This window comes from Wolbachia endosymbiont of Tribolium confusum, from assembly GCF_020405475.1.
In the GTDB taxonomy this organism is placed as follows: Bacteria; Pseudomonadota; Alphaproteobacteria; order Rickettsiales; family Anaplasmataceae; genus Wolbachia.
The window spans coordinates 1-57,671 of the sequence record NZ_JAIZNT010000009.1; the positions used below are offsets into that span (position 1 = coordinate 1).

Below are 57,671 nucleotides of genomic sequence, written 5' to 3' on the forward strand. Positions count from 1 at the left end.
AATAGGAGAATTTTTAACAGATTGGTTGCCGTGGATAACGAGCAAAGCAGGAAAAGATAGAGATTGGTCTCCACCAGATATCGGTGAACAGGTTATGATATTTTCTCCTTTTGGTGAACTATCATTAGGAGTGGTATTAGGAGGAATATATCAGGAAAAATACCCTGCACCAGAGAATAAAGAAGAAATAAATAGTGTGAAGTTTCAGGATGGAACAAGATTGTTATATGATAAAGAGAAGCATCATTTAGAGATTGAAGTAGTAGACAAAATAACACTGAAAGCTGGGGAATCGAGCATAGAAATGACAAAAAGTGGAATAAAACTGAAAGGAAGTAGAATAGACCTAAATTAAAAAATACATGGGAAAAGCAGTAGTTTGTATAGGAGATTATTGTAGTGGGATACCAGCTCATGTTTGTATGAGTGGAAGCAGCAATGTTTTTGAAAAGGGAAGATCTGTGTGTCGAAAAGGTGATATTGTAACTCTGGGAGAGACGATAGTACAAGGTTCAAACAGAGTACTTGTGAATGGTATTGGTGTAGCGAGAGCAGGAGATTTAGTATCGTGTGGTTTTTATGTGATGGGTAATAGCAAAAATGTATTTGTAGGGTAAAAAAGATGCGTGGTATGAGTGCTACTAGTGGAAAGGAATTGGAAGGTTTAGACCATCTTAAACAATCAATAATTGATATATTGACCACTCCAGTAAACAGTAGAATAATGAGGAGAAGTTATGGTTCAAGGCTACTTGAATTAGTTGATAAACCGATAAATAGAGATTTAACACTTGAGATATATGCAGCAACAGCAGAAGCTTTGGAAAAATGGGAAAAAAGGTTTAAATTAGAAAAAGTAAAAATTACAGAAGTAAAAGAGGGAAAAGTAACGCTTGACCTGGGAGGATTATACGTGCCAAGTGGGAAAAACATTCGCTTTGATGGGGTTGTGGTATAAAGATGCAGCAGCTAAATATTGTAGAAAAGCCAAATTTCGAGGAAATATTTTCAAGAATGAAAGAAGAGTTAGTCCGTAGAGATGAAACCTTTTCAGCGTTAGTAGAAAGTGACCCAGCGATGAAGGTATTAGAAGTAGCAGCATGGAGGGAATTGTTACTGAGACAAAGAATAAATGAATCAGTAAAGAGCAATTTACTAAAATTTGCGACAGGAGAAGATCTTGATAACTTAGCTGAATTTTATGGAGTAGAGAGAGAAAAAGAAGAAGAGGATGAAAGATTTAGAAAGAGGGTAAAAGCAAAAATAGCAGGTTGGTCAACAGGAGGAAGTAAGGAATATTATAAATATCATGCACTGTCAGCAGATAGTAGAGTAAAAGATGCACTAGTAGAATCACCTATACCAGGAAAAGTACAGATCTCGATTTTATCAACACAAACTGGCATAGCATTAGAAGAGCTACTAGAAATTGTAAAAAAGCAGGTTACTAGAGATGATATAAGGGTTTTAACAGATGCAGTAACAGTGACTGGTTGCAATATTATGGAAATAGATATTCACAGTAGAATGAGCATAAGTCCTATAATATCAGAGGAAGAAATCAAGAAGCAGTTTATTGAGAAGTTTGAATTAGCAAAAAGATTAGGATGGAATGTAACAAGATCTTGGATAATAGCAAACCTATTTGTAGAGGGTGTAGAGAATGTAGAATTAATCGAGCCAAAAGAAGATGTTGTGGTGCTAGGTAATGAGTGTGCTGCTTTAAGAAACTTAGAGATTGAGTTGAATTAATGTTATTGCCACCAAATGCAACAAAACAGGAAAAAGCGCTAGTAGATGCAACGGATTATAAAGTTGATCCAAGTTGCATCAGAGGGTTTAAGTTTAGTCTTAAAGAAGAAACATTGCCGTGGTTGATTGAGGAATATGAATTGGGGGAGATACTACGCTGGGTAAAAGATAAAAGAAGAGCGATAGTAGAAGGAGTAAAGTTTCAAAGACTGAGAGGAACCCCAGAATCACTCAAAATAGCACTAAAATGGGCAAATATAGAAGATATTACAATTATCGAAGAACCACCTGGAAAACATTTTTTTGAGCTGCAAATTGGAATAAAGGATGTGCCAAATGACTTTTTTGTAGATGCAGTTGTAGAATTGGCAAAGCTGTCATTACCAGCAAGATCAAGGCTAATGAGGATTTTCAATGACCACTACAACATTGATAGGTTTATTTTAGATGAAAGCTTTTTTGGAAGTTTGTTATCGGATTACTCGGGGATAAAAATTGAAAAAGATGGACCAGTACTGTCATTCGGTAGAAAGAACACATTTGAGCTAAAAAGCTTAAATCCAAATTTTAAGTTTAGCACTTTTCGGATTCATTATGAGCAAGCATTTAGTAATGACATATATCGGTTGAATGTAGCAGTGCTTGGGGAAACAGAGCCTCACACAAAGGATTACAAAGGCATTTATGAAAGAAGTCATCAGTGGTATAACTTAAAAGCCCTGTATTCTCTAACTCAAAGCTTATTACCGTCGATTAAATTTGCAAAAGCGCAGATTGTACTGTCAGATAGCTGGAAATTAGGAGAAATAAATAGCTGTTTTCCGGTTGGTAGAATAGAAGAAGAAGGAAATAAATTTCTATTGGGAAGCGATAAACTTTCAGGGCAATATTGGAATCTAAAACACAAGCCAATTTTAGAAAGATTTAGCATTACCCATGCTTATAAAGCAGAAAACTATACTGATCAAAAGATTACAAAATACGCTTTAGCAGAGCACAATATTCATTTTGAAAGTGAATTAGATTCAGAGCAAAAAGACTCAATACACGAATTAGAAAAGCACATTTTAGTATTTTACCCGGGAGTACTGAAGTGGCATGAACATCGACATTTGCACAGAAGTTGGAAAGATAGTCGAATAATATCTCTAATAAGTTAAGTACTTATATTTAGATACTCATATATTATATTAATAATAGGTAAAAGTGTATGAAATAAAAAGAAAAAGACTTGCTTTCTCATGCTAAAAAGGACATGACTTGAATAGCAGCAGGTAAATATAAGAAATTTGTCTGGCGCTAGAAAAGCTAATTTTGTGAGGTATGAAATGAGTTTTAGCAAGAGTAAGTTTTTTAAAGAAGTATCAAGTAAGGATATTAATAAAAGAAATGAAGAAGGAGAGACGATATTACACCAAGCAGTAGAAATCTCCAATTACAAAACAGTGAGGTTCTTAATAAAGAAAGGAGCAGAGGTAAATGCAAGAGACAAAAATGGTTATACACCTCTGCACTGTGCAGTATTCGCAAAAAGTTTAGAAAATGTAAAAGTGCTGCTAAGAGAAGGAGCGGAAGTAAATGCTACTCAATATGTCACTGGATGTACGCCACTCCACTCTGCGTGCAAAATAGGAGGAGCAGGAGTTGAAATAATAAAAGAGCTAGTGAAGGCCGGAGCTGAGGTTAATCAACTGAATAAATATGGTGCAACACCAATGTATTACATTTGGGAAAGTGAAAAGTATTGTTCATGGAATAGAGAAGAGAATGAAAAGGCGAGTAAATTTCTGAGAGAACAAGGAGGAATAACAAGAAGTAGAGAACTGACATGCTATGGAATAGAGAGGCTAGTGGGAGAAATAGCAGACATGTTGAATGGGAGCTACATGCCGGAGCTAAAAATAATAGAGATAGGAGAAATAAGGAAGAGAGACAAATCGCTAATAAAGGAAGAATGTAAAAATTTAGCAAGCAAGATAATGAGCCAAGTGAACGAAATGATAGATGAGGTAGCGAAAAGGAAGGTTTAAAAGAGGGATTTAAATTTAAAGAAAAGGTGAGGTGGATTATGTTAAAGCTTGGCAAATTTAATAAATCAGCAAAAGAATTATTAGAGAACTCATATAAAAATATTTATGCAAGAGACGAGAATGGAAGAACAGCTCTGCATTATGCAATAAACGCAAAAACAGTGAGGGTATTAGTTGAAAAAGGAGTGAATGTAAATGCAGCAGATGTAGGAGGATATACAGCACTGCATCTAGCGGTAACGGAGAAACGTCTAGAAACCGTGAGAGAATTGATAAAATCAGGAGGGAATGTAAATGCGGAAGAATATGGAAATAAATGCACACCGCTGCACCTTGCATGCATGATAGGCGAAAAAGAGATAGTGAAAGAATTAGTGAAGGCTGGAGGAGAAATAGAACAAGCGGATAAATTTGGAATGACAGCAATGGATTATGCGAAAAACAGTAAGGAGATCACTGAAATATTGAAGAAAGAAATAGACAGAATTGAAAAGCTATTTATGAAGGGCTAAAAATATGGAGAAAGAAATAGAAAAGAAAGTAATGAATTTAGAGAAAAAACCTTTGGGTGAAATGAGAAAAATATGGAAGAAGGTATATGGGGAAGAGGCGCCTAGATACTCAAAGAAATATCTGATACCAAGATTAGCTTATAGAATGCAGGAAAAAGCATATGGAGAAATGTCAAGAAAAGGAGCAAAAAGACTAGAGTATCTGGCAGATCGGCTGGAGAAGGGAAAAAGAATAAGTAGTGATAAACTGCCAGTAGAGGGAACAGAGCTAATATTAGAGAGAGGGGAAGAGACGCATGCGGTAATGGTAACAGATAAGGGTTTAATCTACAGAGAAGAATTTTTCACATCATTATCAGCAGTAGCCGGAAAAATAATGGGAATGAGCTACAATGGGCCGCTTCTATTTGGAATGAGAGATAAGGAGAAAGAATGCTGAAAGAGGTAAGATGTGCGATATATACTAGGAAGTCAAATGAAGATGGTCTAGAACAAAAGTTTAACAGTCTTGATGCGCAGCGAGTAGCATGTGAAAAGTACATAAAGAGCAGAGAGGGTTGGGTAATATTGGCGAAAAGGTACGATGATGGAGGTTTCTCAGGAAAAAACTTAGAAAGACCAGCGATAAAGGAGTTGTTTGAAGATGTAAAAGTCGGAGAAGTGGACTGTGTGGTAGTATATACGCTAGATAGGCTATCAAGGGAAACAAAAGATAGTATAGAAGTGACATCATTTTTTAGAAGGCACCGAGTAAATTTTGTAGCAGTAACACAAATATTTGACAATAATACGCCAATGGGAAAGTTTGTACAAACAGTGTTATCAGGAGCAGCACAGCTAGAAAGAGAAATGATAGTAGAGAGAGTAAAAAATAAAATAGTAACATCAAAAGAGCAAGGAATATGGATGGGTGGAACTGTACCGCTGGGATATGATGTAAAAGATAAAGAATTAATAATAAATGAGAAAGAAGCAAAGACAGTGAAGCATATATTTGAAAGATATTTGGAGCTAAAATCAATGGCAGAACTGGCAAGGGAGCTAAATAGTCAAGGGTACCGTACGAAAGGAAAATCAGATATCTTTAAAAAAGCGACAGTAAGGAGAATAGTAACAAATCCAATATATGTGGGAAAAATCAAACATTATGAGAAAGAGTATGAGGGAAAACATGAAGCGATAATAGAAGAGGAAAAGTGGCAAAAAGCACAGGAATTAATAAAGGATCAACCATATAGAAAAGCAAAATATGAGGAAGCGCTGCTAAAGGGAATAATTAAGTGCAAGAGCTGTGATGTAAATATGACACTAACGTATGCGAAAAAAGAAAATAAAAGGTATCGATACTACGTATGTAATAACCACTTAAGAGGGAAGAATTGTGAATCAGTAAATAGAACAATAGTAGCAGGAGAGGTAGAAAAAGAAGTGATGAGGAAGACAGAGCAGCTATATGAAAAATGGGGAAAAAAAGCAGAAGAATGGAAAAATTTAAGTTTTGGAAAGCAGAAAGAAGTAGTGAAAAAGTTAATAAAGGGAGTAATGGTGAGAGAGGATGGAATAGGGGTGAGTTCTGAATCAGAGGAAAAATTTATACCAATGAAGAAGAAAGGAAACAAATGTACAGTAGTAGAGCCAGAGGGGAAAACAAACAATGCGCTACTCAAAGCAGTGGTAAGAGCCCATCTGTGGAAACGGCAACTAGAAGAAGGAAAATATAGAAGTGTGAAAGAGCTAAGTATCAAAATTAATATAGGTACAAGACGTATACAGCAAATTTTAAGATTAAATTATTTAGCTCCGAAAATTAAAGAAGACGTAGTAAATGGGAGACAACCAAGAGGTTTGAAGCTATCTGATTTGAAAGAAATACCGATGTTGTGGAGTGAGCAGGTGAAGAAATTCTATGGTCTTAATTTATAAAAGCAGCAGATGTGCCAAAAAATTTAAAAGTATTGAAAAGAAGCTGCTATGGAGGAATCAAGCTAAACTATTACACATAGAAACTGACACTCAATTGTATAAATATACCAATGAAAGTTATAAGAATCTTAATATATTAAACCTATGTGGAAAACTAGCAAAAAAGCCCAAAATGCTCCAACAGAAACACCAAATACTTCCAAAGCATCGGAATAACTTTTTTAGAAATTATCTTAAGCTATTAACTTAATAGAGTTTTCCCAACAAAAAATACAGAAGGAAGGTAAAAGATCTTCTGCTTGGGCTTTTATTATTAAGCTCTTTCAGGTACTTGTTGGTTAGCTGCTTTTAAACCAGGTTTATCTAACTTATCACTAGGCTTTAATACTGAATATGTAATACCAGCAGCAGCAAGTCCAATTACCAACGCAGCAGATGCAGCTATGCTAGCTATAACTAATATTGGTAACCCAACACCAGCGATACCACATCCAACACCTACTGTCAGTGCAGGGAGTGTTAAATAAACTGTGTCAAACCAAGAAATAAAAATATAATTGATATAAAAAAATGGAGGTTTGACATGAGTCAAGTAAACAGAACTACCGGTTTGGTAGACTATAAAGAACTGGAAGCAAATATTCTATCATCGATAAGAGAAGGAAGGCCGCTGACGGGAAGAGATGGAGCATTAACACCGTTTATAAAAAGGTTGCTAGAGGCAAGTCTGGAAGGTGAAATAGAAAGCCACATGTCAGCTAAAAGTGAAGAAAATAACCGAAGAAATGGGAGAAACGCAAAAACTTTACGCACGAGTGGAGGCTCATTTGAGTTGTTAACACCTAGAGACAGGGAAGGAAGCTTTGAACCCCAAATAGTTAGAAAAAGACAAACAAGCCTACATCCAGAACTTGAAGCAAAGGTCTTAAGCACATTTGCCAGTGGCATGGGATACAGAGATATAGCGTCACATATTGAGGAAATTTACGATCACAAAATATCGGCGGCAGAGATATCAAGTATTACTGACAAACTGCTACCAGTAATCAACGAATGGCGTAGTCGTCCGCTGCAGTCTGTATATCCGATAGTTTTCATGGACGGAATATTTTTTAAAGTCAAGGAGGACGGGCATTGTGTAAGTAAATGTATGTATAATATATTAGGTATAGATCAAAATGGCAGAAAAGAAGTATTAGGTTTTTATTTAGCTGAAAGTGAAGGAGCTAACTTCTGGTTGGGAGTACTAAATGATCTCAAAGAGAGAGGAGTGGAAGATATTCTAATTGCATGTGTAGATGGGCTAAAAAGCTTTCCTGCAGCAATAAACGGTGTGTTCCCTAATGCAGAAGTGCAGATGTGTATAGTGCATCAGATACGTAACTCACTGAAGTATGTAGCTAGTAAAGATGCAAAGAGTTTTTTGAGTGATTTAAAGAAGGTATATCAAGCTTCAAGTAAGGAAATTGCCGAGAATTATCTGTTGGAATTAGATGAAAAATGGGGCACAAAGTACCCTATGGTTATAAAATCTTGGCAGAATAATTGGGAAAACCTATCTGGTTATTTTAAGTATTCCGATCCAGTTAGGAGGATAATCTATACTACTAATCCCATAGAGGGGCTACATAGGCAAATTAGGAAATTCACCAAAACCAAGGGCTCATTTACCAACACAAACGCCTTGTACAAACAGGTATATTGTGCTATAAAAAAAGTAGAGCAAAAATGGGTAATGGCTTTGCCTAATTGGGCATTAACTATATCTCAGCTCGATATTTTCTTTCCCAACAGATTGAAAATTCAGTTGAGCTAAAAATGTGGTTTGACACAGTTTATTTAACACTCCCGTAGATTTCGCTTTGAACGACGCAGTTTAACTGTATCATCTTCACTTGAACTTATAATATCATCTATTAATCTGCTTATTTCTTCATGACTAATTTTATCATTAAGATTTCTTTGCTTTAAAACACTAGACTGTAATAGCTGAAGAATAATGTCTTTTTTAGATGTATTACTTGATTGTTGCTGATTTATGTGCATTCCACCCCCCTTTAAGTATACTAAAAATTACCCACACTATCAAATAAAATGGTCGTAAACAATTCATGTAAATACCAAATATAGCCTTGCTTGTAACACAGATATTTTTAATGTCAACAATTTTTTTTGACAAATTCCACATGGATTAGAAAATTGATTTTATTGCAAGAAATCACGTAGTTTATTTGAAACTAGTATTAAAAGAATCACATCAACCACAGTAGGCATGTAACGTACAGCAAGGAGAGAAATTATCTTGAAGATTTGTGGTATATTGCCACTGTCTTTGCAATTTTATCATGAAGAAATTGCTTGCGTTTGTCAAATATTGCAAATATAAAAATTAGTATTATAGCTGTAAAGGTTAAGTCTGTTAAGGGATCAAACCACCATTTAGAAGTATACTTATCAAGCGAATCAAAAAATATATTCATCGTGAATATAGAATCCAATATCAAAGTAGTAACTTCAAACAAAACACATCTGATTGCTGCTTGCATTAGGGTAATATTTCCAAGTGTATTTGCATCTTTTATGTGAATACTGCATAATAATTGTCCTGGAGTACCGCTAAATCTTCTTATCATGTATACTCCAAATACTATTGGTAGCAAAAAAGATAAGCATGTGTCTAATAGTTCAGCTCTAACAGGGTCAAAAGTCATTTCTGCAAAATAAAAAAAGACTAAAGAAATACCCGTAATAATAAAACGGTCAATAATGTGTGCTACCACGCGCCTAGTTATTCCTACATAGTTTAAATTTAAGTGGTGTTTTTCAGGTTTGTAGTCAATTACTACTGTTTTTGCAATCTTATCATGAAAGAACTGCTTGCGTTGGTCAAATATTGCAAGTAATAGGGCCAATATTGGTAAAACTAAAAGCCATTCAGAAATATAGCTGGGTACCCACAAAAATTCCTTAAAACTACTCCTTATTACTGCTTGCATTAAAGTAGCGTTTTTAATTTTGTTTGTGTCTTTTACACATATACCACATAAAAATTTCCCTGGAGTCCAGCCAAGTTTTGTTATCATTAATACTTCTAATACTATAAACATTAGTGCTCCTAACACTATATCTTGTACTGACATAAAGGTTGTATAGGAAAAAACAGCATCAAATAGATCAGCATTGGACAAATCAGCATAGGGTGATCTGTTTAATGTGAATAAAAGTAATAAACCAAAAATTAGATAAAATATCATTTGGTCAACTACATATGCTGCAGCGCGTTTGGTAAGTTTCGCATAGTTCATTCTAACACCCATTTTTGTATCCAACACTGTTATCTAATGTTATTATGTTAGTGCTTAAATAATAGTAAAATTGCTGCTGGTTGAGAGCATGAGAAATATTTACATTCATATAGAAAACATGGGTTCCTTTAGCATCACAACAAATTGAATTATTTACTTCCTCCAAAAAACATAAAAAGATCGTATATTTGTGAGAACAAGCTGCGTAAAAATAAGGTTATAAAAATAAAAGATTTAAATTGTTGTAACAAAGTTAGGCAGACCAGTTTGTACTTAGATTTAGCAAAAGTGAGCCAATATAGCTGGGTTTAGCGTATAGTAAAATTATTATAAACAAAAGTTTGTATGTATATAAGATAAGTTAAGCCAATTTCAAGGGAGTGTTAAATAAACCATACGCGTCAAGTTAAGAGATTGTGAGCAAATTTAGAGAAGTTAAGGTGGATACCCTAGTTTTTCTGTACTTGTCTTTTAATGAAAACTGCGACCAAGTTATGGTAAGCTTTTTGAGAAAAATATTTAAGCCTTTAATTTTATTATTTAGTGCTAAAAATAACTCTCTAACCCGTCTTTTTAGCTCAATAAATGCCTTTGTTAAGCTAAGCTCCGTATTTTTTTTCAGTTCTGTGCAACCCACTATTCCATGAAATATAAGAATTGCACACAATTTGGCATATAGCTCACATAATACTCTGTATGGCTTTCCTCTCAGCTTATCAAGCCTTATATTACTCTTATATAATTTGAACAATAATTCAATTTGCCATCTTATTCGGTAAACTACTAGTATTTGCTCAGCATTAATCTTACTTTTTGGAACATTAGTTATAAATATCGACCAATTTAGTAACTTTTGGTTCCTTTGAGAAGATATGTGATCTTGCTAACCTATTAGCCTTTCTTCTTCTAGCCATAGCTTGTTCTTCAGTTAGTTTTTTAAATATAATTCTTACTTTAACCCTTGTCTCTTTTCCTAACAATACCTCCTGTTCTAGAAAAGATCGATCTCCCAAATGTTCTAGTAAATCTATTTTTTGACCTGTCTCTATATCATATATGTTAGTATCGGATTTATAACGACTTATGAAATAAGCTCCTATTTCATTGATTTGTTTAAAAGAACTTGGCACAAAATAACCCAAATCAGATATTAGTAAATCGTTGTTCGATATATTGCTTAAATGGCTTCTATAACCCTCTTATTCCTTCAGTTATATTAAGCTGGTCTAATGTCTGGTTTAGGTAGTCAAAAACTAATTGTAACTTTATTCCAGACTTAGTATTGCTTTCATAACCACTGTAGCTGGTACCATAACCTTTATACATGTCTTCCATACTGTTAGGTAAGCTAATGTAGCTGCTGTCTAATAATTTAACACCTCCAAAGTGCTTCAAGATTCTGCAATCAACTTGTAAGGTATTTTTAAGTAACGTTAAAGATTCATTATACATTCTTTTCATAAATTCCACTGCTTCCTTGGTAAATCTAAAGTCCAGACCTTGTTTTGTTATATTTATCGAGTCTTCATTCAATAATTGATACACTGTCTCTATACTACAATTATCAACCCCTATATTACCCAAAACGATGGCTTTTATGAACGACGAGCCTTTTAGCTTCCTCTTTCTTTTTATGAACCCTGTTGTAGCTGAGATTTTATCTGCTTTTTCATTAAAAAATTCTTTGAGCTTTTTTGAGATGCAAACTATTCTTTTCATTGTATAAGTTCTCCGTTTTCTTTGTTAGATTTAAGAGAACTTATATCTTCTTTTTCTCTTCCTTACACTAAGTTTATTACCACAGTTCCTTAACTTGACGCGTATGGTTTATTTAACACTCCCAATTTAAGACTTCTCTAAAAAATTAACTCAATGTCCACTTTACTTTTACGTGGATTGATATTCTCAATAACCTTCTCTAGAGCTAAATTATATAATTTTGACAAAGGTTCCTCGCATTCAGTGTGCGTTTTGAAATTAGGGAGTGATATAAATTGCTTTATATCCATGTCCAGCTCTTGAGGAAGATCTTTAACGTCTATGCCAATCCCTGGGAAAGGATATTGAATGTTTATGCTCAGCTTTTCGGGAATATATTTAATTATATTTTCGTGGATGAGCTCCTTATCATTCAAGTAATCGATACTAATGTTTTGAGCTTCACCAGCTCTATGCAGAGCTATGGCAAACCTCAAAGTTGACTTTGCGTGAGGGATAGAATCTTTAAATATATTCACAAGATCAACACCACGAATATTGAAAATTATTTCCTTTAGCTTTTGATAATTGACAAGCTCAATGTACTTAGAAGCATTTTCATTTTTTAGTAGTTTTATAGCATTTTCTAAACTATACCTCCTAAGTATGAGGTCAGATTTTTTAGGACCAATATTCTTGATTTTACCGAACAAACTCCGATTTTCTAGTAGTTCTATAATATTTTTACTACTAAACTTATCATTCTCAAATATGTATTTAAGCAGTTTTTCATCAATCCACTTGATGTTCTCAACAGTATCTTTATTTTTTAGTAATTTTATAATACCTTCATCGTCTTCTTTAAACTTATAATTATCAAGTATAATTTTATATTTTTCAGGAGGAATCGAACTAATGCGTTTAGCAAGCTCCAGATTTTTTACTAACCTTATAATATTTTCACTACTAAGCTTATCATTCTCAAATATGTATTTAAACAATTCTTCTTCAATAAGATTGATTTGACGTGATAAATCCTGATCTTCTAGTACTTCCATAATATGATTAAGGCTAAGCTTCTTAAATATAAGTTTAAATCTTTCAAAATTAATCAATTTTATGCAACTAGTAGTATTTTGATTTTTTATTAATCTTTCAATATTGATATAATTCGACTTGTCACTACTAAGTATGATTTTAGATTTTTCAAGAGAAATCGAATTGATTAGTTTAGCAACCTTGGAATTTCTTAGATAACTAAACTTATCATTCTCAAGTATGTATTCAAACAGTTCTTCATCTGTAATCAATTTAATGTTTGCAGCAATATTTTTACCTGTTAGTAATCTTATAATACTGGTATCATGAAGCTTATCACTACTAAATATGAGTTCAAATCTTTTATGACTAATACAATTGATATTCTCATTAACATTTTTATTGTTTAGTAGTTTTATAATATTTTCAGTACTAAACCTACTAAGTATGAGTTTAAATCTTCCAAAATAAATCAAATTGATGTTCTTACCAATCTCTCTATTTATTAATAACCTTGTAATACTGCTACCGTCAAACTTATCATTACTAAGTATGAGTTTAAATCTCTCAAAACAAATCAAATTGATGTTCTCACCAATCTCTCTATTTATTAATAAGCTTTTAATACTATTAGGCCCCTTAATACTAAATATGAGTTTTAATTTGTCAAGATTAATATAAGTCATGTTGTGAGTAAAAAAATCAATAACATTAGGTTTCCCTGCAACACTGATTTCTGTAGCATCTCCTTGACCTTTCATCAGTGTATCAATATCTTCAAAAGCAAACTTTTTAATTAGGAGTTTTGATCTTTCAGAATCAAAAAAACTTAAGTATTTAGAAATTTTATAGCTAGAGATAGACTTATCAAGCACGTATTTCAAATCTTTATCTTCACAATTAATGATATTATCAACAATTTCCTGATTTTTTAGTAGTTCTATAATCTTTTCAGAACTAAACCTCTTAAGCATGTGTTGCAATTTTTCATCATCAATAAAAAATTGGCGCACGATAAGTCTATAAACTTCTAGTCGTGTTAAATCGCTAGAAGCAATCTCTTTACAGAGTCCTAATCTTTTATCATCCTGATTTTCTGATGATGTTTCCATTTCCTCGCAATCATTTTGATCTTCTGATTTGTTATTATCAACTTCAGCAGACGGGATACTCATAGCAGCATTTTGATTTTCTGATGATGTTTCCATTTCCTCGCAATCATTTTGATCTTCTGATTTGTTATTATCAACTTCAGCAGACGGGATACTCATAGCAGCATTTTGATTTTCTGATGATGTTTCCATTTCCTCGCAATCATTTTGATCTTCTGATTTGTTATTATCAACTTCAGCAGATGGGATACTCATAGCAGCATTTTGATTTTCTGATGATGTTTCCATTTCCTCGCTATCACTAGCGTAATCATCACTTTCCTCATAATCAGAAAAATCGACATCCTCCTCGCTATCACTACTTTCAAGTTTATCGTTACTCTCGTGAGCCTTTCTAGATCTTAGTAGTTCTAAGAGACTGCGTTCAGAATCATTTCCATCTAATATGGCTACAATTATTTCTTTTAAGTCCTCTGGGATGTTACCTATGATGTTAACAACAATCTCCTTATCTGATAGTAATCTTTCAATACCTTTGTAACTAAACTTATCATTATATTTGCATATAGTTTTAAGCATATCGTGATTAATCGAATTGAGTCCATCAACAACTCTCTGATTTGATAGTAATTCTATACTGTGATCCTTATGACTGTCATATATCAATTGAAAGTTTGCGTTATTTTTTATTAGTGCTTCTACTAGAAAATCTGCCATCTTATTATGGCCCAATTTATTAGCTATATACAATAGAGATTGCTTCTCGTCTGTGGTCGATGATACATAAAATAGATAATTTACATTAAAGTCTTTTTCTTCCCATTCTTGGTATATATCAAGATCAACAACCTGTAATTTCTCCTTTATTTTTTCAATTATATTATTCTTATCTAAATTTTCTACATTACCTACTTCATCGAATATTTTTTTCCACTTATCAAAATCCATAATCTTATTTGAATTCACTTAATGCTTTAATTATAATTACTTAGAAAAAAATATTCAAGATTTTTCATTAAGTTTGAATACAGGCAGTTGGTTGCTGTAACTTAATTAATATAGAAATATACTAAAAATTAGCGTCATAAAAATCTTGAATGTTTACTTTCCCCAAAATCGCAAAAAAGTACCTACCTTTGTGAGAACTTGTTGGTTAAAAATAGGGTTGTGAAAAGAAAAGCTTGAAATCTCTGCAACAAAATTAGGCAAACCAGTTCATACATAGACTTAGCAAAAGTAAGCCAATATAGCTGATTTTAGCGTATATTAAAATTATTATAAAAAAAAGTTCGTATGTATCGTTTGGTAGGGCAAGCAATAGACAGACATGCTGATCGAGCGTTGGCACAGGCTGAAAATTACGTTACAAGATGTCCCGTTTCTTCCATATCCATACACACCTCGTCGGAGGATGCTGTTTGTGTAGGGTTAAATTTTGATTTAGACAACAACGAACGTTTGCAGCTTAGCACTCAAAACTTTTTGGAAAGAGAATCTTCTTTAATGGAAAGGCTATTTAATGGGTCTGTGGCCAGAATTCAAGAGAGCGTTAGAGACTATTTACTATATCCAGCCTTCGGTGTACCTGCTGTACCTGGTGTTAGAAATAGGGGTGGTGTTAGTGCTAGAGATAGGAGAATATTCCTCTACACAACTGGGTTTACCTTTGGAAATACCGCATTTGCAAAAAAAAGGATTATGTTAACAAGAGGAAATTGGGTAGATGTAACCAAACACTTATTCCACTATCATGATGACGATGAAATGCTAGATCCGCAAGGAGGGATCACACAGGTAAATGTCGGAGATCGTGCCTTAACTATGGTTTTATATGCATCATTAGGAAGAGAGAAAAGAGTTATTGTACTTAATGTACGTCATATGTTAGCAACTCACCAGTTTCCAGAGCAAGGTCTAGATCTATCACATTGGCCAGACACTAGAGTGTATGAAGTAGTATGTGAATTGGATCCGGCAAGAAGAGCTGAGGATGATCTTGGTTTAACTGTTGGTGTAACACCATTTCACTCACCTGCCCTCTATTTACAAAGTAAAGTAGGTGGATCTTTTCTAGGTGAATTTTCACAGATAGGTGGTGTCAGTAACGTGCACAGCATTGCAGATATAATGATGAATACTGGTTGGCAAGTACAAAATCGTCATGCACAAATGTTTCAAGCAATTTCTAATGTGCTATTTCCGTTAAGGTGGATAGTAAATAGGGATAACGCTAGAGAGGCTGGATTTCATTCCATACTGCATGGATTATTTTACGCTTGTGATAATCCAGCTAGGGTAATTATTGAATTTCAACTGGGAGGAGGAGAGAGATTAGATCTGGTATTATTACGGTCTCCAGACAGTAGAGATGGTGTTCACCCAATAGGAATAGAGTTGAAGTTTGCTGGTGCTGGTGAATTACAGCGTAAAAAGCGGGAAGCAAATAACCAACTAGATGATTATATGCATTGTAGAGGTTATAAGCGTATTACCGATGGAGACACAGTAGTTTTATCGTATGCCATATGGAATGATCGTGCACAGAGGCCAGATACTCTTATATCAGTTAAGGATGTTCTTCGTATAAAGGACAACTTAGGACACAGTTCTGCAGATGATCTTCCTGGTAGATGAGGATTACTGAGAGTTTATATGTCAAAAATGAACTGCCATTAATTCAGTAACGTATACCATTAAAAACTTGAGCAACACAACCATTTCTAGCAACCGAAACCAGCTAGCTTGAGAAGAGTTTGTTTTGGGATGGCATGGTCTGCCTTGAGTTCAATTATAATAGGAACAGAATCCATCAATCGTTGTACACCACGTACAAGAAAAGTAATATCTGTATATCCACCCCCCACAAATAACTCAAGGTAAATACCAGCTGTATGACGATACCTAAAATTCATCAAAAACCCTGACAAAAAACCATGATAGTCCGACTCCTTGCTATTGAAGTTCAGTTGCTGATTATACCTATTGTAGAGATTAATTATGTACTGCAAAACATCATCAATAGTATCAACAACATCATCTGCATTATTACTTGCCAAGTCTCCTAATAAACCTGACAGAAAACCTTGTTGTATACCAAAGTTCCTGGTGATCTCTTCAAAACCATTGCATGGAGAAGCTGAATTTCCAGTAAATGCATTTCTCTCGCGAATTTTTACACATCTTATTGCTTCCTCCTCTTCATCTTCTCCTTGATTTTCTGCCCACACGAATGTTTTATATTCTTCCCATGCAAATCGTCCTGTCCGTGATATGACACCCTGCTGTAGTAATCTATTTTCTACCCATAACTTCTCTTGTTGACTAAATCTTGAGCCAAAACTATTTTGCCTATCAGCAATAGTGAAACACCTTACAATTCTGAAACCTCTTCTATCTCTGTCATTAGTTAATACAGCAACCTTTAAGTTTCCTTTTCTAGGTTCATTCGGATTGTTGTCAAAATGAAAATAAATTTTTTCATTATCTGCAACATCAGAATCAAACGCAGTAGCAAACATACCAAAAAAGAATGCAGGAAAAAAGCGATCCTTACCCACCGAGTGCAAAAAAGATGGACACTGATCCAAGAAAGATTCAAACCTTTCTACAAACTCTTGGCAATTTCCGTTTAACAAACTTCTAATCAGTCCAATATTTTCACCATTGTTATGCATAAAACACCTCTATTTACTATAACCAGATAAACCGCTAACGCCAGGAGATCCTAACGTAGACTGCGGGTCACCAGAGCCACCAAAGTCACCGCCACCTCTATGAGGAATAGGTAACTTATCTAGCTCAGAAAACAACTCCTCTGCCAGCTTGCCATAATCAACACCACTCTTCATACCAGGTCTACCAACCATTTTTAGGTTGCTAATTAAATAATTTTTAAAATTCACAAAATCCTCCTGTGTACAATACTCTTTTGCAAACTGTAAAATCTCTAACAGCTCGTCTTTTTTTCCAGTATCACCTTCACCTAAAGCACAACCGCGCTCCCAATCTACAATTAATCCAGCAAGCATGCGTTTGATAGGGACTCTACCATTTGAAAAAACAGCAGCCTTTTTATTCTCATTAAAGCGATTGCACCTCCAAATATCCATAGTAATTGATCTAGCTTGAACACCTGACTCAGGACTTTCTAGCATTACATTTGAAAGTGAGGAAAGAAGGAGTGCATAATCATGATGTGAAAGTATTTTGTCTGCAGGTACTGAAACTTCTTCATAGCACCAGCGCTTCACCATATCTCGAACTGTACCAAGAAAACTCCAACGTATCAAACCATTAAGAAGTGAATATACTCCTTGATCTTTTTCTGACAACTTAAGCAATAGCTCACGTTTCGCTGGATCATCCATTTTATACAGGCAAAAATCTAAAACGGTAGCACGATTATAGTTACATTGAATAGTGGATAAAGTAGTAACCGCATTTATAATTTCTTTTTCTCTTTCTTGCAGGTTTAAACGGTTATAGAAATACTCCACTCCCTCGCTCCATTTAAGATCTACAACTTCCCGGAAACCATCTACGTTACTATATTCTTTTAATGTTCCTGATTCTCTATCAATCCAAAAGCTGAATGCAGGATCGTAACTTCCCATAGAGTCTAGCAAATCGTTTCTTATATACTTGTCATCTACAGGATTACCGTCTATGTCTACTGCACCAGGAGAGACTCTACCTTTGTAAGACTCAAATTGCTCTTGAAAGAGCGGATAAATTTTATCTACCACACAATACCTGCAAGCCATGTTATACCTGCAAAACGGATTCTCTATTTTATCTATTTTTTCCTCAGTTAGCTTCTGTCCTAGGATGTAATTGTTTAATTTTGTATCTGACCAGCAACTCTCATCGCGAAATATACTGTATAAAAACTGCAACTCATTATCTTCCAAATATTCTATTTGTTTAATGTAGGTTTTCACCCATCTTTCAATTGCTAAATGCCTTTCAGCAGCAACCTTAGAATCTGCATGTTGAATAACACTCTTTAACTTAGTAAGTACTGCAGCATGACGATCTGTCTTCCTTGGCATTTTACCCCCTATATAAAAATATTTACTGCATTATGCAAAAGTTAGAATCAAACAGCAACACTAAAATTATCAAGGATAAGAAAATTTTATGAAAAACATTTTTTATATTTAAATATCATCTATTTTGCACTTAACTGATGCGTAGAATTGGTGAAAAAATCAAATAGGCCATAGCGAGAATAGCGGAAGAGTTAGATGTAGGCTTTAATATATTAGACTAATGGATAAAGAAGTATAATAAATTGAAAAGCGCTCTAAGGGAGCTACAGTACTTAAGCTTTTTCCTTGAGTTGTGAAATTTCAGAATGAGAAAAACCTGTAGTTTGTGATATAATGTCAGTAGAGACGCCAGCTTTAAGTAGGTTTTTAGCCACAGCAATTTTAGCTTGTTTGTCGCCTTCTGCTGTTTTTGTAGCCGATGAAGCTAGTGCAGCTGATTTTAGCACATAACAGAATTACCATATAAGAAAGTTCGAACGTATCACTTGGTAGGAAAAGTTGACAAATTGAACTTTATATATAATAATTAAATTATTAATTTAAGCAGTAAAGTATGTTAAAAATTTTTTTTAAGTGGATTGCTGATCACACAGGAATCTCATGGATTGCAAAAAAAGTTTCATCAGGTTGGAATTGGTTGTTTAGTAGTAAAGCAAATACTGCTCAAAAAACTACATCACCAAAGAGACATTCAGATGATAAGCAACATGTAAACGATCAATCAAAAGATAATACATTGTCAGAGCAGATAGATAGACCTAAGGTTTGTCTTGAAGTTATCAATGATAATACCTCTAATCAATCAATGTCAAGTGAGAATAAGGAATCTGTATCTAAAGCAGATACAAACGTCAAGCTAACAGAAAATTCTCTTAAACCTAATGTTGTTCAACAAAACACAAAGCCAGGGAGTTATTTTAAGTTCAATGATAACAAATTACTATTTTTTACAACAAACGAGAATTATAAAATTCTTGAAGAAAAATGTAAAAATGAAGACGGAAATGGTAAAGTTATACCTGGAGAATTTCGTATATTTGTAGAGTGTGGAAGTGACAAGTTTTGTATTACTGGCCCTCATAGTTCATGTCAAGATGTAGATGATGGAAAGAAATCTGTATCCATAACTTCAGTGAGGAAACAGAATTTCGAAGGAACTGTTTCAAAAGACCCATTGGAAATGATGTATAAAGTAGGTTTGGATGAGAACAAAAAGCTTGTTGAAATAACTAGAATGTCTATAAATCCATTTAAAACTACAACACCTAATCTTAATGCTACTACGATACAACGAACAGTTAACAATGATTCTGAAACAACAACCACTGATCAGCAAAGGGCATTGAGCCAAGAACTTGTTGCTAATGAACCTAAAGCGGTAGGTGAGCTTAAATTTGTTGGTGAAAAGTTATTATTAGTTACAACCTCAGATCAGTTTGAAAAATGTAAGGATTATAGAAATACTCAGAGTGCAAATCCAGATGAACTTCTTATGTTTATAAAATGCGGTGCAAATGAATATCGTATTGTTGGTAATAGTACTGAGGGATCTATATTGATAAAATCAATACTAAGGAAGAGCGAAGGCGATAAGTATATAGATGGCAATATCTTACGTGTTGAAGAAGAGATACGCTCTGTGAAAAAAATGTTAGATGGTGTAACAGAGGTTAAAGTAGATAGTATATCTAATCAGCCGTTTGGAGTTAAAATACCTACTACTACGGCACAACAAACGGTTAATAATACAACTATTGATCAACCAACATCATCGGCAGTGACAAATGAACATAAAGAAACTTTAGTTAATGCACATGAAGAAAAAGATGAACATAATAATGCTGCTAGTAACAGAAAAGTACAACAAGCGGAAGTTGACGCAGAAGTGAAAATTTAATGGAAGACTTACTTAGTAAAGTTTCAGCACAGGATTTAGATAAGGTAGAGAAAACACCAATCTCTAAGAGATCTGAGGAAGAAGAGTTTTATGATGCAGAAGATAAACAACTAAGCTCAATAACTTCTGATGATGACACACTAGAGTTTCAAGATGCCATAGATGATGGAATTACGCAACCATGCTTAATCACTTCTGACATGGTGGTAGAACAAGTAGAAACACAAAACACCGTCGGCAGAGTGCTAAATAAATCATAATATTGTTATTAACGGTATTGTTATTCCAGAGGGAGCAAAGTTGAAGTGTTTTCCAGAGTTATCTAACTTTTTATCAAAGGCAAGCTCAGAAAGAGAAAAGTTATTTTGCAAGGTGGTACCAAATTCGTTGCTTTTTCAATCAAGAAAAGAAAGAATAGCTATTAATGGTCAATCAGTTGATGCACAATAATTGCAGTAAGCCCTTTAAAAAAAGAGCATCTAAATAGGTGCTTTTTTTCTTTATACGTTTTCCATAGAGGGCTTTGTTGCATCGCTATTTATGAAAGATCAACTATACAAGCAACTTATTGAAAATCTTATTTTTTGCAATCAATCTGATCAAATTTTGGAATAGTAATTTATTGTTTATATTAGTAAATTTAGTTCTACTTAAAATAGCTAAAGCATTGAAATACTTGAATTTTAGCTAAATTGGTGAACGGTAGTAAAATTTCTTTTACTCAAATTCAGATATTTACTGACCTTCCTTACTATAAATGCTAGAATAATAAGCTGCTGATGTCCTCCGTCTTTTTTATTTTTAATCCGTCGTAAATAACGATGTAACAAATCCATCAAGGATTAGCGTATTATAAAATAGGCTGTGAATCAAATCTTTAAGCAGAAGGACCTTCTTTCAATTTTGTCAGCTTTTCTGATGCCTTGAGCTCAGTTAAATTTGTAGCTTTAGTATTTTCCATAGACCAAGTAAGAAAATCTTCGTGTTCAGAATCAAGATACTCATCTATAGTTTTTATAGGTTCTGAATCATCAATTTTTATTATCAAATCTAACGTATGTACTAGTTCTTTAGCAAAATTCATCTGAGAATACAGTTTTTCTTTAAAATATTGTGCTAGATTGAATTTTTCATCATCTTGAGAGACAAATTGTTTTAATTTATTTGAATAAATGAAAGTAATCTTTTTAGATTCATTGTATCTTGGGTTAAAATTTTTATCTGTATATAAATAGAATTTAGTATTCTTGTTTAAATTTTCATTTAATTTACTTGATTTATTTTCTATAACTGAGTTTAATTTTTGTTGATTTTGTTCTAAAATAATTAACATATTTTTTAATTCTGTTGATAATTCTTGTAAGTCTACATTCGCATATTCATTTAAATCTAAAAGATTTCTTAATTCTGCTTTTACTTCAGCATTTGTGTCTAGCCCTTGTCTAGCAAATGTCTTACCAAGATCGATTTTTCCCCATGCAAGTGCAAGGCATTCGCTATCATCTTCGTATGTTTCCATAATTCCAATATTACCTGTATTATTAATATCGCGATCACGTAATATTATTCCTGCTGCTAATATTTTATTATAGCCTTTAACATTTCTAAGTTCCCCTTTTAATTCTTCTTCATCTTTAGGTTCTACCATATCGATAAGTGTCTCATATGTTAAGAATGAAAGTAAAAATTTTGATCCAAGGTAGATTCTATCTTTTTTGCCTTTTTGCGTTATAATAGAAATTTTTGGTGATCTATTATAGAGAAGTAATCGTTGCACATCACCAGCTATGTATTCTCTTATAAGTTCAGCAATGTCATTATCATAATAGTCTTTATCTCCATTATAGAATGATTTTATACAAAATTTTCCTACTGTGCCGTTATTATATCTATACTGAGCAATGTAACCTCTGGTAAAACCTGATACCTTTTTTTCAATTTCTGGAAATTTTGTAATATCATTAGGAATCATATCTTCAAAATGACTTAGCAAATTCTGTTGCACTCTCTTGAAATTAGTGTCTAGAATACTTTGCTCATTAGCATTTTTGCTCATGATAAATATATTAAATAATTTAATTATATCATACAAATGTTAATTTATATTAAAAATAATATTTAATAAGTAAATTATTTAATACTTAAAAGTGAAGTACAGTAATAAAATGATAAGTATGGCAGCTAGGGAATATCTTGGTAACTTGAAAAATAGCAAGAATGTGGAAGAGATAGTACAAACAACAAAAGTATAACTCTTTTTACAATAATCCGAAAAGAACAATAAATTTTATACTTGCTTCTGTTTCCTTTGTTAACATTAGCTAGTCAGAAAGTCAGTTACCAGGGAAGGCAGATTATAAACCTAGAACCTATTTAAATTATCTAATAGTGGATAACCAATTACAAAGATCACTGTAATTTCAGGATATTTCTTTTTTGAGCTGTACAATTTCAGCTTGAGGAAGATCTGTAGTTTGAGAGATGATATCAATGGAAACACCAGCCCTAAGTAGGTTTTTTGCGACTTCAACTTTTTCTTCTTTTCTTCCTTCCTCCCTACCTTTTTCACGGCCAATTTGGATGCCTTCTTGTCTACCTTCTAGTTTAGCATCATCGAGTTTTTGTTCCAAGATAGCAGCTTCTTTCTGTAAATCCATTACTCTTTCTTCATATGCTAATAAGTCCTTCTCATTCCAATGAAATTTATCTAACTCATCATATGCTAATTTTATTATTGGTGATTTTTCTGCTATTTTCCTTAAATCTTCATCAGTTGTTTCTTCTGCATATTTAAAGAAAAATAGCCAACGATCTACTACATTTTCTAGCTGCTCTTCTCTGTTCTTAGGAAACTTTGGCAACTCAATGAAGATAAATTGAAAATCTTTTAAATCATGCTCATTAGTTTTTTCATCTCTTATGGTATGGCTAGATATATAATCAAGCTTATCAGGAAATAAATTACAATTGGAAATAGCAATAAAGAAAACCTTCTTTAAATCAATGTACTTACCACCTTTATCAGCCTGCCTCGAGTAAGCCTTAGCAGCGTAAAGTTGAGCGCGTTTTTCAAATCCTTTATCACGAGCGAGTTGCATTTCCGCAATATATCTATTTCCATATGAATCCTTACAAAGAACATCAACAATGCTTTGTTTATCAGAAGCAATCTCAGGATTCATAATGGTGCTGAGAAACTCAACATCTTGAATAGCGTTGATTCCAGTAAAGCCTAAGATATCGTTTAGAAAGTGAATAAGGATATTCTTATTTTTTTCAGTACCGAAGATTTTCTTAAATGTTAAATCAAGCTTAGGATCTAAAAATTTTGAAAGAGCCATGAGAAAGTAAGATAAAAAGCATTAATAATTATACACAATTGTGAAGAAATATTCAACTAAAATGCAAACATTTTGTATATCTTTATTTGGTAGTATTAACCTGTATAATATTTATGGCAAACATCTCAATAAGGTACCAGATAGCACAAAAAGTAAGGAGCTGGAGGTTAAAAAGAAAATATACCCTGAAAAACTTAGCAGACAAGGCAGGCATAAACTATCATACACTGATAAGATACGAGCAAGGAACATGTGGCATTCCAACTGAAAAGTTAAAAATATTAGCAGAGGCGTTATCAATTCCTATTAGAAATCTCTTTCCAAGACGAAAAGTACTAAAAGAAGATAGTTGTTTCGACAAAGCCAAGACCCAGGAAATGTATAATTTCATAGAAAAAACAGGAGGACACAAAGCAATTTATGCATTAACCAAATCTGTCCGAGCTGAGGAAGAAAGTAATATAAAAGCAGCAAGAATAAGAATTGCAAGGAATCTAGTTAAGGCGGGGTTTGATACTGAGATTGTCTATCGAGCAACAGGCTTATCAATTGAAGAATATGCTGATAAAGAGAGATACGAGCCAAACGGAGGACAAGAGATAAAAAAGTGGAGAATAATAAAAGGATATACACAAGAAGAATTAGCGAAAAAGCTTAATATAGGGCCCTCACAGATACATCACTATGAACAAGGTAGTGTTACCATTTTAAGTGAAAGATTGTGGGAAATAGCAAGAGAATTATCAGTGAATGCTGAAGATCTGATAAAGGAATACAAAGAAAATGATTGCGAAGGAGAAAGTGAATTATTAAGTTTGGCAAGAGAATATAGGAAAATTGACAATCAAGAATCACGAGATGAACTGAATATATGGGTAGAATTTTTCTTGCAAAGAAAGCAAATTTACAAAGAGAAGATTGATAAAGTAGAGGAAATGAAAGTTACAAATAATTTACTTCAGTTAGGTTTTTCTACTGATGTTATTTCTAAAATAATTGATTAACAACAACCTTTTTACATAACTTGAAAATAAATATGTATTAATATCTTTACCTATTCATAAAAAAATAAGTAAAAAAGATTGAAAAATTGATTTGACTTCACTCGGAAGCTATGGCTCTATGCCAATGCTGATAAAAAACAGCAGTAAATAATTAAAAACAATTTGTTATTAACGAGGAGTATATTTTATGAATAATGGTAAAAAACTTACAGAAGAAATAGAGAGAGTATTACAGAGTGGAGGAGGAAGTGCTCTGTTTGATCGTGAAATAATGGCAGTGCTTCTAGGAGCAGTTCATGACAGAAAGCAAGCACAAGATGTTACTAAAACTCTAATGGATAACTGCCCAGGAATAGGAGAAATTTTAGGGCGAGAAATCGATGATCTGAAAATGATAGAAGGAATGACCGAACATGCAGCTGCAGCAATTGAATGTGTAAAAGAAGCTTATAAAAGAGCACTCAGAGAAGGATTAAAGAGAGGCCCAGTAATGGATAGCCAAGAAAAGCTGATAGAGTATGTAAGGGTAAACATAGGCTTTTCAGCAAAAGAAGCTGTCCTGATAATATACTTGGATAAACAGAACCGTCTGATAAGAGATGAAGTGTATTTTGGTACAATAGATGAAGTACACCTATCTGAAAGGAAAGTGGTAAAAAAGGCGTTATCAATGGAAGCAGCGTCAATAATATTAGCTCATAACCATCCAGGAGGGAGTTTAGAACCATCAGAAGATGATAAAGTAATGACTAGAGAATTAGTGTCAGCATGTCAAGGAGTGGGAATTGAACTAGAGGATCACATTATTATGACAGACAAAGGATACTGCAGCTTTAAGGAAAGAGAGCTGTTATAAACCAAATTTCAATTGCTTGAGAAGTTTGGCTACTACACAGTAGCAAAAAAACTTAGTCAAGAATCTGTATTGGAGAATTACAAAATATAAAAGATCTTTGTATAGTTTGTATATTAAGTTGTAATTAAAGAATAAAAGTCCTAAAAATCTATTCTTTTATTATAAATAGTTGCAAGATATACAAGATCTTTTTATAATTTGCGTATTAAGTTAATCATAAAGCAATAAGTTGCTCTGTAGACTTGAATAACATGCTTAATAGGAGGCTATATGACTACTAAAAAAACAGTATCATTTGATGATATGGATGGAAATACTTATGAGTTAATCATTGATTCTAAAAAATTACCAAAAGGACTATATAGTGCTATTGAAGGTATAAGGCGTACTGGTAAGAAAACCCAGCAGTCTGTATTTGTAGACGAGACCGATAATAAACCGAAAATATTTGATGATAAAAGCAGGTGGCCTATCTTTGAGAAGCCTGAAGGTGTGCCTTCCCCTAGCGATGTTTCTGAAAAATCAATCAATCTTGGAGAAGGACGTGGAATTTATAACAAAAAATCTTCAAATCGTCAAAATCCGTTTATTCCATCTTTAAGTAAGATAGAGCCAAGTGCAAGTGAAAATGCAGAATTGAGATGGTTTAAAAGTAGAGTAGTAGAGGCAAAAAGCGTGGAAGAACTGAACAAAACTATAGACCAAGCATTAAGTTCTGGAATCAGGATAAATGCGTATAGCGAAGGACAGAAGAGTTTTGCGAATGAAGTAATATCGAAAATGCCTTTGATCAAATGCAAAGAAAACGAGAAGGAAGACGTAATATGTGAATTGATGCTAAATGGAGCAATATTCAGTTACGATCTATTGCAGGATAAGGGAATAAGTGAAATGCATAACAAACTGTATCAAGAGATTCGTCCACAGATAGATGAGTGGCTTAAAGAACTGAGAGAAACCGGTGAAAGTGCTATTGAAAATGAAGGAATCATAGAAGATGTGGAAATAGACAATCAGACATTTTTTATGAAATTTTCTGAGAATAGTAAGGTAAATATTGCAAGAGTATTGGAAGGTACAAAAAATTTAGGATTAACCACAGGAGAGGTAAAATTAGGAGGTGATGTTATAGAAATTGGGAATAGTAAGGTTGAGGTTAAAAGTGGAAAAGAAGGTGAAAGGAATTATGTTGATGTGTCTGACAATAGTGCTTTTGAGGTAGCATTTCCCACAAGTATTGGTAGCCTAAAAATTGTAATATGCCATAATGCAAGAAATGATCGTCAAGTAGAGATTAGAGTAGCAGATAAAGAAATGTGGTCTGAACTACAAAAAAAAGGGGAAACTATAGGAAAAGGGTGTTTTTTTGGAGGAATGACAGTCACAGAAGCGGTAGAAAAGGGAAGTTTTCCTAGGGATGGCAAGTGGAGTAAAGATAAGGTTGAAAAGGCAATTAGTAATAGCGAAACATTATCGTGGGTTGATAAGGTGTGTGGAGGTAGTAAAGAAACTTCTCGGAAACTTTAAACAAAGGGAGGTTTTCTTCCCTTTTTACTTACAACCACAAAATTGCGAACTCTTTATAAGCTAAATATAGCAAATTAACAGATGTTTATTTCGGTAAAATTGTTACGATATGGCAAATATCTCTATAAGATATAAAATAGCACAAAAAGTAAGAAGCTGGAGATTAAAACAAAAGTATACCCTAAAAGATTTAGTAGAGAAAACAGGCATAAACTATCACACGCTGCTAAGATATGAGCAAGGAACATGTGGCATTCCAATGAAAAAATTAAAAGTCATAGCGAAAGCATTATCAGTTCACGTTGGTAGCTTATTTCCTAGACAAAAAGTACTGAGAGAAAATTGTTCCTTTAACAAAGAATGGATGTACAACTTCATAGCAAAAATAAAGGGACAAGAGTCATGCAAGTTAATTCGCGACTTAACTGGGTTTATTCAAGCTGAAGAGGAAAATAATGTAAAAGCTGCAAGGGTAAGCATGGCCAAGAACTTAGCGAAAGTAGGGTTTGATACTGATATTATCTATCGGGGAACTGGTTTATCAGCTGATGAATATGATGAGGAAAAAGGCTCTGAGCATTCAAACGAAGGACAAGAGATAAAAAAATGGAGAATAATAAGGGGGTATACTCAAGAGGATTTAGCAAGAGAGCTGGATATAGGACCCTCACAGATACATCACTATGAACAAGGTAGTGTTACCATTTTAAGTGAAAGATTATGGGAAATAGCAGAAAAGTTATCAGTTAATCCTGAAGATCTGATGAAGAAATATGAAGAAGATAATTATAAAGCAGAAAACGAGCTATTAAGTTGGGTAAGAGAGTCTAAAAAGATTGACAATCAAGAATCACTAAATGAACTCGATATATGGGTAGAATTTTTATCGCAAAGAAAGCAAGTTTACAAAGAAAAGATTTACAAAGCAGAGGCAATAAAAGTTGCGAATAATTTACGTATGTTGGACGTTTCTATTGATGCTATTTCTAAAATAACGGGCTTATCTATTGAGGAGCTTGAGAATTATGTTTTCAAAACTTAACCTGGGTTAAAAACTACAGTAGTTTACTGACTCAGAAATAATACATTAAGATATAAGTAAAGATAGTTACATATTTAATACTTCTATACAGAATTTGTTTATCACTTTTTGATTTTCCTCTATCGTTGCCTTTGCCTCTTGCTGAAGAGATTTGATATTTTTTGATGTAATATTATCCATGTCAGGTGATGCTATTTTTAACTGTGATTGTATTCTTAAATACTTACTACCTATAACTTGATCCAACTGATAATTTACTGCATCTAAACTTGAAGCAAACATCACATGCAGTAGTGGCTTGATCCATCCTATTTTTCCAAATCTTCTTGAATTAACATACTCTATGCTTCTATCTGTTCTTCCAGTACCTATCGATAACAGTAGAATATCATCATTTGGAAATAACCTTTTACTACTTGCATATGCACAAGCCGCTGGATTATTGGCAAAAACCCCTCCATCCACTAATACCATTTCCTTTTGGTTGATTTTAAGATATTTAGGTACAAAGTAAGTAGGTGCTGCAGTTGTAGCTCGTAATGCATCTTTCAATTTGATAAAATTTCTATCTTCTCTCCAGCTCTTAAAAAAGAAAGGGCAATTATTGTGAATATCGTAACTTGCAATCAGTACATTATTTAAGGTGCTTTGTAAAGTATCATCACCAAAATATTTATCCAGTACAAATTCAATATTTTTATGTGGGTATTGTGCGCAATTAAGCCAAGAAAATATTGATCTTCTCAAAAATGAAGATTTAAAAATATATGACCCGTATTTTTGGTAAAGCTCGACTAAATCATTGGCTGAATATTGGGGATTTCCTTGTTTATCTTTTTTACATAATCCTGCTATAACAATTCCACCGGTTGAGGTTCCTGCCATTAAGTGAAAGATTTCAGCTATAGTTCTTCTTGTTCTTTTTTCTATTTCTGCTAATATTATGGCTGGTATGATGCCTCTTATGCCTCCGCCGTCAACTGAAAGGATGTATTTTGCCATGGTTAGGTATTTATTGATTTTATTAACTTGTTCGCTTTTATCGGGATGTGTTTCCTGCCCAAAAGCCACAGTCTGCTTCACGCCTGGAGAAAATTGCACCAACCTAATAATTGATTCCGTAGACTATGCTAAAAAATCTGTGTTGGTTCAGGCATACCAATTTACCTCAAAGCCTATTGCTGAATCCTTGGTTCAAGCTAAAAAGCGTGGAGTTGATATTAAGGTTATTCTAGATGAATCACAAACTAGTTCAAAACATAGTGTAATTAACGAATTATTTTAGCACAAAATCCCGATATGGATTGACTTTAAACCCGCTATTGCTCATAGCAAGGTAATTATTATTGATGAGCAAAAAATCATAACCGGATCATTTAACTTTTCAGATGCCGCTCAGCAAAGAAATGCTGAAAACCTACTGATCATAACAGGAGATTCTCCACTAGTTGAACAATACGTCAAAAATTGGAAAAATCGCCAATCGCAGTCTAAGCATTATACACAAGACTTTAAGTTATCTTTGAATTCATCTAATTCCTCAGAAAGATTTTTCACCCTTTCCTCAAGTACTAACACTTTTTCCATTAAACCATATTCAATAAGTTTATCGTGAAATTGTACCTTGAGTCTAACTTGGATAACCACCATATAAATGCTACTGTTTGTATTAATAACGTGATAATTACTGTAATTGGGATTTTTTGATTTTGCATGTTTCTCCTAACTGTGTAATCTTTCAACTACTTCTTGTTTCCGGTTACGAAATATTACCGCTCAGACTCGTGTTTCTTTTCAGCATTATAGAGCAAGTGTATAATTTCATCGTACGGTTTATCTTTGTTATGCCGTGATCTTAGTACAGCTACATCTCTTGGGTTTTTCCCATCTGTGTCTCTAATGTTAGGGTTTGCGCCTTTTTCTAACAAAAGTTTAATTATCTCTAAGTTACCTTTGTATGAAGCTGCATGTAATGCTGTCCATTTTTCATATTTTGCTGTGTTTATATCAGCTCCTTCCTCTATTAGAAATTTAACAACTCCCAAACATCCTGCACCTGATGCATAATGTAATGCTGTTAATTCGGGAATCTGTGTATTAATATCTAATAGATTATTTGCTGAAAATTTTACTACTTCTAGGCTACAGTTCTTAGAAGCAATCCGCAATATTGTTTTATAATTGTCTGTAGCTTTTGCCTTCATGTAGCAATAGGTAATAACAACACATATTATCATTGTTATACACCACCAAAAATGTAGCTTATTTCTTGAGTCTCTATTCATATTTAATACTTTTTTCAACATTAAATATTTGTTTTACTTATTTTCTCTTAACGTTGATGCTGATAACACAGTGCGATAACCTGAACCATCTAACACATGTTCTGCTCTGTCAATTATCCACTCACCGTCTATATCTTGATGAAATTCTAATAAGCTAAGTTTCGCCTCTGCAAATAGTTCTGGATTACCAGGCATAGTGATATCCAATACTGCATTATTTCGCTTTAGTTGTTTTAACTTAGCATTTGCTGCACTGATTGCTGATTCTACATTAGAGTAAAGCGTTTGTATAGTATAACTTGGACTACCAGTGCCAGCTGTTTCTGACATAGTTTCACCTTTTTCATAGCTATGCCATTTCGCAATTACCGAGGTGTACCTGCTCACTGTAAAGTGCACTTTCCAATTTATTGTGTCTTGAGGTCTAATAGCTGTTGTTCCTAAAGCTTTTCCAGTTGCCGACTTTGCTTTGCCTTTTGGAATAAAGAGTATATATCCGCCAGCTAGTTTTGCCATTGCTCCGTATTCTATTGCTATTTTTGTTAATAAACTTATATCACTTTCTTCTATTTGGTTAATATATGGAATCAACACATTTTCAAACTCTTCTGCAACTCTGTACCCATATCCATGCTTTTCTGCTATTTCCTTAACCAAGTTACCTAGAGTAATTTGATTCCATTCTTTGGATATTTTTTCCTTTAATGATAATTTCAAATTTGTTGCATGAGCTTTTATGAGTAAAGTCTTTGGTGGGTTCTGCACCGTAATCTCATTAACTGTATATATACCCATAGGCATCACTCCGGTTTCCCTGTACCCTAAAGAAATATTCAATTCATTCGGAATATTTAAGTTTTCATCTCTGTAATTAACACACACTTCAACTACATCGTCTATTGTCCCAGATTCATCTGTAAGGCGCAATGATATAACTCTATCTTTAATTGATTCACATTTATCTATTATAAAATCTGGCTGCATTTATTCCCAGACCTTTAATTTTGACTTTTGTATTGTTTTCTGAAGAGTAGGAAGCTTTATCTTTAATCCTGCCGGTAAAAAGCTTCCGTATTCTGCCAAACCTAAGTTCTCTGCTAGTACTAATTCCACTACTCCATCCGTAAATCCGTAATGTTTCCAGCAAATCAGATCTAACATTTCACTTTCTTTGCTCACATAATATGTAGTCATCTGTATCTCTTCAAACTCAAACTAAATTGAACTTTTCTCGCTAGTCCATTAGGTAAAAAATATATCTGCTTTTCTTCTAACCTAGTAATTACGAATTGTCCTAAAATATTACCTAAACTATCTACTAAAATATGTGGTTTTTCAGCTTCTTTCATACTCTTTAATTGATTTAGCCCGTTGAGATTATGCAGATAAATCATTCCTTCTAAATCTATATTTTCTAAACCTTGACCGATATTTTGTAATAGTGGCATATTTTCAATACATTCAATTACACTCCAACGATTTTCTTTGGTATATTTCAAACTTATCGGAGTAAATTTATATGGACCAAGAGATAACATCAATAAAATGTCTCTACCGTATCAAATAAAACATCACGTGACTTTTCTCTTATCCTTTTTATTACTTCGTCAGCAAGACTACGAACATCTTGATTTGGTTCTGATTTAATACTGATATGATAATTATTAGTGATATTCTGAGTTTTATTCAAAATCTTCTCTTCTTTATCTTGAAATTTACTCCTTGCAAAATCTACAAGCATCTTATCATTTTCTGTGGATTTTTTCTCCTCAATAAGGCTTTTGAATCTGAAACTATTCTGATTTTTCTTGGAAATTTCTTTAATTATACTGTTGCTGAACAAAGAATTTCCATTGCTGAGAGTATTGCTTTTCATGGGGGTATGTACTGCTTTTATTTCAGTAACAATACTTTTTCTTTTTTCAAATTCTTTCAATGCAGCAAACTTTCCAAATATGCTACCAACAGTACTTCCTACCCATGAAAAAGCTTCTCCTATGGGTTTTATAATTGATTTTATATACTCCCAGAAGCTAACGAAAAATTCTTTCACCTTCTGCCAATTAGTCATCACAAGAGTTGCACCAGTAACAAGTCCTGCTATCAAAATCCCGATGGGGTTATTCATTGCAGCCAGTCCTATTGCTCTCAGGCCTGTTACTATTGCAGGAAAAAGTGTAGTTGATAAAAGTGAGAACGTTCCAATTAACGTTGCTTTTAACCCAAGAACTGTACTTCCAAGCAAGGTAAATCCATAGCCCAGGCCTACTACAGCAATTTTTAAACTTATCAAAGCTGCTACAGTACTCATGATTGCCGTAGTTAAAGTTGGATATTTTTCTGCAAATTCAGCTATATATCGAGTTTTTTCTTGTAAGAACTCAGCTATGGATTTTAAAGTAGGCAACATCACTGAACCCAGGTTCATACCAACTTCAGCTATTGCATTTCGAAGGAGTCTTAATTTATTGGCTGTAGTGTCTGCACGATTTTTGAATTCTTCTTGCAGAGAGCTTCCGTACTTTTCTGTATTAGCCAGTAACTTTATTGCATCCTCATACTTATTAAAACTTCCAGCTAATAATGCAATATCATCTTGATATTCCTGACCGAAAAGTTTCATAAGGATTGTAGAACGTTCCTGATTATCCATTTTCTTTAGAGTTTGAAAAAAGTGAAGTAGTGCTTCTTCTCCGCTTTCACTGATCCTTTGTACCATTTCTTCCGCGGTTATGCCCATTTCTTCTAGTGCTGCTTTGAATTCTTTTCCTTGACCTTCAGCAGTTTGAAGTTTGCTAAGCAGTGCATTTATAGCAGTTGCAGCTTTTGCTGGTTGTTTACCTAAACTAATAAAAGTATTTACTAAGCTGCTTGTTTGTTCAAACTTTAATCCAAACTGCTTTGCAGTACCACCAACTATTGCTAGAGCTTCAACCATATCTTTTGCTTTAGCAGCAGTGTTATCTGATAAGTGGTTGATTACATTACCAACATGCTCCATTTCACTAACATCAATTCCATAAACGTTAGAAAGTTTAGCTATGGAATCACCTGCTTGCTCTGCAGACATATCAAATGCTGTAGACATTTTTGCTACTGTTTCTGTAAACTTAAAAAGATCTTCTTTCTTGATACCAAGTTGACCACCGCTTGCAGCTATTTGTGCTAATTCTGCGGCTGATAATGGTATTGTTCTTGACATTTCCTTTAACCCTTCAGCAAATTTAGTTACTTCATCTTTTTTATTATCAAACTTTACTACCTTCTTAACATCAGCCATAGCCGATTCAAAATCAATCGCAACTTTAACTGGAGCTGCAAGCGAAAGACCTAGGTCTCTATAATTTGTGACTTAAAATGTGCTTTGCTTGCTAAAAAACTTTGGTGACTACGTATTGCAGATCCAAGCTTACCATACTTACCTTTTAATACTCCAATAGAAGAGCCAAGTTTATGTTGGTCACTTACTAAGTACTTAATATTTCTTCCACTTTTTCTTACTTCTTCATTAAATGAATGCAAAGCATCTCTCTTTTTCAAATATGCTTCTTTTGCTTTTATTGCAGAGGTTTTGGCCTTGTCAAATTCTGCTTTTAAAGTTTTGCTCGGTTTCTCTATTGCCTTCATTTGTTTAGCTAAAGATTTTACTTGATCTTCAAAGCCTTTCCATGACCTCTTGCTAGTCAAAACATCATGACCTAACTGCTTAAACTTTGATACTGATTTTAAAGATGAGTCAAGCTTTCTTATATTCTCACCAAGATGAGTAAGTTGACTGCTACTTCCTTTTATTACAGTACTGAAACTGCCATCTAAAACTGCTCCGATTTTTATAGATAATGTTGACATTGTACCTTCCTCGCTGCTTTATGCCATAAGATAAATTCATTAATCTCCATATCAAGTATTTGTTCAACCCCGCCTCCTACAACAGAGCTGAACATTAATACTTCTAATCTCAAGTTTTTTGGATAATCGGTGAAAAAAAATCCTTTAATACCTCTTGAACTTTCACATAATCAGCAATATCTAACTCTTCAATCGCTTCTTTTGCAACTGATGTCAAATTGGGCAGTCAAAGTTACTTCCTTACTCAGATCACTACCATTAAGGCGTTTTATTGCCAAATAGTCTCTAACTTTTGGACGTCTAACAGTAAGTTCTGAGACAGAAATACCATCAACTGTTATTGGGTTATTAAGTGTTATAGCTTGCATGTTCCTCCTTAAAAAGTTAATTAAATAAAAGTCTATATCGGCTTTTACATAACTAATTTCTTTGTATGGTGCTATAAATAGGATTAGCTTTGATAAGAATCTTTTCTGTGTTCAATTGAAGTAATAACTACTGTATGTTCTGGTACATCTATATAATAAAGTATACGATAGGTACTCACCCGTAGACTACGTTGTCCACTTAAGTTATGCTTTAATGGCTTTCCAAGTCCAATTGGATCAGCTGTTAGACGTTCCATTATTGCCTTCTTAATCATTAACTTTACTTTTGCTGGAAGAGCCGGAATGTCTTTCTTTATAACAGATTCTGAATAGTCTATATTGTAAGGCTTAATCCCAGAAGGCATCTTGATGTTTAACCCTCTTTTCTTTATAGCGTTCGTCAGCAATCTTAGATAATTCCATATCTTCAATTTCTTCTTCCATTAATTCAGTTAATAACTTTAAAACGGACTTGTCTTGAGATTGTGCTACACTAACAAGTAAACCAGTTAGCTGCTCTATGGAATTTGTATGAGCTTTAGAATCCATATTAACTATATACCTACAACTTCTTATATTTTAACATTTTTATGTAATTTTGTCAACCATATTAGATCCCTAGAATCGTTTGTAGCAAGGCCATTTGATCAACGCCATTTATCTTTCTAATCATATTTTCAGCATCGATCTCTATTAATTCATTACCACCTATCGTAAGTTTATAATAATGGGCAGCTACAGTACACTTCAGCGTTGCTTTTTCAGCAGGTTTCCAGTTGCCAAAGTAAAACTCTTTAAAAATGCCTCTTAAATTGATTATTACTGCTTCAATATCATTACTTCCACTTCCTTGCATTCCACCTCTGAGTGTCAAAGAAACTGAATTCCCATTTATTAGACCAAATAGCCTAAAGAGTTCTGTATCGTATTCAGAAAAAGTGAAATCTGCTTCAAGCTTTTCCATGCCCATATCAATATTTACTGGAATATCCATACCACCAGCTCTATATTCATCTGTTTTTATGGTAAGTTTTGGCAAGGTTATTTCATCTATTTTTCCTGCATAACCACGACCATCAACGAATACGTTAAAATTTCTCAGTATTTTCGGTAACACTTTGCTTTCTCCTAACTTATATTTACGAGATGAGATTTGAATGTTATTTGTTCTGCCGGATATGGTGGTGTAAACTCAAAGTCAAAATACACTTTCCCGCTTGCAATGTTTGCCGGTGTGTTGAGTTCTGGAGTTGCATAACATTTTCCACTGATAATTGCTCCTTGTGCTTTTAAACTTGCCAGATAGGAATTCACCCCCTCAATCACATCATCTATATAAGTTTTTGTGATATTGCGATCAACTGCCCAGAGATGAGCTCGAAGTAAACTATCGTTAATTAAATCTGCAGTGCGCCTTACTGATAGAAAAGCCCATTTCGAATCGTTTGAACATGTTCTATTTCCCCAAAGCCTATAGCCATTTTGATGAATTATCGTTGTTACTTCATTTTCATTCAAGTGGTTTGCTCTACAATTTATATTACCGAGCGTAAAATCAATAGGCCTGCTTGTTCCAATAATACCATTTATCTCTTTATTTGAAGGTGAGTGCCAAAATCCTTGCTTGCTATCTACTTTCGCTATTAAACCAGCTACAAATGAACTTGGAGGCAAAATTTCTTCTTTTCCTTCAATAAATACCTTCACCCAAGGATCAACGACGTAAATTCTTGAGCTGCCTACACTTTTTCTCCATTTTATTGCTTCTTCATCATTAGTATTTGGTCCGTCTGCAACAATAATTGCTCTTAATTTTTCTGCTATGGAAATTAAAGCACTCACTACTGGATTTACTCCATCTATTTCAGGTAACTGATGAGTAAACTGAGGTGCAATTAATATTCTTGGAGCAACATGAACTATACTTTCACTACTGAGGAATGCCTCTATCCCTTGATATTCTCCAGTCTCTTTATCAACTCCACCGATTATACTTTGAATAGTTTCACTTTCTTTGAGCTTTGGATCACTTTCTTTAACTCGAATAACTACTACTGTTGCACCAATCTGGGAAAATATTCCATTTATTGCAGAAGGTAAACTGCCACTCTTTCCGAGCTTTGCTGCTTCCTTTAAGCTTCCTGCTAACTAACACTGGTTTGTTGGCGGAGGTACGCTCGTCTTCAGGTGCAGTATATTACACTTATCACTGATGATTTGGCTGTACACGTGCTGTCTTTGCTCTGAGTTACCTCAATAACATTTACGCCATGTAAAAATTCTTCAGCCATTTTCTTTGTATTTTTCCTGAAATCATGCCAAAGTCTGTGGCTCATTTTTCGCACGGCTTCTTCAATCTTTCTTTTGGCTAAATCTTCAAGCTCTTCATTTTGATTATTGCTTTTACTGCTTTTTCACTTTTCCTCAATTATTCTTGCCATTTCAATAACCATGGCCACGGACTTTTGCTAAAAGGTTCTATAATTTCTTTATCCTTTTCATCCTGGTCTGCTAGAATGCTTTTTTTGCGGCTTCCGCTTGAATCTCATAAGATTTGGCTTTGGTGAGAATGACCTGCCATATTGGTGAGTATGATTATCATAATAAAACGCATATATCAAATGCAAAAGCTTCGCATTATCCAGTAACTCCTTTTGTATATCTTCTTTAGTACGCTGAGCAATTTTTCCTCCTTCTGTTAAACAACTTTTTGCCAATCAAAATCTTCTGGTGCTTCATACCAATCATTTTCAGTTGGCTTTGCTTTCCAAGTGTTGTTGTTTCTACTTGTTTATCATTTTCAAATCTAATGTAGATAGACATTGTTTGTTACCTTAAATCTCATACGATGTTAGATAATCCTGGACATTGCCAAGCTTTTTAGCGTTCTCACATCTACTTCAAGTCCTGTAGTTGCATTGCTACATTGTTATAAATCCCCCACTGAATAAATTGACCATAGTTGTGTACATAATTTGATGCAAGCATGCCTTGACTAACTTGTTCTGGAATACAGGTAAGATGATGTAATAGTAATATTGCAACTGTTTTCCTACTGGAATCTCCATTACCAGATCCAGCTAATTTGCTATCAGGAACTCGTGTATTGGTAAACATTTTTCCATATTTATTCTTGAAATTCTTGATTTATTAAATTGGTATTATCTAGTGTTCCCAAATAGTCCTGCACCCCCCATACTCCCGTACTAGAGTACGATGATCAACAAATTCTATTGTTTATTTATGTTCATTCGTTGTATTTTTATAAATACTACTCAGTGCAGCATATGGGTAACCGTATATCTCATCATAACTACCCGAAAAACTTTTGTGCATAACTCTCCAAATAAATAAATGTTCCTTTACTTCCCTCTATAAAACTTAATAGTTGTCTTGGCCGATGATAAAAACTAACGTAATCTGTATCGTATGTATGGCTACCTGCTAGTAATTGCAAAAAGCATATAATTGGTTTGTTATATCACTACTCCCTTTCCAAACTCTATTGTAAAGTTCAAGTGGCCAAAGTAATTATTTTTTCTTCCAAGTACACCAAATAAGAAGGTGTGACCCTGATTCAACCATGTTGCGCTTTCTTATTTCATTTATAAGAGACGCTTTTAACTGTTCATCCAGTTTTACTCATTAGAGATGTTTTTCAATTCGAGTTTCTATTTCTCCTATGATGAGCAGATGGTACATTATTAACAGCACGAAAATCTTCTACTAAACCTTTAAGACCATCTTTATGACTATTACTAATGCTATTTATTGCTGCAATATTGGCATTCTTTCTCGTATCAAGTAGCGATAAATTTGTTGTTCCTTTTTCATCAATTCTCTTTAATAACTGCTTCTCTGATTCAGAGATCACTGCTAAAGAACTAGCTTTTTTATTATCCAGATCAGTTAAGTGTTTTTTTGCACTATCAAGAAGTTCTTTTAGCTTACCATCTGTCATCTGCACAATTTCAGAAACCGCACTTTTGTCGATTATTGATTCCAATGCTTTAGCAAGATATGCTAATTGATCTGGAGTACTGTTTGCTACTAAATCCTTAAGCCTCTTTTGTAGTACATCAATTATCTCTTTTACCTCAGTCATCTGCACAATGTCAGCAATAGCTTTTTTATCTGCTATCAATTCCAGTGATTTTGCAAGATATGCCAGTTGATCAGGTGTGCTGTTTGCTGCTAAATCCTTTATCCTTTGATGTAACGCTTCTATTGCTTCTTTCATTCCCAAAAATTCAAAAAAGTTTCAAATCTAAATCGTTTAAAATTATTTTTTAGTTGATTATGCTCATCTTCTCTTTCGGTAATATCTTCATCTATTTTCTCAATTGTGGTACGGATACGAACAACATCCTGCACAGCAATATTTTCTGGATGAGGCAGTGGATATCCTCGTTTGGTTTGGTCAACAGTCATTATGTGACAATCACTCTGAGATTTTTTACCTTAGAATAAACAACTGTTCCGCCAAACTAATTTTACCTAGTCTCATTGCCATTAAAGTTGTCAGCACATAGGTTCTCTCTACTAATTTTCTCCAATTGGTTTCTGATGTTAGAATTACTAATTGCCATCCTTTGACAGCTTTGTTCACATATGCTTTAACATCTGCAGTGCCAGGTATTAGCGCATCATATGTTATGGTGATCTTAATTGTTAACTCCCATAACAATAATGCTTCTCGTTACATATCCTCGGACTCCTGAAAAGATTACCTAGAACTAGCTGTAACCAGGATAGAAGAACAAGGACTTTCTCGCCCTCCTTTTAGGCTTGCTTTTACCGTTAGCTCTCCAGATAATCTTTCACGCAGTGCAGTGGTAAATTATCAGACGAAAGTTTTCTTTCCCTCTTCATCTGTTCAAGATAAATTCTACGTGGTATCCGTGCTTACTTTTTTCTTCATTTGTTAAAACTATTAAATCTGATACGTTGTTTACAGTAACTTTCCCAAGATCAATAACATAAGAATTTTCACTAAATTTTGCAGCTAGTAGTCGAAACGTTAAATCTAAATTTTGATGCGGAGTCCAGGTACTTGCATTACTTGATGATAGTAATACTCCTACTTGATATGGCTGGCTTGTTACCCAACGGCTATTTACTACATCATATTTGCCAAGCTCTGCTATTTTTACTGCTGTATCTGCATCATCGGTTAGCAAAACTATTGCATACTCCTCTCCTGCATGGCAAAACACTGGTGACCAAGTGATACGTGTTGCTGTGCCATCTATCTTTATATCTTTTGGCTCAATATAGCTTTCAGCAATGACAGTCTGCGAGGGCATTCCCACTGCTGTTTCTCTAATCTGCACAACAACACGTTTTTTGCCGCTATTTGTGAACCATAGCTCCACACCTCCTATGTGCCTACTCTCATTTAAAGTAAATGTTTGGGCTAAAGGATCAACTCTTCTTGCTGCGATAACTCTTCTTCTCTCTTCTATGGTAATAGTTTTTTTACCAGTATAAGTTGCTTCTCCATAACTGCCTTTATCACCGTAAAACTGTACTAATTTAGTACCTGCTGGAATATTTGCTGGGATTTTTATTTTTCCCTTTAATTTTCCCTGGTTGTTAGCTGTGAGCATATTTTTTACCTCTTACGCAGTAGGCTGAATGAGTTATCTAAGTGAGGAAAGTCACCTCTCCTCACTCGACTTCAGAACCGTACTTGAAACTTTCACCTCATACGGCTCCTCTGTAATTTGGTGCTTGTCATACATATGTACTTGATCATGACAATGCCACATATAACAAGAATAAATTCTCCTATATTATTGTTATTTCTACTTTTATCTTGATGATGTGCTTCTATAATATCATCATACCTAAGAAATGATTGAAACAATGTTTACATTTACTTTGTTGTATCTTCAGTAATTTTATTATTTTGGTGATTTTCTCGAGAGATTCTGTAGCCGTTTTCCCCAATATAACCAATCTCACATCATATGGCGACTTGTCTTGCAGAACTTTGATGTGCCGGATTTAATAGCATGGTCTCCGTGATTAATAAGATACATTCCGTTATTTGACATAAACCTCCAGTTATCGTTCTTATACCTTTTAAAGTATTTATCTTTGATCCAGAACTTTCCTTTGTTATTGTGCCTGTCTGCCATTTCAAAGTTGTTAAACATAATATTATCAAAAGATTTAAAGATCTTACTTGATACTGAATTGTAATATCGACACCATCCACCGATGACCGGATTAAAGATGCCTTATTACAGCTTCGGGTTATTCCAAGCATTCTTTTGGTCTTTGTTTAATATCAATATGCTGTTTCACAGATTTACAACTTGGGTTTTATTATTAACTTGTATGGTCTCTTATGCCGTTTCTTGGATAATGTCGTATTGCTTAAAACCCGAGAAAATCAAAACCTGGTTTCTCTATATTCCAGGGATTTTAATGTATGCTTAATTTTTGTTTTTGATAGGTTCGAATTTTAATCCTATGGTTTTGCTCATTTCCAACTAAAACCTTTGCCTTCAAAACAACTTCTTCACTCTCATGTAAGAATTACAAAATCATCAGCATACGCGAGTATGCTTATTGTTTTGTGCATTTTTATATGATAAGTGACCATATTTCATTTTAAGGTGGAAAAGTTCTTCGCCAAAGTTTTTCTTTGATGTGCTGTCCCAACCCATGTAATGCTGGCATTTGCAAGTAACGGAGAAATTGTCCACTCTTGAATTGTACCACATTTAGTGGAGTTCAAACTTTCTATCTTCCATAACTCCCTGCTCTCAGCCATCCTTTTATTATTTTCTTCAAAGTTGGTGTGGTATTGAGTTTTCTAGCAGTGCGTTATGATCGAAATGCTATCAAAGCAACTAGAAATATCGGCATCAGAAGTATGTATGCTGTTTTCCTTCCAGAAGTGCGATGAATATGGCTTCTATCGCATCCTGACGCCGTCTACCAGGTCTAAAACCATAAGTGTTTGGCTCAAATTTTGCCTCATTCTGGTTCTATTGCCATCTTAACAGAAGTGTTTGCTTTGCTCGATCTGCTATTGTGGGTATCCCAAATGGACGTTGCTCCAGCAGTTTGCTAGGTTTGGAATCAGACTCGTCTTGATGGTTTTGCTTTCTCTAATATCTAAAAGAATGTGCTAGTTGCAGCCCAGCTTTTCTTTTGATTGAGATTAACTTTTCAAATCATACTATGCAGTCTTTTCCCTATTGTCTTGGGTTGCTTTTCTGACAACTGAGCATTCTTCCACTTGTTGATTTAATGCCTTTGAAGATTGTGCATCTTTTTGATATTGTTACATTTTGAAGCTCAGTAGAATTCGCTTTTGTAGCTTAAACGAAGATTTCTCTAGCTTGCGCCAGAGGTTTCGTTCCATTCATACCTAACATTTTATTTGGTTCATAACATATTAACCACTACCTAACTACCTTCCAAACTATAGTGTCCCGTCAGCGCTATCCTAGAAAGTATTACCTTAGGCATTGGCTTTTTGGACAATCCTTTCACATAAACTTGCGGTTATTTCACCTGCTCATTACACTAAAAAGTGATAATAAGAACTTTTATGTGATTACCCCGTTAAAACTTCGTTTCATGTTGAATTTAGGTTCTTACTTTTTGCCGGGAGACAAGTTACATCTTGATCAATCGCATAAACTTGTTGATCACCTATTTCTCCATTGTACCCTTTTGGTTTATGCGTATCAACCTTTTCGCATATCTTCGATAACGACTTAATTCAAGCATAGTTCCTTTCGTAACCTTATCTGCTCTTCTTGAAGGGATTTACCATTGGGTTTTGAGTATTACTCCTTTTAACCCATGCTTGCATCCTAAAGGTTGCCAATCTTTAAAATATGGGTTACAATTTCAACCAGATGTTATGGTGGATGGAATTTAACCATCACGATTTCATGACTCCCAGGTCGCACTTATGCGGTCTAATTCCAATTTACTTAATAAATACGGATATGTATCTGATACAAATGGATTGTCTCACCAACAAATGGGAATGTATGATGATTTAGGAAGATATGAAGTTGCTGATGAAGATATGATGTACCAAAAAAACTATGGTATTATTAGTGATAGTTAAAAAAAGTAACAAATCTGACTGGAGATACAGCAAAGATTATAGCAGATCACCTTATTAAACCTGTTAGTGATCAGGTTGCAAAGCAAATCGTTGTTCCATTAGGAACAGAGATTATAAGTAAAATTGTCGTACCTATTACAAAGAAAGTTGCAGAACAAAATCAAGACATGATAAAAGAGCTAACAGATAAACTCATGGTTCGCGTGGAAGATTTTGCTCGGTTACAAATAGAAAAATTAAAAGAAGACGTGAAGCAAGAGATAACATCAATACCAGGTAAAGTTTTAGAGAAGATAAAACCTTCTTCATGGCTTTCATGGAAAGCAGAAAGTTTGGATGAAGCTTATTCTGACACTTATGTACCAAATGATATAGATGAATTTGCATGGTAGAGCTTCAAGGTTTAGCAAAATGTTTTTTGGTTTATATTCGCTTGAGGTTAACATCATTGGCCTTAAGCTTTTTTTATGGAATTAATAGATTTCTTGCATAACCAGCCAACTTGGTATCCAATAAGAAAATCTTAATTCCAGCGTCACGAGCTGGAACTCTTTGAATTCCAGTTATGCAAGAAATCTAATACCAAAATGTTAAATGATCTTACTGTATATCTACAAATTCTTCCTGTGATTTTCAACTCTAGAGGTTATGTTTAAATTATAATATCTACCAAAAAAATAGTCATTTTGCTTGGATATTTGATATAATTCAGATCTATTAAAGCAAAAGCATGAATGAAGTAATAACATTTGGTTGTCGTCTAAATTTCTACGAGAGTGAGTTAATCAAAGAAGCATTAAAAAAAGCAAAGAGAGAAAATGTTGTTGTGGTGCATAGCTGTGCAGTGACAAATGAAGCAGAACGTCAAGTAAAGCAAAAAATACGTAAGATCTATAAGAATGACCCAAGTAAAGAAATTATCGTAGTTGGCTGCGCTGTTCAATTAGATCCTAAATCGTATAGTGATATTCCTGGTGTAAGTAAAGTGCTAGGTAATCAAGACAAACTAAGAGCTGAAAATTATCTATTAAATAATGATGAAATCTTAGTCAGTGATAACCAAGTAGAACCTATTCTCATTAATGGATTTGAAGATAAATCAAGGGCATTTATTGAAATTCAAAATGGTTGTAATCATAGCTGCACATTTTGCTCAATTACTGAGGCAAGAGGGAATAATCGATCTGTGCCAGTAAACAATATTATAGAGCAAATTAAGATTTTTATAGAAAATGGGTATCAAGAAGTGGTGTTTACAGGTGTTGATATTACTGACTTTGGTACAGATTTGTTTGGTAAGCAATCACTTGGTTCGATGGTTAGGAGAGTTTTAAAGGATATACCACAGTTAAAGAGGCTAAGACTTTCCTCTATTGATGTTGCTGAAGTTGATGATGAATTAATGGATTTAATAGCTAATGAGCCAAGACTTATGCCTCACTTACACTTGAGTCTACAGTCTGGTAATAATTTAATACTAAAGAGAATGAAACGTCGTCACAACAGAGAACAAGTAATAGAATTTTGTCATAAAATGAAGAGCTTAAGACCTAATATAGCATTTGGTGCTGATATTATTGCTGGATTTCCAACAGAAACTGATGAAATGTTTCAGGATACAGTTGATTTACTGAAAAAAATAAATGTAGTTTATCTACATGCTTTTCCATATTCAGAGCGGAAAAACACACCTGCTGCACGGATGCCACAAATACCAGAGAATGTACGTAAAGAACGAGTAAAGCATCTAAGAGAAATGAATAAAGAAATGATGAGCAGTTTTTATCAATCTTTGGTCGGCACTGAACAAAGCGTTCTAGTTGAACAAAATCATGTCGGTAGAGCGGAAAATTTTGCACTAATAAAACTTACATCACAAATCCAGGCTAAAAGTATTGTGAAAGCTCATGTTACAGGAATAGAAAGTAATTGTTTAATTGGAAATATTATTTCTTAATTTTTGTATATTAAAGGAATATATGATATAGTAGTTATACTATAAGTGATAATTCATTTATGATAATTAGAATATCTATTGCTTTATTTTTTATCTTCATTCCGTGTGTCTATTTTTTTATTACTTATATCAGTAACAATACACACATTGAGCAAGTACAACCGTTAAAATTAGAAACAGATAATAATGAAAGTGTGATACGTTCTCAAGAGGTTGCTGAAGAAGAAATACCAATAAAATATCAAGAAGTTGAAAGTGATCCACCTTCTATTCTCCAAGTAACTGATCAGAAAAATATGTGGCCACGTATTACAGATCAAGCTGATAATGAGCAGATTACAAAGGAAAAATCAAAAAAACTTGATTTTTATGTTAGTGCTAACGGTGGTAAGATATATAATGATAATTCAAAAACATTTGTAAAGGGCATTAAAGAAATAGGGCAATGGTTTATTGATTTAATTGATACAACTGATCCTCAGCTTTCTTGGGACTCCAAATTAGGATTAATACTTGTCAAAGCGGGATTAGTAGATGAAATTGAGAATATACTGAAGTTTAAGGGTGAAATTGATTTCCAGTGGCTTAGGGGCGTATCTTTAGGTTACTATGCTGGAGAAAATGGCCGAGTTGATTTTGAAGCTATGTATTCTACAGCCAATATTGAAGATAGTAACTATCCTCCATTATTTGATAAATCAGCAAGCGTGTTTGCATTTTTATTAAACTTCTATTATAACTCCAGCATTCGAGATACACAATTTGCTCCGTACATTGGTCTTGGTATAGGGCCAACAGTTTTTAGATTAAAAAAGATTAATGGGTCACCAGAAAATTCAATGCCACTGAATGTTCCTTGGTTTGCTTATCAAATAAAGCTTGGTGTTGACTACTCAATAATCCCAGAAGTTAAAACCTTTTTCGGCTATCGTTACTTTAGTATCCCAATACCTATTGCAGATGATATATCCACTCATAATATTGAAGTTGGTTTGATGTTGAATTTCTAGTAATAATATCTGTTCAAGGGCATCTGAAGCAAAAGTGGTCAGTGCTTGCCATTAGACTTCTTGGATAACTTAAGAAACAAGTAGTAGAAGCAATATTAGGGAAGGTATAAATTTTGAGCATGTAAGTAAACTTGATGAAGAGAAGCTTCGAAGACTAAGAGGAGTAAAAAGAAAAACATTGGAAAAATAATAGAAATTTTAATAGAGGAAGAGGCCAAGAAAAAGGCAAGAGGAGGAAAACCAAATAAACAATGCATATTTATTAATAGCACTCGAATATTTGTGTAAATACCGTACATATTTCCATATAGCGCAAAGCTATGGAATAAGTGAAAGTATTGCTAACGGATGAATAGAAGATGCATTGATAAAACATTCAGATTTCAGGAAGATAAAGAGCTATTAAAGTCAAATGTAGAATACGAGATTTTAGTAATATAGCTAACCGAAGTAAGATTTGCCCGAGCACTGAAAGACAAAATCAATAGCCGAATTAATATTGGGCCAAAAGGTTTGTAGAGCCTTTCTTATGGCGTGCTTGATCAGAATCGGATTTAAATCTGGCGAGTATGGAGGCAAGAACAAAATTTTACACCCAATATTTTCTATCAAATTTTTCGTCCTTGCAGATTCTCGCATTGTCGAGAACAATAGTCTGTCCAGGTTTAAATACAGGAACAAGTACATTTTCTACATAAGCATCAAAAATCTCGCTGTTGCAGTAGCCTTCAGGAAGCTTTAACTTTTCCTTCATTCAGTGCTCCAATCATGCTTACCCTCTTTCTTTTAAACCCTGGGCAAATAACCTCTTTGAGACTACCCATATTCATAAAATTCATTGTCCTCCATTCCAGACTCATCTATGTATATCAAGTTTTCTTTATTTATTTCTTCTACTTTTTTTATGAACTCTTTGCGTTTCTCTTTATCTCTTTCTCGATAAAGAAAAGTTTTTTTATATGTATAGTTTACTTTGCTAAGGTAGTTATATACTGTGTTTCTACACATATTACCAAATTCTTCAATTATCTTTTCAATTCTAATATCCTGATTTCCATCCAGAAATTTGATAAATCTATCCATATCTTTAATCTTATGGCCATATCCTTTGTGATAACCTGAATATGGTTTCTGTTTCTTCTTTCCTTTTCCTCCACAAATATATTGGTTTTATGCTCACTAAATTGGTGAGCATGTTACAACGTTTTTGACGACGAAAAGACTGGATAGCTACTTTCACGACAACCATTTAGTTGTCTTTTCTCGTCTATCTTATTTTGTCACTCTGCTGAACAGATACTAAAGTACTAGCTTTTGTGAGTTGATGCACAATTCTATCAGAAGTTTTGTGACTATAATTGCAGAAAACATCGAGCACAGGATTCCTATCGATAAAGTGACAGAAAACCCTCTAATTGCTCCACTACCAATAATGAACATTATTCCTGCAGCAATCAGTGTAGTGAGGTTTGAATCAAGGATTGTTTTTATTGCGTTTTTAAATCCTTCTTCAATGGCACGAGCTGTTCTTTTTCCTGTTTTTATTTCTTCGCGAATGCGTTCAAATATTAAAACATTTGCATCCACCGACATGCCAACAGTTAGTGCAATTCCAGCAATTCCAGGTAGAGTAAGAGTTGCTTCAAGTAGAGTGAGAATGAGTAATATAGAGACTACATTAAAAAACAGTGCAATAGAGGCCAATAAGCCTAACTTGCCATAAATAATCATTATAAGTAAGGCAACAGCTGTAATTGAAATTATTGCTGCTATTTCTCCTGCTTTTATTGACTCTTCTCCAAGGCTTGGACCAATGTTTTTTTCTTCAATTATTTTAAGTGGTGCGGGTAGTGCACCTGATTTTAAAAGTATTGCAAGTTCACTCGCTTGTTTTTCAGTAAAATTACCGCTAATTTCTCCCTCTCCATTTAGAATTGGTTCACGTATCGTTGGCACAGTTAAGACTGTGTTATCTAGAACAATTGCAAAGGGCTTTCCTACATTTTCTTTAGTGATTTTTGCAAATCTTTTACTTGCTACGCTGTCAAACTTGAAGTGTACTTTTGGTTTACCTAAATTGCCGAATCTAACTGATGCATTGACCAGTGAATCACCGCCTATTTCAGTCTTGCGGAATATTGGATAAGAATTGCCTAAAGAATCCTTGAGCATTACAGTGGTTTCATGGTCTATATCTTGCAACTTTGTTACGTTAGTGTTTGCCAAGTGGAAAGCTAGCTTAGCTGTTTTGCCAAGCAGAGATTTTATCTGCTGAGTGTCTTCTACTCCAGGTACTTGAACTAATATCTTATTTTGCCCTTGTTTTTGTACACTTACTTCCTTTGTACCAAGCTTATCTAGGCGTCTTTGAACATTAATTATCGATTCAGAAACTACTTCATTGATTAGAGAGTTTTTATAGTTAGGTTTATATGCAATGAAAATTGAAGCATCTTTTCTATTTAGCTCTAAATTTGGGTTTATTTTATGGATTAACGTTGAAACTTTTTTGTAATCATTGATATTACTTAAAGTTACAATTACTTGTTTATTGCTTTCTATGCTAGATTCAATTTTTTGTGTTAACAGACCTTCTTTTATCTCATCGGCTAGCATACTTAATTTCTCTTTGAAATAGAAATCTAAGTCTACATTCAGGAGCAGAGATGACCCACCTTTTAAATCAAGTCCTAGATTTATTCTTTTTTTTGAGGTGAAAAACTTATTATCAAAGAAATTTGGTAGTATTATATATAAAGATAGTAGAAAAATTAGTAATACTGAAAGAGATTTAACTATGAGCTTGCTTGGCATAAATTTAAACTACACTAGTTATAGTGTAAACTGAATAGCCGCTGACTACAAGCACCTAAATAAAGAGACTCTAAAGCCTTAATCTATAGGGTATCCGTTGAGATGTATGGCAAATCAGTGCTTTCTTTTTTGTCATGCAAGTAGCTGATCTCTATGATGATGTCATCCCAGTGCCCAGACACTGGGATCCATTCTTTTTTTACTAGATTCCAGCATCAAGTGCTGGAATGACACCATTTATTTCTATGGTTGTCTTATCTGTCTATCTTATTTTGCCACTCTGCTGAACGGATATTCTATAGGTAGTGTTTTATACTACACTTTGCTCTTCTGAAACATCATTTACTAAAGCGTTATAAACATATGAATTAGGCTCAGAGCTAGCTTTAAGATTCTCTATTTGTTTATTTTTTCTAATGTTATCAATTGAAAGGTAAGTATATAGACCTCCTATTGAAAGACTAGCTATTGTAGCTGGTATATGAGTAGCAAGAAATTCACCATAACTTTCATCTCTCCAATGAGGCTGATCAGATAGGGAAGGGTGAGTGAAAAATGCGTGAGTTGCTGCTGCTGCACTTAGTACTGTTATAGTACCAATGAAAGCAGTACCTACAATAGGTAAAATATTCTTTTTATTAAATCTGCCGTTAGAATCTTTTAAAACATCAAACATAAACACCCCTTAGTTACTAAATATGTGTGATACTATATGCTTATTATAGAATATTCAATAACTAAATTGGAGATAATAAAAAATGGGCTAGAATATAGACATACAATATGAAGTAAAATGTATGCTAGTTAAAATAGGCACCAGAGGAAGCATTCTTGCGGTTGCTCAAGCTTTGGAAGCAAAACAAAAATTGTTGGAATCTTTTCCTAATCTATCTATCGAGATCATTAAAATAAAAACTTCTGGTGATAAATATGCTAATGTAAACCTTGCTGAAATGGGAGGTAAAGGACTTTTTCTCAGAGAAATTGAGGCCGAACTACTTGAGAATAATATAGATATGGCAGTTCATTCGCTGAAAGATGTGCCTGCATTTTTCTCGAAGGATTTGGCAATTCCTTGTGTTTTAGAGAGGTTAAGTCCATGTGATGCATTTGTTTCTCATAAATATGAAAGCCTAAAATATTTGCCACAGCAGGCTATGATTGCAACTTCTTCAATAAGGAGAAAAGTTCAGTTGTTAAATTTTAGGCCAGACTTAAATATAGTGCCACTGCGCGGAAATGTGACAACTAGACTGGAGAATCAAAATTTTGACGGAATAATTCTAGCTGAAGCAGGACTGATAAGATTAAAAAAACATCACTTAATTAAAGAGGTATTACCACCAAAAGTCATGTTAAGCGCGGTAGGGCAGGGGGCGATTTGCATTCAATGTCGAAAGAATGATGTAAAAGTTATCGATCTTTTAGAGAAAATTAATAATAATATGTCTTTTATAAGGGCAAAATCAGAGCGCAGTTTCATGAAGACAGTAAATGGTTCATGCTTTACGCCGCTTGCAGCCTTGGCAGAATATGTGAGTGAAAACATGCTGCATCTTTACTGTATGTTAGCCGACGAGAGAGGTATATACTTTACTGAGCGCACTTCGTTTGTAGAAGATGCAGAAAAAATGGGTATGGATGCAGGATTAGAGTTAAAATCAAAATGCTTATAAGCTTACCTAAAGTACGTGGAATCTATCGATACAATGTTTTAATGTCTAAAACGACATGGTTAAATGTTGGTGGTCAAGCTGATGTACTGTTTAAGCCACATGACGTTGAAGATCTAATGTGCTTGATAAAAGATACTGAGTTACCAATTAGCATTATCGGTGCAACATCTAACATAATAGTGCAAGATAGTGGCATTCGAGGAATAACGGTAAAATTAGGTAAGGAATTTGCGTATATTAAATGTAAAGATAATAGCTCCATAATTGCGGGTGGTGCCGCGCTGCTTAGTAACCTTGCATACTTTGCAGGGGAACAAGAAATTAGCGGACTTGAGTTTCTTGCTGGAATTCCAGGAACAGTTGGCGGTGGAATAGAAATGAATGCAGGTGCATATGGTAGTGATATTGCAAGTGTTGTACAGTCGATAAGAGCAGTAAATTTAGAAGATGGAAATTTATATGAATTCTCCAGCGAAGAAATGGGATATTTTTATCGTGGACACAGTCTAAAAGGCAGGTGGATTTTTATTGAAGCTGAATTTAAAGGAGTAAGTTCAGAGTATGAGCTTATATTGCAAAGGTTGAAGGAAGTTATTGATAAAAAAAATAAAAGCCAACCAGTAAGAGGAAAAACTGCTGGATGCATATTTAAAAATCCAGTAGGCTGCAAGGCATGGAAACTGATTGATGAGTCCGGCTGCCGAGGATTAAATAACGGTAGAGCTAAAATTTCTAAGAAACATTGTAATTTTCTGCTCAATTACAATAATGCAACTGCATTTGACTTAGAAAACCTTGGCAACAGAGTAAAAGATGCAGTAAAAGATAAATTTAACATTGAACTTGAGTGGGAGATAAGGGTTTTGGGTGGATAGCTGCTTCCGGTTATTTTGACCTAATTCCAAAAATTATTGTATAATACGGTTTTGAGGTCTTATTTTCGATGCGCAAACTTGCAATACTCTTTTCTATATTGCTTGCAGTCGTTGCTTACTATTTAAACAATGAAGTGATATTTGAAGTTGCAAAGCTATTTAGCGATATATTCATCAGTCTGTTGAAATTGATTAGCTTACCTTTAGTTTTTCTATCTATCGTGTCCACAATTTCCGGGCTTAAAGACTCGATTGAAATTAAAGTCTTACTTAAGAAAACACTATTTTATACGCTGCTTACAACCATTATAGCTGCATTTGTTGCGCTATCTTTCTATTTACTCGTGGATCCAGTAAGAAAAAATTTCATAAGTAATACGATAGAGAGTGTCAGTGATAGCAATCACAATTACTTTTCATACTTAAAATCACTCATTCCATCAAATTTTGTGCAAGTTTTTCTTGAAAATAACGTTATTGGCAGCATATTGATTGCTTTTTTGATGGGTGGAGCTATTGTTTCGCTCTCAAAAGAAAAACAGGATATATTACACCAAATATTCTCTGCACTGTTTGATACACTTCTTAAAATTGCTCAAGGGTTATTAAAGTTTATTCCTCTTGCTGTATGGTCTTTTATCACATGTTTTTTATACGAGTTAAAAGGTGGCAGCGAATTCCATAGTCTTTTTTGGTATTTTGCTTGCATAATGTCTGCAAATTTCGTGCAAGCATTTGTGATTTTGCCACTACTCATGTGGTATAAAGGTATATCACCAATTCAGACGATGAAGGGAGTTATGCCAGCACTCACACTTGCGTTTTTTTCTAAATCATCCAGTGCGACACTACCGACAACCATAGACTGTGTGCAAAATCAGCTAAAGGTACCAAAAAAATTATCGTCTTTTATTCTACCAATATGCACAACAGTCAATATGAATGCGTGTGCTGCATTTATTTTAATCACAGTGATGTTTGTTGCGGAGATGAATGGGCACACATTTTCCTTAAGTGAGATGTTCATATGGATTTTCTTAGCTACAGGAGCTGCAATTGGCAACGCTGGAGTGCCGATGGGGTGCTATTTTATGGCAACTAGTTATCTGGTATCAATGAACGTTCCTTTGTACATTATGGGGCTGATTTTACCTATTTATACAATCATTGATATGTTTGAAACTGCAATAAATGTTTGGTCTGATGTCTGTGTAACGCAGATAATTAATAAAGAATGTAAAACTTAGAATGATACTAGACAATCCGATAATAAAAGAGTTTGAAGAGGCTGGTGCGATTTTGCACGGACATTTTGTACTCTCGTCAGGGCTGCACAGCAACACTTACATACAATGCGCTAAAATTTTTGAAAATCCAAGCAGAGCGATGAAGGTTTGTGAGCTATTGGCAAATAAAATAAGAAAAGAGCTTGTTGAACCCATAGACTTAATACTATCTCCTGCAATTGGTGGAATAATTGTGGGTTATGAGATTGGTAGACAGCTTGGAATGAGAACAATTTTTTGTGAGCGTGTTAATGGTAAGTTTGAGTTACGCCGTGGGTTTGAGATTAAACAAGGTGAGAAGATATTACTAATTGAAGATGTGATTACCACAGGTAAATCTTCACTTGAAGCAGTAAAATGTGCAGAAGAGAAGGGGGGTAAAGTTGTTGCTGAAGCTTCTTTGATAAAGAGAAGTAGTGAAACAAAACTACCTTTTTCTATTATATCTTTGATTGAACTGAACATTCAAAACTATAGCGAGAAAGAACTGCCAAGTGAGTTAAAACAATTACCCATAACGAAACCTGGGAGTAGAGAATATTTAACAAAGTAATTCTATATAGTATATTTTCTCTTGATTTAGCTAAGGGTTTTATGGGTTTTTTAAATTTTGCCCATAAAACCCCTTTCATGATTAAAAATACACTAAATCTTGGTTTTCACATGTTCCATCTCGTGCAGCAGAAAACAATAAGTCTGCACTCTCATTCAAACTATTTGCAGCAGTCTTTAAAACCTCAGATTTTGCTTCTATGAGTTCGCATTCAATCTTGTCTATTCTTGTATCCAAATCCCTATGTGCATTTTCGATTAACTTATTCATTTCATATTTTAAAAGTTTGCTTGATTTTTCACTTTGTTCAGTGAGAAAATCATCTATTTTGCTTGTGATTTCAGGTTTGATAAGACTTTCAATTTTTTCTTCAGTGTATTTTTTTACTGCTTCTTCTACCTGAGTTTTTATTTCTGGCTTTAGCAAATCTGTAACTTCTGGTCCTACTTTTTTTATTGCTTTTTCAGCTGCATTTTTCGCTGCTTTTTCAGCATTTGCTTCTACTGACTTTACTGTCTTATCAATCGAATTCAATATTTTTTTTCTATTTCATTAGCTTTTTGGTTAGCTACTCTATTAGCTTTATCTTCAGCTAAAGTCAGCATTTTTCCTTCAATTTTTTTTACTTCATCTTGAGCTGCTTTTCTAGCTTCTAGTTTTAAGTCATTACCCATTTTAGATATTACTTGTTCTGCAGCTTTTTTTGCTGCTTTATCTACGCCAAACCAGCCTCCTAATGTATCACTCACACCATATGCTAAAGGTTCAGAGCTTGGTTGATCGCTCCAATTTTTGTAATCGTATTTTCTCATAATATACTCCTTAATTTGAAAATAATACTAATATTAGTATTTAAATATAAATATTATATTAACGTTAGCATGATGGCTTTTCAGGGTAGTAGTATAAATTTATAGCACCCTTTAAAAAAAATTCATGACTTGACTACAAAGAGCATTATATTGGTATCATGACTGACTTGGAAAAGATGAGAGAAAAACTGCAAAATCAAATTAATTATCATAATATTTTATATTATCAAAAAAGTAAGCCAGAGATAAGTGATGCTGAATATGATGAACTGAAGAAAAAGTTAGCTTCAATAGAGGCACAACTTCCACAAGGTTATGCAACACAAGATAGTGTTGGCGCTCCCCCTGATGAGAGGTTTTCTAAGGTGGAACATCAAGAACCTATGCTTTCTCTTGAAAATGCTTACGATGAACAAGGTGTAGAGAAGTTTTTGTCTAAAATAAAGAGGTTTTTAATTGAAGACGAAATAAAGATATTATGTGAGCCAAAAATTGATGGATTGTCATTTTCTGCAATTTATGAAGATGGGAAATTTGTTAAAGCTGCAACTCGAGGTGACGGTTTTGTAGGAGAGGATGTTACTCACAATGTTGCAACAATAAAAGGCTTTCCTAAGTTTTTGCAAGATGTGCAAGGAAGACTAGAAGTAAGAGGTGAAATATATATCAGTAACAGTGACTTTCTAAAGTTAAATGAAAATAATGAATTCGCTAATCCTCGAAATGCAGCTGCTGGTTCTTTAAAGCAATTGAATGCGAACATTACAGCAAAAAGGCCTCTTAGATATTTTGCTTATTCTTTAATTGGTGGAATAGAGAAAAGTCAAAGTGAGATACTAGAAAAGCTTGAGAAATTTGGTTTTTGCGTAAATGAGCATCGTTCCTTAACAAGTAGTTTGAATGGAATGCTAAAGTTCTATAACGAGATCTATGATTGTCGTTATAACTTGGATTATGATATCGATGGGATAGTCTATAAAGTGAATGATTTGGTGCTACAAAGTCGTCTGGGAAGTACACACAAAGCGCCACGCTCAGCACTTGCATATAAGTTTTCTGCGATTTATGCGAAGACAAAGTTAAATAAAATATTTATACAGGTGGGTAGAACGGGGGTTTTAACTCCAGTTGCAGATTTAGTACCAGTCAATATTGGTGGAGTATTAGTTAGCAGAGCAAGTCTACATAACCAAGATGAGATAAAACGTAAAGATATAAGAGAGGGAGATGTTGTAACAATTAAAAGGGCTGGGGATGTAATTCCTCAAATTGTCAAAGTAGATGAAGGTTCTCGTCATACAAATATGCCTGAATTTGTTTTTCCTGACATATGTCCTGAATGTGGTAGTAAAGTGCAGATTGAAGGAGTGGCAGTAAGATGTCCTGAAGAATTTAATTGCAAGGCTCAAATAGTAGAAAAACTAAAACATTTTGTGTCAAAAGATGCATTTGACATTGTTGGCCTTGGTGAAAAACAAATAAAGTTTTTTTATGATCTTAGCCTAATAAGACAAATTCCAGACATTTTTATTTTAGAGGAAAGATTAAAAGAGTTTTCCTTAAAAGAGCATCATGGTTGGGGCGAGAAGTCAATAGCTAATCTATTAAGTGCTATACAAAACAGAAGAGTAATCACTCTAGATAGGTTCATATTTTCTTTGGGTATCAGATTTATCGGCCAAGTTGCAGCAGAATTGCTCGCAAATTATTATGTATCTTATGATAACTGGTATAATTCGATGTCATCAAATGATGTTGAGTTGGTAGGTATAGATGGTATAGGAGAAAAAGTAGCTGAATCTTTAAAATCTTTTTTTTCTCAGGAACGTAACATTAAAATGTTAAATGATCTTACTGCATATCTGCAAATTCTTCCCGTGAGCTCCAACTCTAGCGATTCTTTTTTGAATAACAAAATTATAGTGTTTACTGGTAAGCTACGTGCTATGAGCAGAGGGGAGGCAAAAGTAAGAGCTAAAGTTTTAGGGGCAAAGATCAGTTCAAGCCTTTCTACTAAAACTGACTATTTAATTGCAGGAGAAGATCCAGGTTCAAAATATAAAAAAGCAATGGAATTGGGTGTGGAAATTTTAGATGAAGAGCAGTGGAACAAATTGTGCTAAACACAACTTAATCTGACGGGAATGAATTAACTGATAGAAGAATTGAAAACTAATATCAGACTCTTATTTAATACAATTGAACACTCCCTTGTAGATATTTCGAAGTGGCTAATCTTCTGCTTGCTGATCCAAATATTAATATTGGTTGTATAAAAGCTATCTATTAACAAGGAAAATAAAGAAGGCAAAGAAAAATTTTCTCAAAAATTTCGACAGGATTACAATTTATTTCAAAAGATAAAAGAAGCATCAAATGAAAAGGATACGGATAAGTCAGATAAATTACTCAAAAAGATAGAAGAATTATTGGAGTCAAAAAACAAACATGGTTTCAAACCAAGCTTAAACTACTCTCTAGATGGTAATGATAAAAATACGACTATTGAAATTGCTATTAAAGCTGGTGGAAAGTTACTGCAGCTTTTATATGATTATGCTGAGAAGGATATAGATGCAGACACTGAAATATTTAAACGACCCAAACATGCTAAAGAAAACTCTCAGTCTAAGAGAGATCTTTGTGATGTTTCTGTTTTTAAACATTCTACTCCAGATCAAGGCTTTTTGTTTAGTAATGGTTAATGTGTACTAGACACAACTTAATCTGACAGGTAAGAATTAACTGACAGAAGAATTGAGGTAGTTAAAACTAATATCAGTCTTTTGTTTAATGTTACTAATATTTTTCTGAAAAGCAATTTGTTTGCTATCAAGAAAAGTTTGCATAGGAGTTTTGCCAAAGCAATATTTGCCTGAAAGAGGCCTTGTCTCATTGTAAGAACTCAGCCAATGATCAACATCAATCTGCAGATCTTCCGGGAGTGTTAAATAAACTGTGTCAAACCAAGAAATAAAAATATAATTGATATAAAAAAATGGAGGTTTGACATGAGTCAAGTAAACAGAACTACCGGTTTGGTAGACTATAAAGAACTGGAAGCAAATATTCTATCATCGATAAGAGAAGGAAGGCCGCTGACGGGAAGAGATGGAGCATTAACACCGTTTATAAAAAGGTTGCTAGAGGCAAGTCTGGAAGGTGAAATAGAAAGCCACATGTCAGCTAAAAGTGAAGAAAATAACCGAAGAAATGGGAGAAACGCAAAAACTTTACGCACGAGTGGAGGCTCATTTGAGTTGTTAACACCTAGAGACAGGGAAGGAAGCTTTGAACCCCAAATAGTTAGAAAAAGACAAACAAGCCTACATCCAGAACTTGAAGCAAAGGTCTTAAGCACATTTGCCAGTGGCATGGGATACAGAGATATAGCGTCACATATTGAGGAAATTTACGATCACAAAATATCGGCGGCAGAGATATCAAGTATTACTGACAAACTGCTACCAGTAATCAACGAATGGCGTAGTCGTCCGCTGCAGTCTGTATATCCGATAGTTTTCATGGACGGAATATTTTTTAAAGTCAAGGAGGACGGGCATTGTGTAAGTAAATGTATGTATAATATATTAGGTATAGATCAAAATGGCAGAAAAGAAGTATTAGGTTTTTATTTAGCTGAAAGTGAAGGAGCTAACTTCTGGTTGGGAGTACTAAATGATCTCAAAGAGAGAGGAGTGGAAGATATTCTAATTGCATGTGTAGATGGGCTAAAAAGCTTTCCTGCAGCAATAAACGGTGTGTTCCCTAATGCAGAAGTGCAGATGTGTATAGTGCATCAGATACGTAACTCACTGAAGTATGTAGCTAGTAAAGATGCAAAGAGTTTTTTGAGTGATTTAAAGAAGGTATATCAAGCTTCAAGTAAGGAAATTGCCGAGAATTATCTGTTGGAATTAGATGAAAAATGGGGCACAAAGTACCCTATGGTTATAAAATCTTGGCAGAATAATTGGGAAAACCTATCTGGTTATTT

At 34.0% G+C, this 57,671-nt stretch carries 58 protein-coding genes and 8 pseudogenes (1 of these 66 running past the window's edge); 30 read left to right on the forward strand and 36 right to left on the reverse strand.

From position 1 onward, the window contains the following. The 9 genes from LEM02_RS05740 to LEM02_RS05780 all read left to right on the forward strand — a co-directional run. Positions 1–355 (forward strand): phage baseplate assembly protein V (locus LEM02_RS05740; RefSeq protein ID WP_226080502.1); only part of this gene is annotated, 355 nt, incomplete at its 5' end. 67 nt (positions 356–422) lie between these two features. After that, the gene (locus LEM02_RS05745; RefSeq protein WP_410543384.1) at positions 423–617 is read left to right on the forward strand and encodes a PAAR domain-containing protein; all 195 of its coding nucleotides are present in this window, start codon (positions 423–425) and stop codon (positions 615–617) included. Positions 618–622: 5 nt separating this feature from the next. Beyond that, entirely contained in the window at positions 623–958 is a 336-nt protein-coding gene (locus LEM02_RS05750; protein WP_226080509.1) for a GPW/gp25 family protein, read from the forward strand. Positions 959–960: 2 nt separating this feature from the next. After that, positions 961–1,752, forward strand: coding sequence for a baseplate assembly protein (locus tag LEM02_RS05755; protein WP_226080510.1), 792 nt, complete (start codon positions 961–963; stop codon positions 1,750–1,752). Continuing rightward, positions 1,752–2,912 carry a phage tail protein gene (locus LEM02_RS05760; RefSeq protein ID WP_226080511.1) on the forward strand — a complete coding sequence of 387 codons (1,161 nt, stop codon included), beginning with the start codon at positions 1,752–1,754 and terminating at the stop codon, positions 2,910–2,912. The genes LEM02_RS05755 and LEM02_RS05760 overlap by 1 nt, the downstream gene beginning before the upstream one ends. A 168-nt stretch (positions 2,913–3,080) precedes the next feature. Further along, positions 3,081–3,782, forward strand: a complete 702-nt coding sequence (locus tag LEM02_RS05765) for an ankyrin repeat domain-containing protein (RefSeq protein WP_226080513.1) — start codon at positions 3,081–3,083, stop codon at positions 3,780–3,782. A gap of 38 nt (positions 3,783–3,820) precedes the next feature. Continuing rightward, on the forward strand, positions 3,821–4,294 hold the full coding sequence (locus LEM02_RS05770) for an ankyrin repeat domain-containing protein (protein ID WP_226080515.1): 474 nt from the start codon (positions 3,821–3,823) through the stop codon (positions 4,292–4,294). Positions 4,295–4,298: 4 nt separating this feature from the next. Beyond that, a complete protein-coding gene (locus LEM02_RS05775) occupies positions 4,299–4,733 on the forward strand; it encodes a DUF2924 domain-containing protein (RefSeq protein ID WP_226080517.1) in 435 nt (144 codons plus the stop codon). Then, a complete protein-coding gene (locus tag LEM02_RS05780) occupies positions 4,727–6,217 on the forward strand; it encodes a recombinase family protein (protein ID WP_226080520.1) in 1,491 nt (496 codons plus the stop codon). The genes LEM02_RS05775 and LEM02_RS05780 overlap by 7 nt, the downstream gene beginning before the upstream one ends. 313 nt (positions 6,218–6,530) lie before the next feature. Here LEM02_RS05780 and LEM02_RS05785 read toward each other — a convergent pair whose 3' ends face one another. Beyond that, positions 6,531–6,809: a hypothetical protein gene (locus tag LEM02_RS05785; protein ID WP_226080522.1), complete on the reverse strand. Its 279-nt coding sequence runs from the start codon at positions 6,807–6,809 to the stop codon at positions 6,531–6,533. On the opposite strand from LEM02_RS05785, the gene LEM02_RS05790 reads away from it, so the two are divergent. Then, positions 6,801–8,033, forward strand: coding sequence for an IS256 family transposase (locus LEM02_RS05790; RefSeq protein ID WP_226079221.1), 1,233 nt, complete (start codon positions 6,801–6,803; stop codon positions 8,031–8,033). The two genes, LEM02_RS05785 and LEM02_RS05790, sit on opposite strands and share 9 nt — an antisense overlap. A 23-nt stretch (positions 8,034–8,056) precedes the next feature. On the opposite strand, the gene LEM02_RS05795 is transcribed toward LEM02_RS05790, so the two are convergent. The 4 genes and pseudogenes from LEM02_RS05795 to LEM02_RS05810 all read right to left on the reverse strand — a co-directional run bounded on the left by LEM02_RS05795 (position 8,057) and on the right by LEM02_RS05810 (position 14,336). Continuing rightward, entirely contained in the window at positions 8,057–8,263 is a 207-nt protein-coding gene (locus LEM02_RS05795; protein ID WP_226080525.1) for a hypothetical protein, read from the reverse strand. Between the two features lie 251 nt (positions 8,264–8,514). Continuing rightward, positions 8,515–9,549, reverse strand: a complete 1,035-nt coding sequence (locus LEM02_RS05800; protein WP_226080527.1) for an RDD family protein — start codon at positions 9,547–9,549, stop codon at positions 8,515–8,517. A 379-nt stretch (positions 9,550–9,928) separates the two neighbouring features. After that, positions 9,929–11,241: pseudogene (locus LEM02_RS05805) on the reverse strand (IS4 family transposase). A 137-nt stretch (positions 11,242–11,378) separates the two neighbouring features. Then, positions 11,379–14,336, reverse strand: coding sequence for a membrane-attack complex/perforin family protein (locus LEM02_RS05810; protein ID WP_226080529.1), 2,958 nt, complete (start codon positions 14,334–14,336; stop codon positions 11,379–11,381). A 327-nt stretch (positions 14,337–14,663) separates the two neighbouring features. Here LEM02_RS05810 and LEM02_RS05815 point away from each other — a divergent pair, with 327 nt between their 5' ends. Continuing rightward, entirely contained in the window at positions 14,664–16,004 is a 1,341-nt protein-coding gene (locus tag LEM02_RS05815; RefSeq protein WP_226080532.1) for a hypothetical protein, read from the forward strand. 86 nt (positions 16,005–16,090) lie between these two features. Here the strand turns inward: LEM02_RS05815 and LEM02_RS05820 are convergent, their stop codons facing one another. The 3 genes and pseudogenes from LEM02_RS05820 to LEM02_RS05830 form a co-directional block, all read right to left on the reverse strand. After that, positions 16,091–17,044 carry a hypothetical protein gene (locus tag LEM02_RS05820; RefSeq protein WP_226080534.1) on the reverse strand — a complete coding sequence of 318 codons (954 nt, stop codon included), beginning with the start codon at positions 17,042–17,044 and terminating at the stop codon, positions 16,091–16,093. A 9-nt stretch (positions 17,045–17,053) separates the two neighbouring features. Beyond that, positions 17,054–18,421, reverse strand: coding sequence for a hypothetical protein (locus LEM02_RS05825; protein ID WP_226080536.1), 1,368 nt, complete (start codon positions 18,419–18,421; stop codon positions 17,054–17,056). A 272-nt stretch (positions 18,422–18,693) separates the two neighbouring features. Next, positions 18,694–18,822: pseudogene (locus tag LEM02_RS05830) on the reverse strand (Rpn family recombination-promoting nuclease/putative transposase); the annotation flags it as partial. 152 nt (positions 18,823–18,974) lie between these two features. On the opposite strand from LEM02_RS05830, the gene LEM02_RS05835 reads away from it, so the two are divergent. From LEM02_RS05835 to LEM02_RS05845, 3 genes are read left to right on the forward strand one after another with little or no spacing between them, the layout of a single operon-like run. Further along, positions 18,975–20,318: a hypothetical protein gene (locus tag LEM02_RS05835; protein ID WP_226080538.1), complete on the forward strand. Its 1,344-nt coding sequence runs from the start codon at positions 18,975–18,977 to the stop codon at positions 20,316–20,318. Continuing rightward, entirely contained in the window at positions 20,318–20,578 is a 261-nt protein-coding gene (locus LEM02_RS05840; RefSeq protein ID WP_226080539.1) for a hypothetical protein, read from the forward strand. The genes LEM02_RS05835 and LEM02_RS05840 overlap by 1 nt, the downstream gene beginning before the upstream one ends. A 40-nt stretch (positions 20,579–20,618) precedes the next feature. Continuing rightward, complete coding sequence (locus tag LEM02_RS05845) at positions 20,619–20,768, forward strand: hypothetical protein (RefSeq protein WP_226080540.1); 150 nt, start codon at positions 20,619–20,621, stop codon at positions 20,766–20,768. A 427-nt stretch (positions 20,769–21,195) separates the two neighbouring features. Here the strand turns inward: LEM02_RS05845 and LEM02_RS05850 are convergent, their stop codons facing one another. Together LEM02_RS05850 and LEM02_RS05855 are read right to left on the reverse strand one after the other, a co-directional pair. After that, on the reverse strand, positions 21,196–22,374 hold the full coding sequence (locus tag LEM02_RS05850) for a hypothetical protein (RefSeq protein ID WP_226080541.1): 1,179 nt from the start codon (positions 22,372–22,374) through the stop codon (positions 21,196–21,198). A 364-nt stretch (positions 22,375–22,738) separates the two neighbouring features. Continuing rightward, complete coding sequence (locus tag LEM02_RS05855) at positions 22,739–23,659, reverse strand: Rpn family recombination-promoting nuclease/putative transposase (protein ID WP_226080542.1); 921 nt, start codon at positions 23,657–23,659, stop codon at positions 22,739–22,741. A 113-nt stretch (positions 23,660–23,772) separates the two neighbouring features. Between LEM02_RS05855 and wmk (LEM02_RS05860) the strand changes: the two genes are divergently transcribed. From wmk (LEM02_RS05860) to wmk (LEM02_RS05875), 4 genes are all read left to right on the forward strand, one after another. Next, on the forward strand, positions 23,773–24,663 hold the full coding sequence (gene wmk / locus LEM02_RS05860; protein ID WP_226080547.1) for a WO male-killing family protein Wmk: 891 nt from the start codon (positions 23,773–23,775) through the stop codon (positions 24,661–24,663). Positions 24,664–24,850: 187 nt separating this feature from the next. Then, entirely contained in the window at positions 24,851–25,519 is a 669-nt protein-coding gene (locus tag LEM02_RS05865) for a JAB domain-containing protein (protein WP_226080548.1), read from the forward strand. 270 nt (positions 25,520–25,789) lie between these two features. After that, on the forward strand, positions 25,790–27,046 hold the full coding sequence (locus LEM02_RS05870) for a hypothetical protein (protein WP_226080551.1): 1,257 nt from the start codon (positions 25,790–25,792) through the stop codon (positions 27,044–27,046). 109 nt (positions 27,047–27,155) lie between these two features. Beyond that, the gene (gene wmk / locus LEM02_RS05875) at positions 27,156–28,088 is read left to right on the forward strand and encodes a WO male-killing family protein Wmk (RefSeq protein ID WP_226080554.1); all 933 of its coding nucleotides are present in this window, start codon (positions 27,156–27,158) and stop codon (positions 28,086–28,088) included. Positions 28,089–28,154: 66 nt separating this feature from the next. Here the strand turns inward: wmk (LEM02_RS05875) and LEM02_RS05880 are convergent, their stop codons facing one another. Beyond that, positions 28,155–29,090 (reverse strand): patatin-like phospholipase family protein, encoded by a 936-nt coding sequence (locus LEM02_RS05880; RefSeq protein WP_226080560.1) that lies wholly within the window; start codon positions 29,088–29,090, stop codon positions 28,155–28,157. On the opposite strand from LEM02_RS05880, the pseudogene LEM02_RS05885 reads away from it, so the two are divergent. Next, positions 29,089–29,592, forward strand: a pseudogene (locus LEM02_RS05885) (phospholipase D family nuclease); the annotation flags it as partial. The gene LEM02_RS05880 and the pseudogene LEM02_RS05885 sit on opposite strands and share 2 nt — an antisense overlap. Here the strand turns inward: LEM02_RS05885 and LEM02_RS05890 are convergent. The 18 genes and pseudogenes from LEM02_RS05890 to LEM02_RS06825 all read right to left on the reverse strand — a co-directional run bounded on the left by LEM02_RS05890 (position 29,586) and on the right by LEM02_RS06825 (position 40,832). Beyond that, positions 29,586–29,803, reverse strand: a pseudogene (locus tag LEM02_RS05890) (hypothetical protein). The pseudogenes LEM02_RS05885 and LEM02_RS05890 overlap by 7 nt on opposite strands. A 54-nt stretch (positions 29,804–29,857) precedes the next feature. Next, positions 29,858–30,394, reverse strand: a complete 537-nt coding sequence (locus LEM02_RS05895; protein WP_226080563.1) for an ankyrin repeat domain-containing protein — start codon at positions 30,392–30,394, stop codon at positions 29,858–29,860. 12 nt (positions 30,395–30,406) lie between these two features. Further along, the gene (locus tag LEM02_RS05900; RefSeq protein ID WP_226080565.1) at positions 30,407–31,357 is read right to left on the reverse strand and encodes a contractile injection system protein, VgrG/Pvc8 family; all 951 of its coding nucleotides are present in this window, start codon (positions 31,355–31,357) and stop codon (positions 30,407–30,409) included. After that, positions 31,358–31,567, reverse strand: coding sequence for a tail protein X (locus LEM02_RS05905; protein WP_226080568.1), 210 nt, complete (start codon positions 31,565–31,567; stop codon positions 31,358–31,360). It abuts the gene before it with no gap. Next, entirely contained in the window at positions 31,564–31,911 is a 348-nt protein-coding gene (locus LEM02_RS05910; protein WP_226080570.1) for a phage tail protein, read from the reverse strand. Before LEM02_RS05910 ends, LEM02_RS05905 begins: the two co-directional genes overlap by 4 nt. After that, positions 31,911–34,222, reverse strand: a pseudogene (locus LEM02_RS05915) (phage tail tape measure protein). The gene LEM02_RS05910 and the pseudogene LEM02_RS05915 overlap by 1 nt, the downstream one beginning before the upstream one ends. A gap of 109 nt (positions 34,223–34,331) precedes the next feature. After that, positions 34,332–34,590: pseudogene (locus LEM02_RS05920) on the reverse strand (phage tail assembly protein). An 83-nt stretch (positions 34,591–34,673) separates the two neighbouring features. After that, positions 34,674–34,955, reverse strand: a complete 282-nt coding sequence (locus tag LEM02_RS05925) for a type II toxin-antitoxin system RelE family toxin (RefSeq protein WP_226080572.1) — start codon at positions 34,953–34,955, stop codon at positions 34,674–34,676. Further along, positions 34,939–35,139 (reverse strand): hypothetical protein, encoded by a 201-nt coding sequence (locus LEM02_RS05930; RefSeq protein ID WP_007303020.1) that lies wholly within the window; start codon positions 35,137–35,139, stop codon positions 34,939–34,941. The genes LEM02_RS05925 and LEM02_RS05930 overlap by 17 nt, the downstream gene beginning before the upstream one ends. A gap of 61 nt (positions 35,140–35,200) precedes the next feature. Then, positions 35,201–35,707 carry a phage major tail tube protein gene (locus LEM02_RS05935; protein ID WP_226080574.1) on the reverse strand — a complete coding sequence of 169 codons (507 nt, stop codon included), beginning with the start codon at positions 35,705–35,707 and terminating at the stop codon, positions 35,201–35,203. A gap of 11 nt (positions 35,708–35,718) precedes the next feature. Continuing rightward, positions 35,719–36,881, reverse strand: a pseudogene (locus tag LEM02_RS05940) (phage tail sheath subtilisin-like domain-containing protein). Between the two features lie 207 nt (positions 36,882–37,088). Next, complete coding sequence (locus tag LEM02_RS05945; RefSeq protein WP_226080576.1) at positions 37,089–37,307, reverse strand: hypothetical protein; 219 nt, start codon at positions 37,305–37,307, stop codon at positions 37,089–37,091. Positions 37,308–37,485: 178 nt separating this feature from the next. After that, positions 37,486–37,707: a hypothetical protein gene (locus tag LEM02_RS05950; RefSeq protein WP_226080578.1), complete on the reverse strand. Its 222-nt coding sequence runs from the start codon at positions 37,705–37,707 to the stop codon at positions 37,486–37,488. Between the two features lie 541 nt (positions 37,708–38,248). After that, complete coding sequence (locus tag LEM02_RS05955) at positions 38,249–38,830, reverse strand: hypothetical protein (protein WP_226080581.1); 582 nt, start codon at positions 38,828–38,830, stop codon at positions 38,249–38,251. Continuing rightward, entirely contained in the window at positions 38,827–39,021 is a 195-nt protein-coding gene (locus tag LEM02_RS05960) for a hypothetical protein (protein ID WP_114517885.1), read from the reverse strand. The genes LEM02_RS05955 and LEM02_RS05960 overlap by 4 nt, the downstream gene beginning before the upstream one ends. A gap of 25 nt (positions 39,022–39,046) precedes the next feature. Further along, on the reverse strand, positions 39,047–39,277 hold the full coding sequence (locus LEM02_RS05965; RefSeq protein WP_226080583.1) for a hypothetical protein: 231 nt from the start codon (positions 39,275–39,277) through the stop codon (positions 39,047–39,049). Positions 39,278–39,458: 181 nt separating this feature from the next. Then, positions 39,459–40,199 (reverse strand): hypothetical protein, encoded by a 741-nt coding sequence (locus LEM02_RS05970; RefSeq protein WP_226080584.1) that lies wholly within the window; start codon positions 40,197–40,199, stop codon positions 39,459–39,461. Positions 40,200–40,553: 354 nt separating this feature from the next. Further along, complete coding sequence (locus tag LEM02_RS06825; protein WP_226080668.1) at positions 40,554–40,832, reverse strand: group II intron maturase-specific domain-containing protein; 279 nt, start codon at positions 40,830–40,832, stop codon at positions 40,554–40,556. Between the two features lie 1,697 nt (positions 40,833–42,529). On the opposite strand from LEM02_RS06825, the gene LEM02_RS05980 reads away from it, so the two are divergent. The 4 genes from LEM02_RS05980 (at position 42,530) to LEM02_RS05995 (ending at position 45,658) form a co-directional block, all read left to right on the forward strand. After that, positions 42,530–42,691 carry a hypothetical protein gene (locus tag LEM02_RS05980; protein ID WP_226080585.1) on the forward strand — a complete coding sequence of 54 codons (162 nt, stop codon included), beginning with the start codon at positions 42,530–42,532 and terminating at the stop codon, positions 42,689–42,691. 167 nt (positions 42,692–42,858) lie between these two features. Further along, the gene (locus LEM02_RS05985; protein ID WP_226080586.1) at positions 42,859–43,083 is read left to right on the forward strand and encodes a hypothetical protein; all 225 of its coding nucleotides are present in this window, start codon (positions 42,859–42,861) and stop codon (positions 43,081–43,083) included. Positions 43,084–43,421: 338 nt separating this feature from the next. Then, positions 43,422–44,648 (forward strand): tRNA (N(6)-L-threonylcarbamoyladenosine(37)-C(2))-methylthiotransferase MtaB, encoded by a 1,227-nt coding sequence (mtaB, locus tag LEM02_RS05990; RefSeq protein WP_226080587.1) that lies wholly within the window; start codon positions 43,422–43,424, stop codon positions 44,646–44,648. Between the two features lie 59 nt (positions 44,649–44,707). Beyond that, entirely contained in the window at positions 44,708–45,658 is a 951-nt protein-coding gene (locus tag LEM02_RS05995) for a P44/Msp2 family outer membrane protein (RefSeq protein ID WP_226080589.1), read from the forward strand. Between the two features lie 589 nt (positions 45,659–46,247). Here LEM02_RS05995 and LEM02_RS06005 read toward each other — a convergent pair. From LEM02_RS06005 to LEM02_RS06020, 4 genes are all read right to left on the reverse strand, one after another. Then, positions 46,248–46,412, reverse strand: a complete 165-nt coding sequence (locus tag LEM02_RS06005) for a hypothetical protein (RefSeq protein ID WP_226080590.1) — start codon at positions 46,410–46,412, stop codon at positions 46,248–46,250. Between the two features lie 62 nt (positions 46,413–46,474). Continuing rightward, positions 46,475–46,741 (reverse strand): hypothetical protein, encoded by a 267-nt coding sequence (locus LEM02_RS06010; protein ID WP_226080592.1) that lies wholly within the window; start codon positions 46,739–46,741, stop codon positions 46,475–46,477. A 216-nt stretch (positions 46,742–46,957) separates the two neighbouring features. Further along, positions 46,958–48,472, reverse strand: a complete 1,515-nt coding sequence (gene secD / locus LEM02_RS06015) for a protein translocase subunit SecD (protein ID WP_226080594.1) — start codon at positions 48,470–48,472, stop codon at positions 46,958–46,960. 310 nt (positions 48,473–48,782) lie between these two features. After that, positions 48,783–49,148 (reverse strand): hypothetical protein, encoded by a 366-nt coding sequence (locus tag LEM02_RS06020; RefSeq protein WP_226080595.1) that lies wholly within the window; start codon positions 49,146–49,148, stop codon positions 48,783–48,785. A 121-nt stretch (positions 49,149–49,269) separates the two neighbouring features. On the opposite strand from LEM02_RS06020, the gene hemC reads away from it, so the two are divergent. The 4 genes from hemC (at position 49,270) to pyrE (ending at position 52,862) form a co-directional block, all read left to right on the forward strand. Further along, a complete protein-coding gene (hemC, locus tag LEM02_RS06025; RefSeq protein WP_226080597.1) occupies positions 49,270–50,148 on the forward strand; it encodes a hydroxymethylbilane synthase in 879 nt (292 codons plus the stop codon). Next, entirely contained in the window at positions 50,139–51,023 is an 885-nt protein-coding gene (murB, locus tag LEM02_RS06030; protein WP_226080600.1) for a UDP-N-acetylmuramate dehydrogenase, read from the forward strand. Before hemC ends, murB begins: the two co-directional genes overlap by 10 nt. A gap of 68 nt (positions 51,024–51,091) precedes the next feature. Next, positions 51,092–52,270 carry a dicarboxylate/amino acid:cation symporter gene (locus LEM02_RS06035; protein WP_226080603.1) on the forward strand — a complete coding sequence of 393 codons (1,179 nt, stop codon included), beginning with the start codon at positions 51,092–51,094 and terminating at the stop codon, positions 52,268–52,270. A 1-nt stretch (position 52,271) separates the two neighbouring features. Beyond that, the gene (gene pyrE, locus LEM02_RS06040; RefSeq protein WP_226080607.1) at positions 52,272–52,862 is read left to right on the forward strand and encodes an orotate phosphoribosyltransferase; all 591 of its coding nucleotides are present in this window, start codon (positions 52,272–52,274) and stop codon (positions 52,860–52,862) included. Between the two features lie 81 nt (positions 52,863–52,943). Here pyrE and LEM02_RS06045 read toward each other — a convergent pair whose 3' ends face one another. Continuing rightward, positions 52,944–53,396, reverse strand: coding sequence for a hypothetical protein (locus LEM02_RS06045; protein WP_226080609.1), 453 nt, complete (start codon positions 53,394–53,396; stop codon positions 52,944–52,946). Then, positions 53,393–53,674 (reverse strand): hypothetical protein, encoded by a 282-nt coding sequence (locus LEM02_RS06050; RefSeq protein ID WP_226080613.1) that lies wholly within the window; start codon positions 53,672–53,674, stop codon positions 53,393–53,395. The genes LEM02_RS06045 and LEM02_RS06050 overlap by 4 nt, the downstream gene beginning before the upstream one ends. 158 nt (positions 53,675–53,832) lie before the next feature. Here LEM02_RS06050 and ligA point away from each other — a divergent pair, with 158 nt between their 5' ends. Then, positions 53,833–55,797: an NAD-dependent DNA ligase LigA gene (gene ligA / locus LEM02_RS06055; RefSeq protein ID WP_226080616.1), complete on the forward strand. Its 1,965-nt coding sequence runs from the start codon at positions 53,833–53,835 to the stop codon at positions 55,795–55,797. Positions 55,798–56,103: 306 nt separating this feature from the next. Beyond that, positions 56,104–56,379 (forward strand): hypothetical protein, encoded by a 276-nt coding sequence (locus LEM02_RS06060; RefSeq protein WP_226080619.1) that lies wholly within the window; start codon positions 56,104–56,106, stop codon positions 56,377–56,379. 36 nt (positions 56,380–56,415) lie between these two features. On the opposite strand, the pseudogene LEM02_RS06065 reads toward LEM02_RS06060, so the two are convergent. After that, positions 56,416–56,631, reverse strand: a pseudogene (locus LEM02_RS06065) (IS481 family transposase); the annotation flags it as partial. 54 nt (positions 56,632–56,685) lie between these two features. On the opposite strand from LEM02_RS06065, the gene LEM02_RS06070 reads away from it, so the two are divergent. Next, positions 56,686–57,671 carry the 5' portion of an IS256 family transposase gene (locus LEM02_RS06070; protein WP_226079221.1) on the forward strand. Its footprint extends 247 nt past the window's final position, so 986 of the gene's 1,233 nt are visible here — the first part of the coding sequence; the start codon lies at positions 56,686–56,688; its stop codon lies off the right edge, out of view.

Coding starts and splice junctions, on each gene's coding strand:
- LEM02_RS05960 (WP_114517885.1), bottom strand. CDS start 39,021: ATGACTGTTGACCAAACCAAACGAGGATATCCACTGCCTCATCCAGAA.
- LEM02_RS05950 (WP_226080578.1), bottom strand. CDS start 37,707: ATGTTTACCAATACACGAGTTCCTGATAGCAAATTAGCTGGATCTGGT.
- LEM02_RS05770 (WP_226080515.1), top strand. CDS start 3,821: ATGTTAAAGCTTGGCAAATTTAATAAATCAGCAAAAGAATTATTAGAG.
- LEM02_RS05790 (WP_226079221.1), top strand. CDS start 6,801: ATGAGTCAAGTAAACAGAACTACCGGTTTGGTAGACTATAAAGAACTG.
- LEM02_RS05780 (WP_226080520.1), top strand. CDS start 4,727: ATGCTGAAAGAGGTAAGATGTGCGATATATACTAGGAAGTCAAATGAA.
- LEM02_RS05910 (WP_226080570.1), bottom strand. CDS start 31,911: ATGTTATCTCTTGGTCCATATAAATTTACTCCGATAAGTTTGAAATAT.
- LEM02_RS05820 (WP_226080534.1), bottom strand. CDS start 17,044: ATGCATAACAATGGTGAAAATATTGGACTGATTAGAAGTTTGTTAAAC.
- secD (WP_226080594.1), bottom strand. CDS start 48,472: ATGCCAAGCAAGCTCATAGTTAAATCTCTTTCAGTATTACTAATTTTT.
- LEM02_RS05755 (WP_226080510.1), top strand. CDS start 961: ATGCAGCAGCTAAATATTGTAGAAAAGCCAAATTTCGAGGAAATATTT.
- LEM02_RS05745 (WP_410543384.1), top strand. CDS start 423: ATGAGTGGAAGCAGCAATGTTTTTGAAAAGGGAAGATCTGTGTGTCGA.
- LEM02_RS05955 (WP_226080581.1), bottom strand. CDS start 38,830: ATGAAAGAAGCAATAGAAGCGTTACATCAAAGGATAAAGGATTTAGCA.
- mtaB (WP_226080587.1), top strand. CDS start 43,422: ATGAATGAAGTAATAACATTTGGTTGTCGTCTAAATTTCTACGAGAGT.
- pyrE (WP_226080607.1), top strand. CDS start 52,272: ATGATACTAGACAATCCGATAATAAAAGAGTTTGAAGAGGCTGGTGCG.
- LEM02_RS05760 (WP_226080511.1), top strand. CDS start 1,752: ATGTTATTGCCACCAAATGCAACAAAACAGGAAAAAGCGCTAGTAGAT.
- wmk (WP_226080554.1), top strand. CDS start 27,156: ATGGCAAATATCTCTATAAGATATAAAATAGCACAAAAAGTAAGAAGC.
- LEM02_RS05925 (WP_226080572.1), bottom strand. CDS start 34,955: ATGCCTTCTGGGATTAAGCCTTACAATATAGACTATTCAGAATCTGTT.
- LEM02_RS06010 (WP_226080592.1), bottom strand. CDS start 46,741: ATGGATAGATTTATCAAATTTCTGGATGGAAATCAGGATATTAGAATT.
- LEM02_RS05980 (WP_226080585.1), top strand. CDS start 42,530: ATGCGGTCTAATTCCAATTTACTTAATAAATACGGATATGTATCTGAT.
- LEM02_RS05870 (WP_226080551.1), top strand. CDS start 25,790: ATGACTACTAAAAAAACAGTATCATTTGATGATATGGATGGAAATACT.
- ligA (WP_226080616.1), top strand. CDS start 53,833: ATGACTGACTTGGAAAAGATGAGAGAAAAACTGCAAAATCAAATTAAT.
- LEM02_RS06020 (WP_226080595.1), bottom strand. CDS start 49,148: ATGTTTGATGTTTTAAAAGATTCTAACGGCAGATTTAATAAAAAGAAT.
- LEM02_RS05900 (WP_226080565.1), bottom strand. CDS start 31,357: ATGCAGCCAGATTTTATAATAGATAAATGTGAATCAATTAAAGATAGA.
- hemC (WP_226080597.1), top strand. CDS start 49,270: ATGCTAGTTAAAATAGGCACCAGAGGAAGCATTCTTGCGGTTGCTCAA.
- LEM02_RS05970 (WP_226080584.1), bottom strand. CDS start 40,199: ATGCTCACAGCTAACAACCAGGGAAAATTAAAGGGAAAAATAAAAATC.
- LEM02_RS06050 (WP_226080613.1), bottom strand. CDS start 53,674: ATGAGAAAATACGATTACAAAAATTGGAGCGATCAACCAAGCTCTGAA.
- LEM02_RS05795 (WP_226080525.1), bottom strand. CDS start 8,263: ATGCACATAAATCAGCAACAATCAAGTAATACATCTAAAAAAGACATT.
- LEM02_RS05850 (WP_226080541.1), bottom strand. CDS start 22,374: ATGAGCAAAAATGCTAATGAGCAAAGTATTCTAGACACTAATTTCAAG.
- LEM02_RS05905 (WP_226080568.1), bottom strand. CDS start 31,567: ATGACTACATATTATGTGAGCAAAGAAAGTGAAATGTTAGATCTGATT.
- LEM02_RS05895 (WP_226080563.1), bottom strand. CDS start 30,394: ATGTTGAAAAAAGTATTAAATATGAATAGAGACTCAAGAAATAAGCTA.
- murB (WP_226080600.1), top strand. CDS start 50,139: ATGCTTATAAGCTTACCTAAAGTACGTGGAATCTATCGATACAATGTT.
- wmk (WP_226080547.1), top strand. CDS start 23,773: ATGGCAAACATCTCAATAAGGTACCAGATAGCACAAAAAGTAAGGAGC.
- LEM02_RS06035 (WP_226080603.1), top strand. CDS start 51,092: ATGCGCAAACTTGCAATACTCTTTTCTATATTGCTTGCAGTCGTTGCT.
- LEM02_RS05815 (WP_226080532.1), top strand. CDS start 14,664: ATGTATCGTTTGGTAGGGCAAGCAATAGACAGACATGCTGATCGAGCG.
- LEM02_RS05750 (WP_226080509.1), top strand. CDS start 623: ATGCGTGGTATGAGTGCTACTAGTGGAAAGGAATTGGAAGGTTTAGAC.
- LEM02_RS05930 (WP_007303020.1), bottom strand. CDS start 35,139: ATGGATTCTAAAGCTCATACAAATTCCATAGAGCAGCTAACTGGTTTA.
- LEM02_RS05835 (WP_226080538.1), top strand. CDS start 18,975: ATGTTAAAAATTTTTTTTAAGTGGATTGCTGATCACACAGGAATCTCA.
- LEM02_RS05825 (WP_226080536.1), bottom strand. CDS start 18,421: ATGCCAAGGAAGACAGATCGTCATGCTGCAGTACTTACTAAGTTAAAG.
- LEM02_RS05855 (WP_226080542.1), bottom strand. CDS start 23,659: ATGGCTCTTTCAAAATTTTTAGATCCTAAGCTTGATTTAACATTTAAG.
- LEM02_RS05995 (WP_226080589.1), top strand. CDS start 44,708: ATGATAATTAGAATATCTATTGCTTTATTTTTTATCTTCATTCCGTGT.
- LEM02_RS05840 (WP_226080539.1), top strand. CDS start 20,318: ATGGAAGACTTACTTAGTAAAGTTTCAGCACAGGATTTAGATAAGGTA.
- LEM02_RS05865 (WP_226080548.1), top strand. CDS start 24,851: ATGAATAATGGTAAAAAACTTACAGAAGAAATAGAGAGAGTATTACAG.
- LEM02_RS05880 (WP_226080560.1), bottom strand. CDS start 29,090: ATGGCAAAATACATCCTTTCAGTTGACGGCGGAGGCATAAGAGGCATC.
- LEM02_RS05765 (WP_226080513.1), top strand. CDS start 3,081: ATGAGTTTTAGCAAGAGTAAGTTTTTTAAAGAAGTATCAAGTAAGGAT.
- LEM02_RS05985 (WP_226080586.1), top strand. CDS start 42,859: ATGATAAAAGAGCTAACAGATAAACTCATGGTTCGCGTGGAAGATTTT.
- LEM02_RS05775 (WP_226080517.1), top strand. CDS start 4,299: ATGGAGAAAGAAATAGAAAAGAAAGTAATGAATTTAGAGAAAAAACCT.
- LEM02_RS06005 (WP_226080590.1), bottom strand. CDS start 46,412: ATGAAGGAAAAGTTAAAGCTTCCTGAAGGCTACTGCAACAGCGAGATT.